Source organism: Oerskovia enterophila, from assembly GCF_001692445.1.
Taxonomy (GTDB): domain Bacteria; phylum Actinomycetota; class Actinomycetes; order Actinomycetales; family Cellulomonadaceae; genus Oerskovia; species Oerskovia enterophila.
Genome location: NZ_MAQA01000008.1, coordinates 1 through 55,409, shown reverse-complemented (window position 1 = coordinate 55,409; position 55,409 = coordinate 1). Strand labels below are relative to the sequence as shown.

General features: G+C 73.1%; 56 protein-coding genes (2 of these 56 only partly in view). 23 read left to right on the top strand and 33 right to left on the bottom strand.

The genetic code is table 11. The features are described from left to right. Position 1, bottom strand: a 1-nt sliver of a protein-coding gene (locus OERS_RS05145) for a vWA domain-containing protein (protein ID WP_139107703.1). It extends 1,091 nt beyond the left edge of the window; just 1 of its 1,092 coding nucleotides falls inside the window; only part of the start codon is in view: it crosses the left edge, with 1 base visible at position 1; the stop codon falls past the left edge of the window. After that, positions 1-513, bottom strand: the 5' portion of a protein-coding gene (locus tag OERS_RS05140; protein ID WP_068624973.1) for a hypothetical protein. It extends 6 nt beyond the left edge of the window; the window shows 513 of its 519 coding nt (coding positions 1-513); the start codon lies at positions 511-513; its stop codon lies off the left edge, out of view. Before OERS_RS05140 ends, OERS_RS05145 begins: the two co-directional genes overlap by 7 nt. Next, positions 500-1,423 (bottom strand): DUF58 domain-containing protein, encoded by a 924-nt coding sequence (locus OERS_RS05135; RefSeq protein WP_068624972.1) that lies wholly within the window; start codon positions 1,421-1,423, stop codon positions 500-502. Before OERS_RS05135 ends, OERS_RS05140 begins: the two co-directional genes overlap by 14 nt. A gap of 10 nt (positions 1,424-1,433) precedes the next feature. Further along, entirely contained in the window at positions 1,434-2,432 is a 999-nt protein-coding gene (locus OERS_RS05130; protein WP_056644605.1) for an AAA family ATPase, read from the bottom strand. Positions 2,433-2,639: 207 nt separating this feature from the next. Here OERS_RS05130 and OERS_RS05125 point away from each other — a divergent pair, with 207 nt between their 5' ends. Next, a complete protein-coding gene (locus tag OERS_RS05125) occupies positions 2,640-4,919 on the top strand; it encodes a cytochrome c oxidase assembly protein (RefSeq protein WP_248948360.1) in 2,280 nt (759 codons plus the stop codon). A 215-nt stretch (positions 4,920-5,134) separates the two neighbouring features. Beyond that, entirely contained in the window at positions 5,135-6,139 is a 1,005-nt protein-coding gene (locus OERS_RS05120; RefSeq protein ID WP_211268437.1) for a type IV toxin-antitoxin system AbiEi family antitoxin domain-containing protein, read from the top strand. A gap of 34 nt (positions 6,140-6,173) precedes the next feature. On the opposite strand, the gene OERS_RS05115 is transcribed toward OERS_RS05120, so the two are convergent. The 6 genes from OERS_RS05115 to OERS_RS05090 all read right to left on the bottom strand — a co-directional run bounded on the left by OERS_RS05115 (position 6,174) and on the right by OERS_RS05090 (position 11,861). Further along, entirely contained in the window at positions 6,174-6,725 is a 552-nt protein-coding gene (locus OERS_RS05115; protein ID WP_068624968.1) for an OmpA family protein, read from the bottom strand. Further along, entirely contained in the window at positions 6,722-7,315 is a 594-nt protein-coding gene (locus tag OERS_RS05110; RefSeq protein WP_068624967.1) for a hypothetical protein, read from the bottom strand. The genes OERS_RS05115 and OERS_RS05110 overlap by 4 nt, the downstream gene beginning before the upstream one ends. A 305-nt stretch (positions 7,316-7,620) precedes the next feature. Continuing rightward, positions 7,621-8,511, bottom strand: coding sequence for a phosphonate ABC transporter, permease protein PhnE (phnE, locus tag OERS_RS05105; protein ID WP_083201229.1), 891 nt, complete (start codon positions 8,509-8,511; stop codon positions 7,621-7,623). Continuing rightward, a complete protein-coding gene (locus OERS_RS05100; RefSeq protein WP_231907882.1) occupies positions 8,508-9,440 on the bottom strand; it encodes a phosphonate ABC transporter ATP-binding protein in 933 nt (310 codons plus the stop codon). The genes phnE and OERS_RS05100 overlap by 4 nt, the downstream gene beginning before the upstream one ends. A gap of 145 nt (positions 9,441-9,585) precedes the next feature. Further along, positions 9,586-10,521, bottom strand: a complete 936-nt coding sequence (locus tag OERS_RS05095) for a phosphate/phosphite/phosphonate ABC transporter substrate-binding protein (protein ID WP_068624965.1) — start codon at positions 10,519-10,521, stop codon at positions 9,586-9,588. A gap of 41 nt (positions 10,522-10,562) precedes the next feature. Next, on the bottom strand, positions 10,563-11,861 hold the full coding sequence (locus OERS_RS05090; protein ID WP_248948358.1) for a TIGR03364 family FAD-dependent oxidoreductase: 1,299 nt from the start codon (positions 11,859-11,861) through the stop codon (positions 10,563-10,565). A gap of 166 nt (positions 11,862-12,027) precedes the next feature. Here OERS_RS05090 and OERS_RS05085 point away from each other — a divergent pair, with 166 nt between their 5' ends. Together OERS_RS05085 and OERS_RS05080 are read left to right on the top strand one after the other, a co-directional pair. Beyond that, positions 12,028-12,987 carry a GntR family transcriptional regulator gene (locus OERS_RS05085; protein WP_068624960.1) on the top strand — a complete coding sequence of 320 codons (960 nt, stop codon included), beginning with the start codon at positions 12,028-12,030 and terminating at the stop codon, positions 12,985-12,987. After that, positions 12,984-13,763, top strand: a complete 780-nt coding sequence (locus OERS_RS05080; RefSeq protein ID WP_068624958.1) for a phosphonatase-like hydrolase — start codon at positions 12,984-12,986, stop codon at positions 13,761-13,763. Before OERS_RS05085 ends, OERS_RS05080 begins: the two co-directional genes overlap by 4 nt. Before the next feature lie 150 nt (positions 13,764-13,913). Here OERS_RS05080 and OERS_RS05075 read toward each other — a convergent pair whose 3' ends face one another. Beyond that, positions 13,914-14,378 carry a hypothetical protein gene (locus tag OERS_RS05075; protein ID WP_056644628.1) on the bottom strand — a complete coding sequence of 155 codons (465 nt, stop codon included), beginning with the start codon at positions 14,376-14,378 and terminating at the stop codon, positions 13,914-13,916. 159 nt (positions 14,379-14,537) lie between these two features. Here OERS_RS05075 and OERS_RS05070 point away from each other — a divergent pair, with 159 nt between their 5' ends. Then, complete coding sequence (locus OERS_RS05070; RefSeq protein WP_083201237.1) at positions 14,538-16,682, top strand: S9 family peptidase; 2,145 nt, start codon at positions 14,538-14,540, stop codon at positions 16,680-16,682. A 225-nt stretch (positions 16,683-16,907) separates the two neighbouring features. On the opposite strand, the gene OERS_RS05065 is transcribed toward OERS_RS05070, so the two are convergent. The 5 genes from OERS_RS05065 to OERS_RS05045 all read right to left on the bottom strand — a co-directional run bounded on the left by OERS_RS05065 (position 16,908) and on the right by OERS_RS05045 (position 21,700). Further along, a complete protein-coding gene (locus OERS_RS05065; RefSeq protein ID WP_056644639.1) occupies positions 16,908-17,096 on the bottom strand; it encodes a hypothetical protein in 189 nt (62 codons plus the stop codon). A gap of 309 nt (positions 17,097-17,405) precedes the next feature. After that, positions 17,406-18,575 carry a glycoside hydrolase family 1 protein gene (locus OERS_RS05060; RefSeq protein ID WP_056644642.1) on the bottom strand — a complete coding sequence of 390 codons (1,170 nt, stop codon included), beginning with the start codon at positions 18,573-18,575 and terminating at the stop codon, positions 17,406-17,408. Between the two features lie 10 nt (positions 18,576-18,585). Next, positions 18,586-19,476, bottom strand: a complete 891-nt coding sequence (locus OERS_RS05055) for a carbohydrate ABC transporter permease (protein WP_068624954.1) — start codon at positions 19,474-19,476, stop codon at positions 18,586-18,588. 1 nt (position 19,477) lies between these two features. Next, entirely contained in the window at positions 19,478-20,401 is a 924-nt protein-coding gene (locus OERS_RS05050) for a carbohydrate ABC transporter permease (RefSeq protein WP_068624952.1), read from the bottom strand. Positions 20,402-20,410: 9 nt separating this feature from the next. After that, entirely contained in the window at positions 20,411-21,700 is a 1,290-nt protein-coding gene (locus OERS_RS05045; RefSeq protein ID WP_068624950.1) for an extracellular solute-binding protein, read from the bottom strand. A 141-nt stretch (positions 21,701-21,841) separates the two neighbouring features. Between OERS_RS05045 and OERS_RS05040 the strand changes: the two genes are divergently transcribed. Together OERS_RS05040 and OERS_RS05035 are read left to right on the top strand one after the other, a co-directional pair. Beyond that, complete coding sequence (locus OERS_RS05040; protein ID WP_082849274.1) at positions 21,842-22,558, top strand: TetR/AcrR family transcriptional regulator; 717 nt, start codon at positions 21,842-21,844, stop codon at positions 22,556-22,558. After that, a complete protein-coding gene (locus OERS_RS05035; protein ID WP_068624948.1) occupies positions 22,555-25,929 on the top strand; it encodes a GH36-type glycosyl hydrolase domain-containing protein in 3,375 nt (1,124 codons plus the stop codon). The genes OERS_RS05040 and OERS_RS05035 overlap by 4 nt, the downstream gene beginning before the upstream one ends. A gap of 123 nt (positions 25,930-26,052) precedes the next feature. Here the strand turns inward: OERS_RS05035 and OERS_RS05030 are convergent, their stop codons facing one another. Then, the gene (locus tag OERS_RS05030) at positions 26,053-26,793 is read right to left on the bottom strand and encodes an alpha/beta fold hydrolase (protein WP_068624946.1); all 741 of its coding nucleotides are present in this window, start codon (positions 26,791-26,793) and stop codon (positions 26,053-26,055) included. Between the two features lie 99 nt (positions 26,794-26,892). Here OERS_RS05030 and OERS_RS05025 point away from each other — a divergent pair, with 99 nt between their 5' ends. Further along, positions 26,893-27,738: a helix-turn-helix transcriptional regulator gene (locus OERS_RS05025; protein WP_068624943.1), complete on the top strand. Its 846-nt coding sequence runs from the start codon at positions 26,893-26,895 to the stop codon at positions 27,736-27,738. A 180-nt stretch (positions 27,739-27,918) separates the two neighbouring features. Next, positions 27,919-28,377 (top strand): YbaK/EbsC family protein, encoded by a 459-nt coding sequence (locus tag OERS_RS05020; RefSeq protein WP_056761448.1) that lies wholly within the window; start codon positions 27,919-27,921, stop codon positions 28,375-28,377. Positions 28,378-28,429: 52 nt separating this feature from the next. Here OERS_RS05020 and OERS_RS05015 read toward each other — a convergent pair whose 3' ends face one another. Further along, complete coding sequence (locus tag OERS_RS05015) at positions 28,430-28,648, bottom strand: hypothetical protein (protein WP_068624941.1); 219 nt, start codon at positions 28,646-28,648, stop codon at positions 28,430-28,432. A 197-nt stretch (positions 28,649-28,845) separates the two neighbouring features. Between OERS_RS05015 and OERS_RS05010 the strand changes: the two genes are divergently transcribed. Continuing rightward, positions 28,846-29,883: a chymotrypsin family serine protease gene (locus tag OERS_RS05010; RefSeq protein WP_068624940.1), complete on the top strand. Its 1,038-nt coding sequence runs from the start codon at positions 28,846-28,848 to the stop codon at positions 29,881-29,883. Between the two features lie 44 nt (positions 29,884-29,927). Beyond that, positions 29,928-30,245: a hypothetical protein gene (locus OERS_RS05005; RefSeq protein WP_068624937.1), complete on the top strand. Its 318-nt coding sequence runs from the start codon at positions 29,928-29,930 to the stop codon at positions 30,243-30,245. 10 nt (positions 30,246-30,255) lie between these two features. On the opposite strand, the gene OERS_RS05000 is transcribed toward OERS_RS05005, so the two are convergent. Continuing rightward, on the bottom strand, positions 30,256-30,747 hold the full coding sequence (locus OERS_RS05000) for a GNAT family N-acetyltransferase (protein ID WP_068624936.1): 492 nt from the start codon (positions 30,745-30,747) through the stop codon (positions 30,256-30,258). An 81-nt stretch (positions 30,748-30,828) separates the two neighbouring features. On the opposite strand from OERS_RS05000, the gene OERS_RS04995 reads away from it, so the two are divergent. Continuing rightward, entirely contained in the window at positions 30,829-32,961 is a 2,133-nt protein-coding gene (locus OERS_RS04995; protein WP_083201228.1) for an NHL domain-containing thioredoxin family protein, read from the top strand. A gap of 101 nt (positions 32,962-33,062) precedes the next feature. Here OERS_RS04995 and OERS_RS04990 read toward each other — a convergent pair whose 3' ends face one another. The 4 genes from OERS_RS04990 to OERS_RS04975 all read right to left on the bottom strand — a co-directional run bounded on the left by OERS_RS04990 (position 33,063) and on the right by OERS_RS04975 (position 34,899). Continuing rightward, positions 33,063-33,530, bottom strand: a complete 468-nt coding sequence (locus tag OERS_RS04990; RefSeq protein WP_082849272.1) for a PTS sugar transporter subunit IIA — start codon at positions 33,528-33,530, stop codon at positions 33,063-33,065. Then, the gene (locus tag OERS_RS04985) at positions 33,527-33,757 is read right to left on the bottom strand and encodes a PTS transporter subunit EIIB (protein WP_068624934.1); all 231 of its coding nucleotides are present in this window, start codon (positions 33,755-33,757) and stop codon (positions 33,527-33,529) included. The genes OERS_RS04990 and OERS_RS04985 overlap by 4 nt, the downstream gene beginning before the upstream one ends. 64 nt (positions 33,758-33,821) lie before the next feature. Then, positions 33,822-34,067: a PTS transporter subunit EIIB gene (locus OERS_RS04980; RefSeq protein ID WP_056644676.1), complete on the bottom strand. Its 246-nt coding sequence runs from the start codon at positions 34,065-34,067 to the stop codon at positions 33,822-33,824. A 49-nt stretch (positions 34,068-34,116) separates the two neighbouring features. Further along, positions 34,117-34,899: a GntR family transcriptional regulator gene (locus OERS_RS04975; RefSeq protein WP_068624932.1), complete on the bottom strand. Its 783-nt coding sequence runs from the start codon at positions 34,897-34,899 to the stop codon at positions 34,117-34,119. Between the two features lie 233 nt (positions 34,900-35,132). Here OERS_RS04975 and OERS_RS04970 point away from each other — a divergent pair, with 233 nt between their 5' ends. Together OERS_RS04970 and ptsP are read left to right on the top strand one after the other, a co-directional pair. Beyond that, positions 35,133-36,593, top strand: a complete 1,461-nt coding sequence (locus OERS_RS04970; protein ID WP_083201227.1) for a PTS transporter subunit EIIC — start codon at positions 35,133-35,135, stop codon at positions 36,591-36,593. Then, positions 36,590-38,263 (top strand): phosphoenolpyruvate--protein phosphotransferase, encoded by a 1,674-nt coding sequence (gene ptsP, locus OERS_RS04965; protein WP_068624929.1) that lies wholly within the window; start codon positions 36,590-36,592, stop codon positions 38,261-38,263. Before OERS_RS04970 ends, ptsP begins: the two co-directional genes overlap by 4 nt. Before the next feature lie 184 nt (positions 38,264-38,447). Here the strand turns inward: ptsP and OERS_RS04960 are convergent, their stop codons facing one another. Both OERS_RS04960 and OERS_RS21455 read right to left on the bottom strand, forming a co-directional pair. Further along, entirely contained in the window at positions 38,448-38,714 is a 267-nt protein-coding gene (locus OERS_RS04960) for an HPr family phosphocarrier protein (protein WP_068624927.1), read from the bottom strand. A 177-nt stretch (positions 38,715-38,891) separates the two neighbouring features. Beyond that, on the bottom strand, positions 38,892-39,050 hold the full coding sequence (locus tag OERS_RS21455; protein WP_157257328.1) for a hypothetical protein: 159 nt from the start codon (positions 39,048-39,050) through the stop codon (positions 38,892-38,894). A 111-nt stretch (positions 39,051-39,161) separates the two neighbouring features. Here OERS_RS21455 and OERS_RS04955 point away from each other — a divergent pair, with 111 nt between their 5' ends. Then, complete coding sequence (locus OERS_RS04955; protein WP_082849293.1) at positions 39,162-40,082, top strand: sugar phosphate isomerase/epimerase family protein; 921 nt, start codon at positions 39,162-39,164, stop codon at positions 40,080-40,082. A gap of 204 nt (positions 40,083-40,286) precedes the next feature. Here OERS_RS04955 and OERS_RS04950 read toward each other — a convergent pair whose 3' ends face one another. Beyond that, positions 40,287-40,892, bottom strand: coding sequence for an HdeD family acid-resistance protein (locus tag OERS_RS04950; protein WP_068624925.1), 606 nt, complete (start codon positions 40,890-40,892; stop codon positions 40,287-40,289). Positions 40,893-41,138: 246 nt separating this feature from the next. After that, positions 41,139-42,029, bottom strand: coding sequence for a TetR/AcrR family transcriptional regulator (locus OERS_RS04945; RefSeq protein ID WP_083201225.1), 891 nt, complete (start codon positions 42,027-42,029; stop codon positions 41,139-41,141). Between the two features lie 110 nt (positions 42,030-42,139). Here OERS_RS04945 and OERS_RS04940 point away from each other — a divergent pair, with 110 nt between their 5' ends. The 8 genes from OERS_RS04940 (at position 42,140) to OERS_RS04905 (ending at position 48,325) form a co-directional block, all read left to right on the top strand. After that, a complete protein-coding gene (locus OERS_RS04940; protein ID WP_068624923.1) occupies positions 42,140-43,186 on the top strand; it encodes an ABC transporter ATP-binding protein in 1,047 nt (348 codons plus the stop codon). Next, entirely contained in the window at positions 43,186-44,148 is a 963-nt protein-coding gene (locus OERS_RS04935) for an ABC transporter permease (RefSeq protein WP_082618113.1), read from the top strand. Before OERS_RS04940 ends, OERS_RS04935 begins: the two co-directional genes overlap by 1 nt. Positions 44,149-44,153: 5 nt before the next feature. Continuing rightward, complete coding sequence (locus OERS_RS04930; protein WP_056646478.1) at positions 44,154-44,762, top strand: dihydrofolate reductase family protein; 609 nt, start codon at positions 44,154-44,156, stop codon at positions 44,760-44,762. A gap of 19 nt (positions 44,763-44,781) precedes the next feature. Next, on the top strand, positions 44,782-45,192 hold the full coding sequence (locus OERS_RS04925; RefSeq protein ID WP_056760950.1) for a MazG nucleotide pyrophosphohydrolase domain-containing protein: 411 nt from the start codon (positions 44,782-44,784) through the stop codon (positions 45,190-45,192). Positions 45,193-45,393: 201 nt separating this feature from the next. Beyond that, positions 45,394-45,732 (top strand): cbb3-type cytochrome c oxidase subunit I, encoded by a 339-nt coding sequence (locus OERS_RS04920; protein ID WP_139107701.1) that lies wholly within the window; start codon positions 45,394-45,396, stop codon positions 45,730-45,732. After that, a complete protein-coding gene (locus OERS_RS04915; RefSeq protein WP_068624919.1) occupies positions 45,725-46,300 on the top strand; it encodes a hypothetical protein in 576 nt (191 codons plus the stop codon). The genes OERS_RS04920 and OERS_RS04915 overlap by 8 nt, the downstream gene beginning before the upstream one ends. Before the next feature lie 98 nt (positions 46,301-46,398). Continuing rightward, on the top strand, positions 46,399-47,184 hold the full coding sequence (locus tag OERS_RS22220) for an HAD hydrolase-like protein (protein WP_068624917.1): 786 nt from the start codon (positions 46,399-46,401) through the stop codon (positions 47,182-47,184). 343 nt (positions 47,185-47,527) lie between these two features. Continuing rightward, on the top strand, positions 47,528-48,325 hold the full coding sequence (locus OERS_RS04905; RefSeq protein ID WP_068624915.1) for a MerR family transcriptional regulator: 798 nt from the start codon (positions 47,528-47,530) through the stop codon (positions 48,323-48,325). Between the two features lie 80 nt (positions 48,326-48,405). On the opposite strand, the gene OERS_RS04900 is transcribed toward OERS_RS04905, so the two are convergent. The 6 genes from OERS_RS04900 to OERS_RS04875 form a co-directional block, all read right to left on the bottom strand. Further along, the gene (locus OERS_RS04900) at positions 48,406-49,320 is read right to left on the bottom strand and encodes a heme ABC transporter ATP-binding protein (protein WP_082849268.1); all 915 of its coding nucleotides are present in this window, start codon (positions 49,318-49,320) and stop codon (positions 48,406-48,408) included. Then, positions 49,317-50,327 (bottom strand): FecCD family ABC transporter permease, encoded by a 1,011-nt coding sequence (locus OERS_RS04895; RefSeq protein ID WP_068625004.1) that lies wholly within the window; start codon positions 50,325-50,327, stop codon positions 49,317-49,319. The genes OERS_RS04900 and OERS_RS04895 overlap by 4 nt, the downstream gene beginning before the upstream one ends. 230 nt (positions 50,328-50,557) lie before the next feature. Then, entirely contained in the window at positions 50,558-51,793 is a 1,236-nt protein-coding gene (locus tag OERS_RS04890) for a heme/hemin ABC transporter substrate-binding protein (RefSeq protein WP_068624913.1), read from the bottom strand. A gap of 372 nt (positions 51,794-52,165) precedes the next feature. Continuing rightward, positions 52,166-52,831 carry a biliverdin-producing heme oxygenase gene (locus OERS_RS04885; RefSeq protein WP_068624912.1) on the bottom strand — a complete coding sequence of 222 codons (666 nt, stop codon included), beginning with the start codon at positions 52,829-52,831 and terminating at the stop codon, positions 52,166-52,168. A gap of 183 nt (positions 52,832-53,014) precedes the next feature. Further along, on the bottom strand, positions 53,015-54,403 hold the full coding sequence (locus OERS_RS04880) for an MFS transporter (RefSeq protein ID WP_068624911.1): 1,389 nt from the start codon (positions 54,401-54,403) through the stop codon (positions 53,015-53,017). Between the two features lie 170 nt (positions 54,404-54,573). Then, on the bottom strand, positions 54,574-55,409 hold an 836-nt coding region (locus OERS_RS04875; protein WP_068624910.1), incomplete at its 5' end, for a CPBP family intramembrane glutamic endopeptidase.

Below are 55,409 nucleotides of genomic sequence, written 5' to 3'. Positions count from 1 at the left end.
CGTCCTCACCACCGTGCGGGCGCGGTCGATCGAGTCCCTGCCCGTGGGTGTCACGCCGTGCTCGTCGAGGCCGGCCAGCGGGTCGACGTCGTACTCCGCGAACGACGGACGGTAGTAGCGCGCGATGAGGCGCGTCAGGTGCTGGGTGCCCGTCATGCGCTCGATCTCGGACAGCGTCAGCACCGAGGCGTCCACGCCCAGGCGACCCGACGCGAAGCCGCGGACCTCCTTGGACAGCGCCAGGTGGAGCCCGCGCTCGTCGAGCTCGCCCGCGAGGTAGCGCTGCTCGACGGCGTCGAGGTGCGCCTCGAACTCGGCGCGCAGGCCCGCGTACGGGTCGTACGGTCCCGTCGGGAGGCGCGGGGCCGGGGGCTGGGCCTTCTCCTCGGCCGACGCACGCGTCGAGAGGAAGGCGAACACGATCCAGCCCACCACGAGCAGCAGCAGGAGGACACCGAGCGCCCCCCACCAGCCGCTGTAGAGGACCGGGGCGTAGAGCTCATCGTCGGGCACGCTTCGCCCTCCCCAGCAGCTCGACGAAACGGGGCACGACGTCGTCGGTCCCGGTCACGCTCACGGCCTCCACCTGGAGGGTGCGCAGCAGGGCCACGACCGACTCGCGCCGAGCACGCACGGCCTGCGCCGCGCCCTCCGCGACGTCCACGCGGCCCCGCAGGAACGGCGGCAGGTCGAGCGTGCCGTCGACGTCCGCGACCGGCCCGAGGCTGCGGTGCTCGGTGGCCGGGCCGCCCACGGCGAGGGGGACCCCGACGGGCGACAGGTCCGCGACCGCGACGACCATGACCTCGTGGCGCACGCGCAGGCGCCGCAGCAGGCGCTCGTGCTCGGGACCGGGGCGGGCCTCGTCGGTCACGACGACCATGATCGAGCGCCGCTGGAACGCGTTGAGCGCCCGGTCGAGCGCGCGGTTCAGGTCGCTCGCGGGGGCGTCGACGCTCAGCTGCTTCTCGACCGTGCGGAGCATGAGCTCGAGGTCCTGCGTGCTGGCGCGGGGCGGGAGCTGGACGATGCGCCCGGCGTCCGCCGCGACGAGAGCGACCCGGTCGCCGCGGTCGCGCGCGAGGTAGGCCACGAGCGCGCAGCAGAAGCTCACCGCGTCGGCCTTGGGCTCGCCGCTCGCCGCGGTCGCGCCCATGTTGCGGCCCGTGTCCACGACGAGGACCAGGTTGACGTTGGACTCGCGCACGAACCGACGCACCACGGGGATGCCCGCGCGGGCGCTCGACTTCCAGTCGATGTCGCCCACGTCCTCGCCGGGCGCGTAGAGGTGGAGGTCGTCGAAGTCCTGCCCGTGCCCCTTGAGGACGGAGCGGTGCCGACCCTCGAGCAGCCCCGAGGCCCGCCGGGCCAGCGGGAGCTCGAGCCTGGCCCGCACCTGGGCCAGTCGCGACACGTCTGCCATGGACCGCGCCCTACGGGGTGGGGACCGCGTCGAACACGGCGTCGATGAGCTGCTCGGGCTGGACGTTGGTCGCGAGCGCGTCGAACGTGCGGACCAGGCGGTGGCGCAGCACCGAGTAGCGCACGGCCTTGATGTCGTCCGGGATGACGAACGCGCGACCCGCCTGGATCGCGAGGGCCTGACCCACGCGCATGAGCGCGATGCCGCCACGGGGGCTCGCGCCCACGCGCACGTGCTGGTCGAGGCCCGGGACGGGGCGCGGACCCGACAGCCGCGTCGTGTTGATGAGGTCGACGATGTAGCGCTTGATCGACTCGTCGACGTACACGTCGTCGACCAGGCGCTGGAGGAACACCACGTCGTCGATGCTGATGGGCTCGGCCGTGATGGGCGCCGTCATGCGGCCCGTCGAGATGCGGTCGAGGATCTCCAGCTCCTGCTGCGGGGCCGGGTACGTCAGCACCTCCTTCATGAGGAAGCGGTCCATCTGGGCCTCGGGCAGCACGTAGGTGCCCTCCTCCTCGATGGGGTTCTGCGTCGCGAGGACCATGAACGGCGAGGGCAGCGGGAAGTTCTCGCCGCCGATCGACGTCTGCTTCTCCTGCATGGCCTCGAGCATCGCCGACTGCGTCTTGGCGCTCGACCTGTTGATCTCGTCGAGCAGGACGAGGTTCGCGTGCACGGGCCCGAGCTGGGTGGTGAACGACCCGGTCGCGTAGTTGTAGATCTGGGTGCCCACGATGTCGTTGGGCATGAGGTCCGGCGTGCACTGGATGCGCCGGAACGAGCCGTTGATCGCCGACGCGAGGGTCTGCGCGGCCGTGGTCTTGGCGAGGCCGGGGACGGACTCCAGCAGGATGTGGCCGCCCGCGAGGAGCGAGCTGATCAGGGCCGTGCGCAGGGCTTCCTGCCCGACGACGCGCTGGTCGAAGACCTGCTCGACGCGCTTGAGCAGGTGACCCGCACGGTCCAGGTCGGTCGTGGAGATGCTGCCGTGACCTGTGGCCATGGTGAGGTCCTTCGCGTGTGCTCGGGTCGTGCTGGGGACGTGGTCACGGGCCCGGCCCTGGAGGGGGACGCCGTGCGAACCCGGCCCAGTATGCCAGCGGACCCTGACGGGCGACGGGGTTCTTCACAGGAAGAGCATGGTGCGAGGTCCCCACCGGGGCGTCGGCGGGAATACCACGATCCGCCGCACGCCGCCTACCCTGGACCGGTGACCGCTACCGCCCCCCGCAGCACCCCAGGAACCGCGCCCGACCGGGCCGCGCGCACCCCCGGCCGGGACGTCGTCGACTCCCCGCGCAACCCCTGGTGGCTGGTGGCGGCGGGGCCGGCTGCGGTCGTCGTCGCGATCCTCGCGGTCCTGGCCGCCGGAGCGTTCTCCGGAGCCTTCGAGGCGCTCACGGGGTTCGCCGACCCCGGGGCGATCTCGCGCTGGGGCCTGCCCGTCTCCACGGTCCTCACCGAGCTCGCGATCTCGCTCACGATCGGCTCGCTCGTGCTCGCGGCCTGCGTGCTGCCCGCGGGCGCGCCCCTGCGCCGGGCGCTCGGCGTGGCCGGGGCGGCGTCGGCCACGTGGGCTGTGCTGACCGTCGTGCAGACCGTGCTGCGCTACTCGGTCCTGTCGAGCATGCCCGTCTCGAGCATCGGGTTCGGCGACCAGATCGCCGCGTTCGTGACCCAGATCTCGCTCGGGCGCAGCCTGCTCGGCGTCGTCATCATCGCGGCGCTCACCTCGGCGTGCGCGCTCGCGGTCCGCACCCCGACGGGTGCCCTCTGGACCGCTCTCCTCGCGATCTCGGCCCTCGCGTTCCAGGCCAACACGGGCCACACGGCCGGCGCTGCGAGCCACGAGCTGGCGATCTCCTCGATGTTCCTGCACCTCGGCGGCGCGGCCCTGTGGATCGGCGGGCTCGGGGTCCTGGCGATCGTGCGGCTGCGCGGAGGGCTCGACCGGACGTCCTTCGTGTCCTCGGTCTCGCGCTACTCCTCGATCGCGGGCTGGTCGTTCGTCGCGGTCGCGGTCTCGGGCGTCGCGAACGCCTGGATCCGGGTCGGCGGCCTCGACGGGCTCAGCACCGACTACGGCGTCCTGATCCTCGCCAAGGTCGGGCTCATGGTCGTGCTCGGGGCGCTCGGGTTCGCGCACCGCGAGCTCGTCGTGCGACGGCTCCAGGGGGCCGGCCCGGCCGCCGCCCACGGCGGGACCCGTGCCGGCGCGTCCGACGGGGCTCGCCCTGCGGGGAGGACGAAGCGCACGGCCACCGACGAGGACTCCTCGGCCGCGGCCTCCGCCCGGGCGACCACCGCCTTGGGCGACCCGACGACGGCGGGCGGCTCCGCCGTCGGGCAGAAGAAGGGGACGGCCTCTGCGCGGACGGTCGTGGCACCCGCGGCCGAGAAGGCCGCGACCTGGCTGTTCTGGCGGCTCGTCGCGGTCGAGCTGCTCGTCATGGGAGCCGTGTCCGGCGTGGCCGTCGCGCTCGGCTCGACCGCCCCGCCCATCCCGGACGAGCCCATCGCGCTCCCGACCCCTGCCGAGCTCGTCACGGGACACCCGCTGCCCCCCGAGCCGGACCTGGCCCGATGGTTCACCGAGTGGCGCTGGGACCTGCTGCCCGCGTTCGCGTGCGTCGCGGCGCTCGTCGTCTACCTGCGCTGGGTCCGACGCCTCGCCCGGCGCGGCGACAAGTGGCCCGTGGGCCGCACGATCTCGTGGTGCCTCGGCATCGTCATCCTGTTCTGGGTCACCAACGGCGGCCCCGCGATGTACGGGCACGTGCTGTTCAGCGCGCACATGGTCCAGCACATGGTGCTCGCGATGGTCGTGCCGATCTTCCTGGTGCTCGCCGCGCCCGTGACGCTGCTCGTGCGCGCCGTGCCCGTGCGCAAGGACGGCTCGCGCGGGCCCCGCGAGTGGGTGCTCGCGCTCGTGACCTCGAAGTGGGGGCAGTTCTTCGCGAACCCGGTCGTCGCGGCCGTGAACTTCGCCGGCTCGATGATCGTCTTCTACTACACGCCCGCGTTCGAGCTCGCGCTCACGACGTACGTCGGGCACCTCGCGATGCTGCTGCACTTCACGCTCGCCGGGTACCTGTTCGCGAACGCGCTCATCGGGATCGACCCCGGGCCGCACCGACCCGGCTGGCCCCAGCGGCTGCTCCTGCTGTTCGCGACCATGGCGTTCCACGCGTTCTTCGGGGTCGCGCTCACGACCGGGACGGCGCTCCTGGTGCCCGAGTGGTTCGGGCTGCTCGGCCACGACTGGGGGATCACGGCGATCGCCGACCAGCAGCGCGGTGGTGGCGTGGCATGGGGGATCGGCGAGCTGCCGACGCTCTCGCTCGCGATCATCGTCGCGATCATGTGGTCGAGGTCCGACGACCGCGAGGCCAGGCGGCGCGACCGGCGCGTCGACCAGGTCGGCGACGTCGAGATGGACGAGTACAACGAGATGCTCGCGAAGATGGCGGAGCGGGACGCGAAGGACTGACGGCTTCCTGGGGTGCCTCCGGGGCCCCTGTGGTGCCGAGCACGAGGTTGCGGTCGATATCCGGCGGTCTGCGACCGCAACCTCGTGCTGGACCGCACGGAACTTCGTGCTCGGCCGCTGTCCACAGTCGTCCACAGCCGGACCGCCAGGCGGGCTGTCCACAGCCGGCCGTGATCCGGCGGCATGCCGCGCGCGTCCTCTGCTGGGATGCGGCGATGCGCACCCCGTCGCCGCTCCCGGAAGCACTCCTGCACGTCGCTCGGCGCCAGGAGGGACTGGTGTCGGCAGCGCAGTGCGACGAGCACGGGGTCCGGTCGCCTCGACGGTCGCGGCTCGTCGAGCAACGGTCCTGGGCTCGGGTGACGCGTGGGGTCTACGACACCGACCCGGTCCCTCCAGCCGGCCGGGCGGGACCGGGTGTGCCGGACCACCTGCGTCGGCGTGCCGCGTGGGCCGGTCTGCTGACCTTCGGGCCGGACGCCATCGCCGTCGGGCCGTGCGCGCTGGCCCTGCTCGGGGTCCAGGGCCTCCCGTGGCGGATCATGCCTCAGGCGGCGCTGCCCGGAGCACGCGAGACCAGGTCGCGAGACGGTGTCCTGCTGCGGCAGTTCGACGACGGGATGACGGTGCAGCGCATCGACGGCAGGTACGTGGCGACGCCGGACTGGGCGCTGGCTCAGGCGGTCCCCGAGCTCGACCGGCGCCACGCGGTGGCGCTGATGGACAGCGCGCAGCAACGAGGACTGCTCGACGGTCGGGGGCTCGCGCGTGCGCACGACCAGGCCCGCGGTCGACGGGGCGTGGCGCGGACGCACTCGTGGTGGGAGCTCAGCGACCGTCGCGCCGAGTCACCGCTCGAGACGTTCGCGCGCCTCGACTGCCAGGACGCAGGGGTCGCGCCCGACGACCTGCAGGTCGTGATCGCCGACGACGCGGGAGAGTTCCTGGCCCGGGGCGACCTGGGCTGGCGTCTGCCCGGCGGTCGCTGGTTGATCGCCGAGATCGACGGCGCGGAGGTGCACGCGGCGCCGGAGGCGTTGTTCCACGACCGGCGGCGTCAGAACCGCCTCGTCGCCTCGCGTGGGGTCGACGTGCTCCGGTTCACGGCGCGGGACCTGAGGAGCGCTGGTCACGTGGGGGCTGAAGTTCGAGCGTTCCTCGCGCGAGCACGGGGTTCCGTGCGGTCGAGCACGAGGTTCCGGTCGCTATCCGCCGGATAACCACCGCAACCTCGTGCTCGGCACCCGAACCACGTCAGCCCTTGAACCGCAGCTCCACGCGACGGTTCTCGGCCCGCGCCGGCCCCGGGTCGTCGCCCTCCTCGGGCGTCTTGAGCTGCGTCTCGCCGAAGCCCTGGACGTCGAGCACCAGGTCGGGCCTCGACGCGCTGACCGCGGCACCGACGGCCTGTGCCCGCCGCAGCGAGAGGTCGAGGTTGTGCGCGTCGTCGCCCACGGAGTCGGTGTGGCCGTGGACCGAGAGGGTCGCGCCGTCGGGTACGTTCGCGACGAGCCCGGCGACGGCCGCTGCGGCCGCAGGGGACACCTCGGCGCCGTCGACCTCGAAGAGGATGTCCGAGGTCAGCGTGATGACGGTCTCCTCGCCCTCGGTCTCGACCGTGTCGATCGTCTGGACGCTGCCCTCGGTCGAGAAGTGGGAGACGGACTCGGCGATCTGCTCGGCGGTGGGCTCGGGCATGGTCGTGATGTCGAACTCGGCGGGCGCGTCGATGGTCGCGGACGCGGGGAGCGTGCCGAGCAGCAGCGCGGCGACCGTGAGGCCGAGCACGGCGCGTGCGGGCCTCATCGCGTCACCGGGACGTTCTCGAACGTGGGCCACGAGTCGACGATGCGCACGTCGAGCGTCGCGACGTCGTCCTCGAGACCTGCGAAGACCGCGGTCCAGCGGATCGACTCGCCCCCGACCGCCGTCGTCGTGAAGATGCTCGAGCCCATCGGGTCGTAGTTCTCGTCGACGAGCTGGACGTACTTCTTGAGGTTCTCGCGGTCGACGAGCGCGGCATCGACCGAGGTGGCCCCGGTGAGCTCGTAGACGCTGCGCTCGCCGCCGTCGTCGGCCGAGGCGGTCGGTGTGAAGATCACGCGCAGCTCGGTGAGGTCGCCCCGCACGGTGAGCGACTCGATGCCCACGCGGATGGTGTCGCCGGGGCGACCGGGGATGTCGAGCGTCTCGTCGAGGACCACGGCGTCCGGGTCGACCGGCGAGACGCTGGGCGCCGCGACGGGCTCGGCGTTCGTGCCCGGCTCGTCACCGGCCTGGCTCGCCGTGCCCGACGGCGCAGGCTCGCCTCCCGGGAGGAGCGAGCAGCCGGTCAGGGAGACCAGGGTGACGGCGAGCACGGTCGCCGTGATCGTGCGGTGCACGGAAGTGCGCATGGAGGAGCTCCGATCGAGGGTGGGGATCGCTCACACCTTCTCAGAGAATCGGTCGCGAGGAGGTATCTCTCCCATGGGGAGAACTGCCCGTGGGAGGGGAGTGCGGTGCGCGTCGGTCGCGAGCACGAGGTTCCGTGCGGTCGAGCACGAGGTTGCGGTCGTTATCCATCGGACAACGACCGCAACCTCGTGCTCGGCACCTCGCAGCACCGACCGGCACCTCGCAGCACCGAGCAGCACCGACCGGCACCGGCGGGCACCAGGGGCAGAGCACCACCACGGCCCGCCTCGCAACCCCGACGGGATCACACCGCGATCCGCGCCCTGGCCCACGACGAGAACCGGTCCACGACCCACACGAGCACGAGCACCATGAGGATGTACGTGAGCATCTCGTCGAACCGGAACAGCTTGATCGACTTGTTGATGAGGAACCCGATCCCGCCCGCGCCCACGAGCCCGAGCACGAGCGAGGACCGCACGTTGACGTCGAACCGGTAGAGCAGCAGGCCCAGGAACTGGGGTACGACCGCGGGCAGCACGGCGTGCGTGACGACCTGGGTCCGGCCCGCGCCGTTGGTGCGCAGCGCGTCGGCGGGCCCGGGGTCGATCTCCTCCATGGCCTCGGCCCACAGCTTGCCCATGACGCCCGTGTTGTGGACGACGAGCGCGAGCACCCCCGCGAACGGTCCGAGCCCCACGGCGGTCACGAAGATCAGGGCGAACACGACGTCGGGCACCGCGCGGAAGAACGACAGGATCGCGCGCGACCCCTGGTACCAGAACGACCCGGGGGTGCTGCCCCGCGCGGCGAGCACCGCGAGCAGCAGCGAGAGCGGGATGGACAGCGTGGTCCCGAGGAGCCCGATCCACAGGGTCACGAGCGTGGCCTGGAGGCCGGGGGCCACGACGGTCGACCAGTCGAGGTCGGGCGGGAACGCCTCGCCGACGAACCGGGCCATGCCCTCCCAGCCGCCCACGAGCGAGCTGATCGAGAAGCCCGTGCCCTGCCAGGCAAGGACGTGCAGCCCCAGCAGCACGGCACCGGCGGTGACCCAGGTCGTGACCTGCCGGCCCGAGCGGTGGGCCGTGGGCACGACGACGTGCGAGAGCCGTTCGCGGGACGGGCCGTCGGTGCGGTCGCGGGCCGCGCCGCGCGGGGGTCGGGGCGAGCGGGCGGGGGCCGTGGCGGTCATGCGGGGATCCTCGTTCCGGTGATCGGGCGGTCACTGGTCGGGGCGGCAGCAGGGACGGCCGCGGCCGCTGCGTACAGGTGCTCGACGGCGTCGCGCGCCACGGCGTCCGGCGCGCCGTTGAGCTGCTCGCGTCCGGCGACCATCCCGACGAGGCGGTCGGCGTGCTCGCGCGCGAGCTCGGGGTCGTGGAGCACGGCGACGACGGCCAGGCCCTCGTCGTGCGCGAGCGTCGCGAGGAGCTCCATGACCTGGGTCGAGGCCGCGGGGTCGAGTGCCGACGTCGGCTCGTCGGCGAGCAGCACGCTCGCCCGCTGGCACAGGGCCCGGGCGACGGCCACGCGCTGCTGCTGACCGCCCGAGAGCTGGCCGACCCGGTCGAGCGCACGGTCGGCCAGGCCGACCCGGTCGAGGCACAGCATGGCCTCGGCCCGCAGGTCGTGGGGGAACAGGGACGCGACGAGCGACTGCCGCAGGGGCAGCCGGCCGAGCGCGCCGGCGCACACGTTGTCGAGCACCGTGCGCCGCCGCACGAGGTTGACCTGCTGGAAGATCATCGCGACCCGGCGTCGGGCCTCGTGCTGGTCCGCGGCCGACGACCTGTGGTGGGGGTGCACCTGCTCGCCGTCGACCCACACCTCGCCCGACGTCACGGGCGCGAGCCCGATCACCGACTTGAGCGTGGTCGACTTGCCGCACCCGTTCGCGCCGAGGATCGCCACGAGCTCGCCCGCGGCGACGTCGAGGTCCATGCCGTCGACCGCGCTGCGCAGCACGTTCTCGCCCGCTTCGGAGCGGGTGCTGAACTGGACCCGCAGGTCCCGGACGTGCAGACCGGGCGAGCGGACGCCGTCGGGCAGGTGCAGGACGCCCCCGACCGGACCGGGCGCGCGCGGCGAGCCCAGCCCGACCGCGCCGTGGTGTGAAGCCATCTGGAACAACTCCTTGCTGGTGCGGGACGCGAGCCCGCGGGGGAGAGAGGGCGGTCGACCGGGATCGCGGCCGACCGGACGGGACGTGCGGGGTGGTCGCCGGGCCTGGTCGACCCGGCGACCACCCCGCGCACGTCCCTGAGGGTCAGACGTCGTCGGACGTGAGCCCGAGCGTCGTGGCGAGGTCGAACAGCGGCTTGTACGTGTCGACGTCGACCTCGACGAGCGGGCCCGCCGGGTCGACGTCGAGGAACGCGCCGATGGCCTCGACGTCGGCCGTGCCGAGCGTGAGGAGGGCGTCGCGCACGGCGTCCTTGAACTCCTGGCTCTGCGAGCCGGCGACCGTGATGGGGTCGTTCGGGATGGGGTCGGACTCCCAGACCTGGCGGAACTTCGACGCGTCGAACGTGCCCTCGCGCTCGGCGGTCGCGAGCGTCTGGGAGTTGATCTGCGCGGCGTCGACCTGGCCGTTGGTCAGGGCGAGCAGCGCCTCGGGATGGCCGCCCGCGTAGGTGATCTCGACGTCGGACTCGGTGAGACCGGCGTCGAGGATCGCGAAACGGGGCAGTGCGTCGCCCGAGGTCGAGCCCGTCGACCCGAGCGCGAGCGAGTGGCCCGGCAGGTCGTCGATGCTCTGGACGGGCGAGTCGACCGGCACCCAGATGCCCGCGGTGTAGCTCGAGAGCGACCCGTCGGCGAGGCCGAACGACGCGAGGGGCTCGGCGTCGGCGCGCTCGCTCGCGAACACGAAGCCGAGCGGGCCGAACTGGGCGAGCTCGAGCTTGCCGTTCTCCATGGCGAGGACCTCGGCCGAGTAGTCCTCGACGATCGTGAGCTCGACGGGGCAGTCGAGCTTCTCGGACAGCGCGTCGGCGAGGTGCTGGTAGGCGGGCTCGAGCTTGGCGGGGTCCTCGTAGGGCTCGATGCCGAAGCGGATCGCGCCGTTCGGGCACGTCGCCGAGGCGGCGCCGTCGGCGCCGGTCCCTGCGTCGGCGGTGCCGGTCGAGCACGCGCCGAGCGTGCCGAGGAGCAGTGCGGCGGCGAGGACGGAGGTGGCCTGGCCGGTGCGGCTGCGGTGCATGTCTTCTCCTGGGGTGGGGGTTCGCGAGAGAGGCTGGTCTGTCAGAGGAAGCTGTCGAGCACGCGCGGTGCGAGCCCGAGCGCGGTGGTCATGCCGATGCCGGACGTGACCGACACGGCGCGCACGCCGGGCATGGGCGTGGCGTTGAGGAACGGCGCGGGCGCGGAGGCGTAGACGCCCTGCCAGCGCTCGCGGACCGTGAGGGGGCCGGTGGCGAAGAGCCGCGCCGCCTCGGTGAGCAGGAGCTCGTCGAGGGCCTCGGGGTGGAACGGTCCGGGCGTGGTCGCATAGGCGTGCGTGTCGCCGAGCGTGAGCGTCCCGTCGGGGCGCTGGGTGACCATGAGGTTCACCGCGGCGTCGATCAGGGCGGGGTGCTGGGCCGTGAGGCGCTCGCGGACGGCGGTGAGCGCGGGGGAGAGGCGGAAGCCGTTGTAGCGGAGCATCGAGGTGCCCGTGAAGATCGCGGGGTCGATCTCGCGGGGTCCGCCGGCTGCGCCGGCGGGGGCGTCGACGCGCAGCATCTGGAGCGTGCAGCGCTGGACGCCCGCGGTGCGGGCGGTCTCGGGGAAGAACCGGTCCACGTCGTGCCCGACGGCGAGGATCACCTTGGTCGCCACGACGTCGCCCCGGGAGGTACGCACGAGGGTCACGCCGCTGCCGGCCTCGAAGCCCTGGACCGTGGTGGACCAGGCGACGTGGGCGCCGCGCTGCTCGGCGTACCAGCGGGCGATCGCGGGGACGGCCTCCCGGGGGTCGACCCGGATGTCCTGGGGCAGGAACGCCCCGCCGAGGACCTCGTCGGGGTTGGCGGGAACGCGGGCGAGGACGGCGTCACGGTCGAGCAGACGGGCGTGACCGTCGCGGACCTGGGCGAAGTCCTCGAGGACCTGCTGCTCGTCCTCGGCGCGGGCCACGACGACCGTGCCCGACTCACGGAGCCAGAAGTCGGCCTCCTTGGCGAGCTGGATCCAGCGTTCGCGGGCCGTGAAGGCGTAGGTGAGCGCCTCGCCGTCCTGCGCGGTGAAGCACCCGTGCCCGAAGTTGCGGACCGAGGCGCCGACCGCACGGTCGTCACGCTCGACCACGAGGACGGACAGGCCGCGGCCGACGGCCTCGACGGCGTGCGCGAGGCCGACGATGCCGGCACCCACGACCACGAGGTCGACGCGGGCGGGAAGGTCCGGCCCGGTGCGGCCGGTCGTGCCGGGGTGTCTCGTCGGCCGGCCGGACGGCGTGACGGACGGGGTGCCGCCGGTGCGGGAGGCGGCGCTGGGGCCGGCGGTACGGGGACCGGCGGCGCCGGTCGAGGTGGCCCGGGACGGCGATGGTGTGCTGCTCACGACACGGACACTGCCGTGATCGTGGAGCCACGATCAAGCGATTCCGGCACTTGTCCAGACAAGTTTCCGGAGTGTTCACCTGCGGTTGGCGCGCTGTGTGCCGGGTTCATGCGACCGTCACCCGGTGCGCACTCCAGCGCGGAACGAGCGCCTGTATGGTCAAGTCATGGCACCGTCCTCGTCGTCCCCGCACGCCGCCCCGCCGCCCGGGGCGGGCGTCCCGTCCCGCCCGCCGCACGGGGCCCGGTCGGCCCATGCCGCCCACCCGCCCCACGGCCCGCTGCACCAGCACGTGCTGGGTGAGCTGCGCCGTCGGATCGTGTCCGGCACGTACGCGATCGGCGACTCCCTGCCGTCGGAGTCCGCGCTGTGCGCCGAGTTCTCGATCTCGCGCGGCACGGTCCGGCAGGCGCTCGGGACCCTGCGGAGCGAAGGGCTCATCGGCGGGGGGCAGGGACGCCCGCCGGTCGTGCGCTCGCGCGCGGTCCCGCAGCCCTTCGAGACCTTCTTGTCCTTCAGCCGCTGGGCCGCGGGGGTGGGGCGCGTGCCCGGTCAGCGGACCGTCGAGGTCGCGCGGCGCGGCGTGCACGGCGTCGCGGCCGACGCCCTGGGCCTCGAGGAGGGCACGCCCGTGGTCGAGGTCCTGCGCCTGCGCCTGCTCGACGGCGTCCCCGCGATGGTCGAGCGCGACACGTTCATCGAGCCCGTCGGACGCCTCATCTTCGAGTTCGACCCGGACACGGGGTCGATCTACGACCACCTCATCTCGCGCGGCGCGGACCTGCACGCTGCCCGCCACGTGATCGACGCGGTCGCGGCCGACGAGACCGACGCCGACCTGCTCGAGGTCGCCGTGGGCGCCCCGCTGCTGCGCGAGCGCCGCACCACGCGCAACGCCGCGGGCGTCCCGGTCGAGTACGCCGACGACCGCTACCTGCCCGAGCTCGCGGCCTTCACGATCGACAACACCCAGGACACGTCGCTCTCGATGGTCCGCTTCCCGACGGCCTCGGCCGCCGCGGCGTCGCTCGTGTCGCCCACGGCCGGTCGGGCAGACGCAGCTCCCTTCGCCGACAACACTGCCGGCGCCGCCGACACCGACCCGAACCAGGAGCCCTCCGCATGACCAGCACGACCAGCACCTCCACGACCACCGTCCGCCCGCCCCTCGCGATCGAGCTCGTCGCGCTCGACATCGCGGGCACGACCGTCGAGGAGGGCGGCGCGGTCTACGAGGCGCTGCACGCGGCGGTCCTCGAGCACGGGAGCGGTGCGACGTCGTCGGACATCCAGCACTGGATGGGAGCCGAGAAGCGCGCGGCGATCACCGCCCTGCTCGCGATCGGTGCCGACTCTCCCCGCACCCCGGTGGACGCCCCCGACGAGGCGACGGTCGACGCAGCGTTCGCGCGCTTCACCGCGCTCCTCCGCGAGGCGTACCTCCTGAACCCGCCGACCCCGATCCCCGGCGCACCCGAGGCCTTCGTGGCCCTGCGCGCCGCGGGCGTCAAGGTCGCGCTGACCACGGGCTTCACGCGCGAGGTGACCCGGGGGATCCTCGACGTGCTCGGCTGGACGGTCGCCGCGGGGCCCGAGCAGTGGCTCTCGCCCGAGGTCACGCTCGACGCCGTGACCTGCGCCGACGAGGTGCCGCTCGGGCGCCCCGCGCCGTACATGATCCACCGCGACATGGAGCGCACGGGGGTGCTCGACGTCGCGCGCGTGCTCGCCGCGGGGGACACCGTGCTCGACCTGCGCGCGGGGGTCAACGCACGGGTCGGGGCGGTCGTCGGGGTGCTCACGGGCAAGCTCGGCGCCGCGGACCTGGGGCGCGAGCGGCACGACTTCCTGCTCGACTCGGTCGCCGAGCTCCCCGGTCTGGTGGCGCGGCTCAACGCCTGACGCCGGCGGGGTTCCGGGTCCGGGGTCCTGCGTCGGGGGTCCCGGGTCGCGCCGAGCACGAGGTTGCGGTCGTTCTCACGCTGGGAACGATCGCAACCTCGTGCTCGGCACCCGCTGGACCCGCCGGCAGCCGCCGGACCGGCCCAACCGTCAGCTGCGCGTCACGACCCACCCGTCCCCCGTGCCGCGCGCGACGTGCAGCGTCGCGGCCCCGGGGGTCAGGACCCGGTTCGAGATCGAGAGGTCCTCGCTGCACACGTCGGCCTGGGCCAGGCGCAGCGTCGCGGTGTGCGCGACCTCGTTGTTGTTGACGAACACGAGGTAGCCCGTGCCGACGTCGACCGTGTTGGGGAAGTCCCCGGTGACCGGCCCGGCGTCGCTCCCTGCGGCCTCGGCGACCTCGGTCACGTCGTCGCCGGGGCAGACGATCACGGCCTTCTGCCAGTCGAAGTGCGTCGTGCTGATGAGGTCGAGCTCCCCGTCGGCGCGGCCTGCGGCCTGCACGCCCGTGAGCACGGTGTCGTCGAGGTCCTGCGCGGGCTCGGACCCGCAGCCTGTCAGGAGAAGCCCGACGGCGGCGCACACGGTCAGGGCGGGGAGGGGAACCTTGGGCACGTGTCCAGTATGCGCTCACCGAGAGCACCCGCGGGCGGGCTGTCGTGATAGGACGGTGCAGTGACCACCGACTCCGCGAACGCCCCGCACCAGCCGGGCACCACCCCCTTCCACGACCTCGACCAGTACGTCGCGATCCCCCGCACGGGCGGCCTCGTGATGTCCCCGGACGGCCGCCGGCTCGTGACGAGCGTGTCGACGCTCGACGCGAAGCGCACGGCGTACGTCTCGGCGCTGTGGGAGGTCGACCCGACCGGCGAGGCCCCGGCCCGCCGCCTGACCCGGAGCACCAAGGGCGAGTCCGGCGCCGCCTTCACGGCCGAGGGCGACCTGCTCTTCACGTCGGCCCGCCCCGACAGCGACGCCTCGGCGTCGACCGAAGGCGACCCGACCTCTGCCCTGTGGCTCCTGCCCGCCGCCGGTGGGGAGGCGCGCATCGTCGCCTCGGCACCGGCCGGTGTCTCGGCCCCGCTCGTCGCGCGCAGCGCGCCCGTCCTCTCGCTCGCCGTCGACGTCCTGCCCAGCGCGCGCGACCTGGTCCACGACGCCGAGCTGCGCAAGGCCCGCAAGGACAAGAAGGTCGCCGCGATCCTCCACACGGGGTACCCCGTGCGGTACTGGGACCACGACCTGGGGCCGTCCGAGCCGCACCGGTTCGTCGCCGACCTCTCGCACCTGACCGACGAGCCGGCGCGTCCGCTCCCGGCGCCTGCCGACACCGACGCGGAGGACGCCGTCCCCGAGCTCCCCGCAGGGCGCGTCGAGCTGCGCGACGTGACCTCCGCCGTCGGGCCTGCGCTGCGCGAGCACTCGGCCGACCTGTCCGCCGACGGCACCACGCTCGTCACCTCCTGGTCCGTCCCCGGACCGGGGGCGTCCGCGCGCTCGATCCTCGTCGCGGTCGACACCGCGACCGGCGAGCGTCGCACGCTCGTCGACGAGCCCGGGGCCGAGGCGTCCTCGCCCGTCGTCTCGCCCGACGGAGCCTGGGTCGTGTTCGTCCGCGAGACCATCACGACCCCGCAGGCCGCGCCCGAGCACAGCCTCGCGGTCGTCCCGCTGCGTGCGGGCGACGGGTCCGACGGCGACCCGAGCGACGGAGCCAACCACGGCCTGCGCTCGCTCGCCGCGAGCTGGGACCGCTGGCCCACCTCGGCCGCGTGGCTGCCCGACGGCTCGGGCCTGCTCGTCACGGCCGACGACGACGGCCGCGGCCCGGTCTTCCACGTCGCCTTCACCCCCGACGGGACGGGCGACGACGGCACCGTGACCCGTCTGACCGCGGACGACGCGATGTTCACCGACGTCCGCATCGCGCCCGACGCCTCGGCCGCCTACGCCCAGCGCGTGAGCTACCTCGAGCCCTCGCACCCCGTGCGGATCGAGCTCGCGGGCTTCCTCGCGGCCCCCGCGCACGAGCGCACGCCCGTCGCGGCGACCCCGCTGCGCGGCCCGGTCGCGAGCCCCGACCTGCCCGGGGCGCTGACCGAGATCGAGACCGCCGCGTCGGACGACGTCCGCGTGCGCGGCTGGCTCGCGCTGCCGCACGGTGCGAGCGCCGAGAACCCCGCGCCGCTGCTGCTGTGGATCCACGGCGGACCGCTCGGCTCGTGGAACGCGTGGAGCTGGCGCTGGAACCCGTGGATCCTCGTGGCCCAGGGGTACGCGGTCCTCCTCCCGGACCCGGCGCTGTCCACGGGCTACGGCCAGGACTTCGTGCAGCGCGGCTGGGGCTCGTGGGGCGCGGCCCCGTACACCGACCTGCTCGCGATCACCGACGCGGCCGAGGCGCTGCCCGAGGTCGACGAGACCCGCACGGCCGCGATGGGCGGTTCGTTCGGCGGGTACATGGCGAACTGGGTCGCGGGCCACACGGACCGGTTCAAGGCGATCGTCACGCACGCGAGCCTGTGGGCGCTGGACCAGTTCGGCCCGACGACGGACGCGGGCTACTACTGGCAGCGCGAGATGACGCCCGAGATGGCGGCAGAGCACTCCCCGCACCGGTTCGTGGCGGACATCGTGACGCCCATGCTCGTGATCCACGGCGACAAGGACTACCGCGTCCCGATCGGCGAGGGGCTGCGCCTCTGGTACGAGCTGCTGTCGGCGTCGGGCCTGCCCGCGGCGGCGGACGGGACCACCGACCACCGCTTCCTGTACTTCCCCGACGAGAACCACTGGGTGCTCCAGCCGCAGCACTCGATCGTCTGGTACCAGGTGGTGCAGGCGTTCCTCGCGGAGCGCGTGCTGGGCGAGGCCCCGGGCGAGGGAGCCGCGGAGCTCCCGACGACGCTGGGCTGACCGCGGTCCGACCCGGCGCGGGGAGGGCGTGGCGGTTCCGCCCGTGAGGTGAGAGGTGCGGTGCCCGTGCGGGGAGACGCGAGGTAGAACGTGGTGCGCGAGGTAGTGCGTACCGCGTTCTACCTCGCGTACTGCGTTCTACCTCGGCGGGCGCTCGCCCGGGCGGAACGCGCCGACGGACGATCGTTCGACGGCGGCACGTGCGGGACGTGGGCTGCCCGGCCGCTAGTGCGACATGCGCCGGTGCGGCGGAAGATGCCGGTCGTGCGCGGCGCGGACCAGCTCGACGATCATGTAGACGATGATCGCGGCGACCAGCACGATCCCGAACAGCAGGAACCAGTTCGCGGGCCCCGACCCCGTGGGGACGTAGATCGCAGCATCGACGCTGCTGGCGAGCATGAGACCGGACATGTCGACTCCTCCCTGACCGGGAGCTCCGGGGCGGAACCCCTTCCTCCCAGGATGCACCCGGACGCAGGGGTCGCACCCGGTGAGATCGAGATCCGGTGGGTCACTGCCCTGACGTGATGGTCCACGCGCGGGGCTCTGCCGAGAACGAGGTTGTGGTCGTGATGGGCTCCATCACGACCACAACCTCGTTCTGGGCTGGCGGCTGGCGGCTGGCGGCTGGCGGCTGGCGGCCGGCGGCTGGCGTGCTCGCGGCCAGCGGCTCGCGGCGACCGCCCGGCTACCGGTCGGCGCCGAGGGCACGCCCTCGGGTCAGTCGTCGAGCGAGATCTCGCCGCGGGCGACCGCACCGAGCCAGCCGAGGCTGGGCTTGGGCGTGCGCTCGAAGGTCTCCGGGTCCCAGGCGACGAGCCCGAAGGTCGGCGCGAACGAGCCCCACTCGTAGTTGTCGAGCAGCGACCAGTGGAGGTAGCCGATCAGGGGCAGACCGGCCTCGACCTCGGCACGCAGCGCACGCAGCGCGCCGCGCGTGTAGTCGATCCGGCGGGCGTCGTCGGCGGTCGCGATGCCGTTCTCCGACACGAGGACGGGGAGCCCGGTGATCTCGTGGCCCAGGCGGGCCGCCTCGGCGATGGCGGGCGGGTAGTACTCCCAGCCCGTGAGCGTCTTCTCGGCGTCGTCGGGCGCGGGGAGCGGTCCGTCGACCGTGATGCGGGTGCGGGTGTAGGCCTGGACGCCGATGAAGTCGTCGCCGCGGGCGGCCTCGAGGAAGACGGTCTCGCGCGGGTACGCGTACTCCCGCAGGACCTCCTCGGCACCGGGGTCCGCGAAGAACTGCTGCGGGGCCACGGGCCAGCCCACGGGGACCCCGACGGTGCGCACGAGCTCGACCGCGCGGCGGTGGGCCGCGATGAGGTGCTGGGTCGCGACGGGGTCGGGCGCGTGCATGGTGCCCGCCTGGAGCTGCTCCTCGCCCTTGGCGGCCGTGATCATCATGGCGAGGATGTTGGGCTCGTTGATGGTGAAGACGTGCGAGGCGGCGTCGAGCAGCGGCAGCACGCGCTCCACGTAGCGGGAGAAGCGCTCGACCGACCGCGGGTCTGTCCACCCGCCGTCCTCGGCGAACCACCGGGGCGAGGTGAAGTGGTGCAGCGTGATCAGCGGCGTCACGCCGTGGTCGAGGCAGCACTGCACGACGCGGCGGTAGTGGTCGAGCTCCGCGAGCGAGAACATGCCCTCGGCGGGCTCGATGCGTGCCCACTCGATCGAGAACCGGTAGGACGTGAGGCCGGACTCGGCCAGCAACCGGATGTCGTCGGCGTAGCGGTGGTAGCTGTCCGCGGCGTCGCGCGACGGCTCGGCGAGCGTCGAGCCGGGCGCGACCTCGCGCGCCCACCAGTCGCTGTTCACGTTGTTGCCCTCGATCTGGTGGGCTGCCGTCGCGGCGCCCCAGACGAAGGGGTCGGGGAAGGTGAGAGGCATGGGGTATCTCCTACTTGATGCCGGTCATGGCGATGCCCTGCACGAAGTAGCGCTGCAGGAAGAGGAAGAGGATCAGGATCGGGGTCACGACGAGCACCGAGCCGGCCATGAGCAGGCCGTAGTAGGTGCCGTTGGAGCCGACCGAGTAGAGCGAGAGCGCCACCGGAAGGGTGTACATGTTCTCGGTCTGCGCGACGACGAGCGGCCACAGGAAGTTGTTCCACGAACCGAGGAACGTGAGGATGCTCAGCGTCGCGAGCGGCGGCCCGCACTGGGGGAGGACGATCCGGAAGAAGATGCGGAACTCGCCCGCGCCATCGATCCGCGCGGCCTCGATGAGCGCGTCGGGGATCCCGAGGATGAACTGCCGCATGAGGAAGACCCCGAGCGGACCTGCGAGGAAGGGCAGGATGAGCGCCGGGTAGGTGTTGACGAGCCCCATGTTCGAGACGAGGACGAACATCGGAACGAGCGTGACGACGCCCGGGACCATGAGGGTCAGCATCACGAGGGCGAACAGCACCTTCTTGCCCGGGAACCGCATCTTGGCCAGCGCGTACCCGACCATCGAGCAGAAGATGATGTTGCCGAGCACGACCGCGACGGCGACGACGATCGAGTTCATGAAGAACTGGCCGTAGTTGAGCTGGGACAGCCACTTCTCGTAGTTCTCGAGGGTCGGGCTCTCCGGCCACCAGGTGATGGGGCGCTGCAGGAGCTCGCCCTGCGTCTTGAAGCTGCCGAGCAGCATCCAGATGAACGGCATGAGCGTCAGCAGGAGCCCGACGACGAGCGCGGTGTACGTGGCGCCGCGCGACCAGCGGATCGGGCGGCGGGGGCGACGCACCAGGGTGCTCGTGCCCGACGGCGCGGGGGTCGCCCGCGAGGACGTGGGGGGCATGTCAATCCTCCTTCGACCGCAGCAGGCGGAACTGGACCGCGGCGAGGGCGGCGATCAGCGCGAAGAGCACATAGGCCGCCGCGGACGCGAACGCGTAGTTGCCGTAGCCGAACTGGTTGTAGACGTAGTAGCTGATGGTCAGCGTGGAGTTGACCGGGCCGCCCTTGGTCATGACGAACGGCTCCTCGAACACCTGGAGGAACCCGACGGACAGCAGGACCGCGCCGAGCAGCAGCGTCGGGCGCATGAGCGGCACCGTCATGGAGCGGAACCGGCGCCACGAGCCGGCGCCGTCGACCTCGGCCGCCTCGTACACGTCGCGCGGGATCGCCTGCAGGCCCGCGAGGAAGATGATCATGAGCGTGCCCATGTTGCGCCACGCGGCCATGACGATGATCGAGGGCATGGCCCAGGTGCTGTCGTTCAGCCAGTCGGGACCGTTGATGCCGACCCAGCCCAGCACGGTGTTGACGAGGCCGGAGTCCTGGAGGATGAACCGCCAGACGACCGCGACGGCGACGATCGACGTCACGACGGGGGTGTAGAACCCGACCCGGAAGACGCTGCGGAACTTCTCGATGCCCGAGTTGAGGGCGACGGCGAGCGCGAGCCCCAGCGCCATCGTCAGGGGGATCCCGACGACGACGAAGAAGAAGGTGTTGACGAGCGCCTTGCGGAACAGCTCGTCCTGGAAGACCTGCGCGAAGTTGTCGAGGCCGACGAAGTTCACCGCGAAGGGGGTCTTGATGTCACGGATCGTGAGATCCGAGAACGACATGCCGAACGATGCGAGCAGCGGTCCCAGCATGAAGACCGAGAAGACCGCGACGAACGGCAGCGCGAACAGCCAGGCGACGACGGCTTGGCGTCGCCGGTGGACGGCGCCGACTGAGCGCCGACGCCGTCCCTCGGTGGTCGTTGTCATGACGGTTCGTTACCAGCCGAGCCCGAGCGCGTCGGCCTTGGCCTGGATCGTCTTGGCAGCGTCCTCGGCCGTGACCTGACCGTTGGCGACCTTCTCGGCCTCGGTCTCGATCGTGGCGGAGAGCTCGTCCCAGCTGGGCACGGTCGGCGGGGCGATCGTGTTCTTGAGCTGCTCCTGGAGGACCTGGGTGCGGGGGTTGGCCGTCAGGGCCTCGTCGTCCCAGGCGCTGTTGACGGCCGGGAGGTCGTTGGTCGCGGCGTACCACTCCTGCTGCGTCTCGGGCTCCGCGAGCCAGCGGACGAGCTTCCAGGCGCCGTCGGCGTTCTTGGCCTCGTTGAAGACGCCGAGGTGCGCACCACCGATGTAGGAGTCGTTGTTCGCGGTCCCCGCGGGGACGGGCACGGTCGCGACGTTCTGCTCGACCCAGTCCTCGCCCTGCATGTCGGCGAGGACGTTGACCATCCAGGGGCCGGAGATGAAGGCCGGGTCGGAGCCGTCGACGAACGCGCTGTTCTGCGTGTCGCCGTAGCCGGCGAGCGGGGACAGGCCCTCGGTGAAGAACGAGGCGTAGTAGTCGAGCGCGTCGACCATCGCCTGGTTGTCGAGGTCGTAGGCGTCACCGGCCTCGTTGAAGATCGATCCGCCCGCCTGCGAGTAGAAGGGGAGGATGACCTGCGTGGAGTCCTCCGCGTCCCCCATCGGGAGCTGGAGGCCGTAGGCCGAACCGTTCGCCTTCATGGCCTGCGCGAAGGCGGTGAGCTCCTCCCAGGTCGTGGGGGCGGCCACGCCGGCTGCCTCGGCGAGGTCCGAGCGGTAGTACATGACGCGGGTCTCGACGTACCACGGCACGCCGTACTCGACGCCGTCCGCCACGGTCGAGGCCGCGGCTCCCTCGACGAAGTCGTCGCTGTCGACGAGCCCGTCGGGGACGGGGGCGAGGCCCCCGGTGGAGACCATGGTCGGCATGAACGACGTGCCGATCATGATCGCGTCAGGCACCGTGCCGGCGGCGACCGCCGTCTGGAACTTGGTCATGACGTCGGCCCACGGGATCGTGGTGACCTGGACCTTCGCGTCGGGGTTCTCCTCCGTGAAGCCCTTGACGAAGTCAGGGAGCTTCTCGCCCTCTTCGCCCATGGCCCAGACGGTGATGTCGCCGGTGGCGGGCGAGTCGTCCACGGTCGTCGTGGTCGCGCCGCCGGTCTGGCGATCGGCCGACCCTTCGTCCGCGCGCCCACAGGCGGTCAGTGCCAGGAGTCCGACGATGCCGACGGCGACCGCCTTGCGTCCGAGCTTCATGAGCAATCCTCCTCATCGAGTGTTCGGCTCGATCTCTGAGCCGATGCGAAACTACCATAGCGTGCGCTCGGTTAGTCTTTTCACCAGGGGTGTCCGGAGCCGTACCGTGGATACCGACAAATCCTGACGAAGGAGACGGTGATGACCCAGAGCGGGCCCGGTACGCGAGCTGCCGACACGGCAGCGACCCCGAAGACCCCCAAGACCCCGGACCAGGGCAAGCGCCCTGACGGACGGCTCGTGCGCGGTGAGCAGCGTCGGCGCGAGATCCTGCGGACCGCGGTCGAGGTGTTCGGTGAGCAGGGCTTCCGCGGCAGCTCGTTGCGAGAGATCGCCGCGAGGGTGGGGATCTCCGAGGCAGGGCTCCTGCACCACTTCGGGAGCAAGGCGGGTCTCCTGACGGCGACCATCGAGGAGCGCGACCGGCGTGACCTCGAGCGCCGGACCCGGGCGGAGACCGACGGGGCCTCCCTGCTGGCCACCATCCGGGACCAGGTCCGTCGCAACGCCGAGACGCCGGGGCTCGTGGGGCTGCACGTCGTCGTCGCCGCCGAGGCCACGGAACCGAACCACCCCGCGCACGACGTCGTCCGGGATCGCTACCGGGCGCTGCGCCACCAGGACGACACCCGCTTCCGGGACGCGATCGACCGCGGCGAGCTGCGCCCCGAGGTCGATCCGCAGGCGATCGGTCAGCTCTTCTCCGCGGTCATGGACGGGCTGCAGCTCCAGTGGCTGCTGGACCCGGAGAACGTCGACATGGTCGCGCTGTTCGACCACTTCGTCGCGCTGCTGCAGCCGGTCCGGGACGCCGAGACCACCACCGACGAACACACCACAGAGCAGGAGTCCACGTGACCAGCACCGCCATGACCGCCGCCCCCGCGGGCGCGACCCTCACCTCGGGCGAGATGACCGTCGAGCTCACGGCCGGCGGGGACGTGCGCGCCGTCCGGACCGGCGGGCTGCTCGTCAACCAGTACCTCCCGGGCGAGCACGACCGCATGCCGGGCGGCGTGGTCCTGCGTGCGACCCACGCGGACGGGACGGTCGAGATCGCGCAGCTCACCGGTTCCGCGCCCGCCGTGACAGGCGTCGAGACCGCCGCCGACCGCGTCGTGTGGTCCGGCGAGGCGCTCGGGCTGACGTCGCGGGTCTCGCTCACGGTGGACCGCCGGACCCTCGTGTGGCGCGTCGACCTCGGGGCCGGGGGCGGCGCCCGCGTGGACGCGGTCTACGACGTCGTGCACGTCCAGGACCTCGCCCTCGCGCCGCCCGCTGCCGCGCTCTCGAGCGAGGCGTACGTCTGCCAGTACCTGCTGCACCGTGCGCTCGAGCACCCCACCGCCGGGACCGTGCTCGTGAGCCGGCAGACCATGTCCGCGCAGCCGAGGCTGCCGCTCGCGGTCACGTTCCTCGTCGAGGGAGCAGCGGCCCACCTCACCGACTCGTTGCAGGTCTTCACCCCGCGGGCGCGGCGCGACGGCGTGCCGCACGGGCTGCTCGGGCCCGTCACCTCGGGCGTGCTGCAGTACGAGTACGCGATGCAGACGCTCGTGTCGCGACCCCTCGACCTCTCGGCGGGAGCGGTCCAGGTGCACGCCGTGACCGTGGTCGACGTCGACGCGCGCGGACCGCTCGACGCGCACGTCGACCAGGTGGCGGGCTGGTCCGCCGCGGCCGTCGCCGTCGCCGCGGACGAGCGCACCGCGGAACCCCTGCCCACGACGGGCTCGGTGCTGCGCGACGCTCCGCTCCTGGCCGGGGACGAGCTCGACGAGGCCGGGCTGGTCGCCGCGCTCGGGCTGACGTCCGACGAGGTCCTGCTGCCCGAGCGCGACGCCGACGGCGCGCTGCTCTCCTTCTTCACCCCGGGCGGGTCCCACGTCGTCGACGGACGCAAGGAGGTCGTCACCGAGCGGTCGCACGGCCACGTCCTCAAGGCCGGTGACGCCGTCCTGCCCACCGACGAGGTGCTGTCGGTCACCGCGTTCGCGCCCGGTGTCTTCGCCTCGCACGTCGTCCTCGGCAACACGACCGCCAACAGGCTCGCCACGGTCCACCGCCACCATCTCAACCTGCTGCGCAGCAGCGGGCTGCGGGTCCTCGTCGACGACGGCCGAGGCCCTCGGATGCTCGGCGTGCCCTCGGCTCTCGTGCTCGACGTCGGCGGCGTCCGCTGGCTGTACGAGACCCCGCTCGGCCGCGTCGACGTGCGGACCGTCGCCCATCATCGACAGGACCGCGTCGACGTGAGCGTGCGCTGCGAGCGCGCCCTGGGCGTGACGGCGACCCTCGAGCTCGACGACGAGGCCGGTGGCTGGGTGGCCGAGCACACGTCCGAGACCTCGCTCGTCGTCCGTCCCGTCCCGGGCGCCGACGTCGCGACGCACTACCCCGACCTGCGCTACGCCGTCTCGTCGAGCGCCCCCGTCGTGCTCGAGGGGGCCACGGCGCACCGGGTCAACAGCTCGTCCGGGTCCGGCGCCCTGACCCTCGCGATCGCGGGTTCGCTGCACGGCGACGCGGAGGCGCTCGCCCTGGTCGCGCCCGAGCACGACCCGCTCGCCGACCTCGACGCGACGCTCGCGGGTCATCTCGAGACGGTGCGCGGGCTCGTTCGCGGGCTGCGCTTCCAGCCGCACCCGGACCTCGCGACGCAGGAGCTCGACCTCCTCGTGCCGTGGTACGCGCACGACGCCCTGATCCACTTCCTCGTGCCGCACGGGCTCGAGCAGTACTCGGGCGCAGCCTGGGGGACCAGGGACGTCTGCCAGGGGCCGTTCGAGCTGGCGCTCGCCGGTGGCCGCACCGACATCGCCCGGCAGATCGTCCTGCGGGTGCTCGCGCACCAACACACGTGGGGCGGGTTCCCGCAGTGGTTCATGTTCGACGCCTACGCCGAGCGGTACAACGACTCCTCGCACGGCGACGTCGTCGTGTGGCCGCTCTTCGCTCTTGCCCAATACCTGGAGGCGAGCGGTGACCTCGAGATCCTCGACGAGGTCGTCCCCTTCTGGGACCACGCCCACCGGCGCCCGGCCTCGGAGGGTCCGGACGCCCGCGCCACGGTCGCCGACCACGTCGTGAGGATCCTCGACCACCTCGAGACGGACCTGCTGCCCGGCACCTCGCTGCCCGCCTACGGCGAGGGCGACTGGGACGACACCCTGCAGCCGGCGGACTCGCGGATGCGCACCAACCTCGCCTCGACCTGGACGTCCGCGCTGCTCGTGCAGGCCTCGCTCCTCCTGGCCCGCACCACGGCGGGGCGGGACGACGTCCTGTCCGCACGGGCCGCGACGCTCGCCGCCTCGGTGCGCGGTGACCTGCGCGAGCGCGCGCTCGTCGACGGCGTCATGGCCGGGTACGTGCGGCACGACGAGCTCGGCGACGAGCTCGTCATCCACCCCCGGGACACGAGCACGGGGATGCGGTACCGCCTCATCCCGATGACCCAGTCGATCCTCGCGGGCATCCTCACGCCGGAGGAGGCCGAGGAGCACGAGCGCCTCGTCGTCGAGCACCTGCTCTTCCCCGACGGCGTGCGGCTCATGGACCATCCTGCGGCGTTCGACGAGGGGATCCCTCACACGTTCCTGCGGGCCGAGCAGGCCGCGAACGTCGGGCGCGAGGTCGGCCTCATGTACGTGCACGCGCACATCCGCTACGTCGAGGCGCTCGCCGCGCTGGGCCGTGGACGGGCTCTCGACGAGCTGCTCCGCATCAGCCCGTTCGACCTCGGCGCCCGCATCGCCCATGCCGTGCCCCGGCAGCGCAACGCGTACTTCTCGTCGAGCGACGCGGACTTCCCCGACCGGGCGAGCTTCGCCCGCGACTTCGAGAAGCTGCGCGACGGGTCCGTGGGCGTGCGCGGCGGGTGGCGGGTCTACTCGAGCGGTCCGGGGATCTACCTGCGCCAGCTCGTCCAGGGCGTGATCGGCCTCACCGAGCAGTCGGGTGCGCTCGTCGTCGACCCCGTCCTGCCGACGACGGCCGACGGGCTGACCGTCGACCTCGAGGTCGGAGGCCGGTCGCGTCGCGTCGTCTTCCGGGTCCGGCAGACGGTCGCCCAGGTGGCGGTCCGTGCGGGGTCGGGGCCCGACGACCTCGAGGTCGTGCCCGCTGCGCCGCGCGCCGGCGACTACCGGGTCCGCGGCGTCGTCGTCGCGCCCGGGGGCCTGGGCGACGCGACGTATGTCGAGGTCGAGGTGCCCGCCGGGTCGTAGCCGCACCGGGCCGCGTCGCTGTCCGCGACGAATCACGGGTCGGGGTCGTCCTGGGTTCCAGGACGACCCCGACCTCGTTCTCGGCGGCTCGGCGGCCCAGCCCTGGACCCGGGCGACCCGACGCTACGCCCGCGCCGCCCGGACGATCTCCGCCGCGAGGTCGGCCGGGCGCGAGAACATGGGCCAGTGCCCGGTCGGCAGGTCGACGTACGTGACGTCGAGCTCGCCGAGCTCGGTGTGCAGGGGAGGCCCCGGGTGCGCCATCTGCCGCAGGACCTCCGACGGCAGGCTCGTGCAGATGACGGTCGCCGGGACGTCGAGCCTCGCCGGGTCGCTCACCCGCACCCGGCCCCCGGCCACGCCAGCGGGGTGGGGGACCGCCCGGGCGCGGAACCGGGCGAGCCCGGCCTCGTCGATCCCGTCGAGGCTCGATCCGGCGGCCTCGAGGTCCTCCCACGAGGGCAGCGGGAGCTCGACCGTCCCGGCGGGGAGGTCGGGGGCCAGCGAGGCCCCGTCGACGAGCGGGCCCGTGTCGACGTGGACCGTCCGGCGGATGCGTGCGGGGTCCCGGTCGACGACCTCGTGGATCACGGGCCCGCCGCCGCTGTGCCCCACGAGCACGACGTCGCCCTCGAGCGGCGCGACCACGTCGCGCACGGCCTGGACGTGGTCCTCCCGGGCGAGGCCGCTGCGGTCGGTCGTGACGTCGTCGAGCCCGGGGAGGGTGACGGCGTGCGGTGCGAGGCCCGCGGCCTCCAGGTGGGGGACGACGTCGTCCCACGCCCACGCCCCGAGCCAGAAGCCCGGGACGAGGACGACGTGGACCTGCTGGTCGCTGCTGCTGTGCTGCGCTGAAGTGGTCATGGACCCACCTTCGCCCGGCCCTGGTGACACCTGTCTGTCACCATTGTTCGAGGGGTTCTGCGACCGCTTCGTCGACGGCCCCGGACCGACGGAGGCGACATGAACAAGACCGAGCGGCTCTACGCGATGGCCGAGGAGCTGCGTCGCGCGGGACGCACAGGGACCACGGGCGCCCGGCTGGCCCGCCTCTTCGAGGTCAGCGAGCGCACGGTCAAGCGTGACGTCTCGGCACTCCAGCAGGCCGGGCTGCCCGTGTGGGCACAGGCGGGCCCGGGCGGCGGGTACGTGCTCGACCCGTCCGCGTCGCTGCCTCCCGTGAACTTCTCGCCCCAGCAGGCCGTCGCGGTCGCGGTCGCGCTCGCCGCGCTCCCGCCCGGGAGCCCGTTCGCGGTCGACGCCGCCGCGGCGCAGGGCAAGGTCTGGGACGCGCTGGGGCCCGAGGCGCGCGAGCGTGCGTCGGCGCTCGCGGCGAGGGTGTGGATCGACAGGGGAGGTGCCGACGTCGGCCGCAGCGACGCGCCGGGTGGACCGGTCGTGCCCGACGGCGCAGCGGGCCCGGGGGCGGACGTCGCCTCGCGCAGTCCCGGTCTGCCCGACGGCGCCGCTCGCCCGGGGGCGGACGTCGCCGCAGGTGGGGTCGTCCCGCGCGCCCACGCCCACCTGCAGGTCCTGCGGGCGGTCGAGCAGTCGCTCGCCCGGTCGGTCGTGCTCGCCCTCCGCTACCGCGACGGGCGCGGCAACGAGTCGGCCCGGAGGGTCGAGCCCGTGATCCTGGCCCACACCGAGGACGCCTGGTACCTCGTCGCGTGGTGCAGCTCCCGGGACGCCATCCGCTGGTTCCGGCTCGACCGCGTCGAGCGCGCGGACCTCACGGGCGAGACGTACGTGCCGCGGCCCGTCGCGGAGGTGGGGACCCCGCCGTCGGGCGCCGTGCCTGTCGCCTGAGCGGTCCGCGACTCGCGGGGCCACGCCGAGAACGACCTTGCGCCGGGTCGAGAACGGGGTTGCGGCCGTTCAGAGGCTCAGAACGACCGTAACCTCGTTCTCGGCACCGAAGGGGCGATGATGGCCCTGTCCACCACGCGCCGCACCGACGCCGCACGTCCGACCAGAGGCGCCCCGTCCGTGAGCATCGACCGCACCCGCGCCTTCTTCGACGCCCAGGCCCCCGACCTCACGGTCCTCGACACGGGACGGAACACCGCGACGGTCCAGATGGCGGCCGACACGCTGGGTGTCGAGCCGGGGCAGATCGCCAAGACGCTCGCGCTGCGCGACGGCGAGCGCAGCTTCCTGCTCGTGACGCGCGGGGACGCCCGGGTCGACAACGTGAAGTTCAAGGCCGCGTTCGGGGCCAAGCCGCGCATGCTCGACGCCGAGAGCACCACGGCTCTGACGGGACAGCCGATCGGGGGAGTCGGGCCGTTCGGCCACCTGGAGCCGGTGACGGTGTACTGCGACGTGTCCTTGCAGGGCTTCGAGACGGTCTACCCGGCGGCGGGGAGCCCGACGAGCGCGTTCGCGATCACGCCCGACCGGCTCGCGGAGCTGGCCGGCGCGGAGTGGGTCGACGTCAGCCGGTGACCCCTTGGCCCATGTCGATCGTCGCCGACGCCCTGCGGGAGTCGTGCGGCGCTCAGGCCGCCATGGCGCAGGTCAGCACCGAGGAGATCGCCGAGGCCTCGAGCCAGCGGCGGACCAGACGGGCGTCCGCGGCACGGCGCAGCGGGCTGCGCAGGCTCAGGTGGGCCGAGGCCCGGTGCTCGACCAGGGCCGCGCGGTCGTGGTCGAGGGCCCAGAGGATGGCGCAACGGATCTCGTCGGTCGTGGGCCGGAAGGCGTGGTCGAGGTGCATGGTCCCGTTCACGTGGTGAGGCCGCGGGTGCGCGGCGGCGAAAAGTGTGTACACCTCTCAAGAGGGGTGAACCGTGACTTCATGACGCGAGATCTGCCGCGAGTTTTGCGAGCATCTGCGCGCGGCGCGGCAGATCCCTCGTCCGCGCCGCCGGAAGGCGACGCGCGCGTGTCGGTGGGCTGTGCCAGCCTCGTCGCATGGACAGGGACGAGGCACGGGAGATCAAGCTGCAGCTGGCGGACTTCGCGCGAGATCTCGCGGAGCGCGCGGGCACGGACGCGACGGCCAGCGCTGCGGGCGCGCCCGGTGAGGACTCGGTGGCCGCGCGGGCCGTGCGGGCTCCCACGCTCGCGCTCGGCCTCGCCCCCCGTGAGGGCGGCGGGTACGGCATCGCGGTGCGCTACCGGCTCGGGGTCCCGGCGGCCCGGAGCATCGCGCGCCGCGTCGCGTCGGAGGCCGGGCCGGTCGTGGACGTGCGCCGGACGGGACGGATCCGGCCCCTCGTGCGGTCGGGCGGCACGGGGCCGCGCCCGCCCGTCGTGACCGCGCAGGCAGCAGGGGAGACGGGGCGCGTGCGCCCCCTGCGTCCCGGCGTCTCGATCGCGCACGTCGACGTCACCGCGGGCACGCTCGGCGCGTTCGTCCTGGTCGGGGACGTGCTGCACGCCCTGTCCAACTTCCACGTGCTCGCAGGCTCGCCGCGCGCGAAGGTGGGCGACGCCGTCGTGCAGCCGGGGCCCGCCGACGGCGGACGCGCGCCCGCCGACCAGGTCGGGACGCTCGCCGCGACCGTGCCGCTCGCGCCCGGGCGGACCGCGACCGTCGACGCCGCGATCGCGCTGCTCGACGACCCGGACGTGGACCTCGACTACCCCGTGGGGCGCATCACGACGACGGCCGTCGCGCTGGGCGGAGAGGTGGTCGGCAAGATCGGCCGGACGACCGCGGTCACCGCGGGTCGCGTCACGGCGATCGAGCTCGACGACGTCGTGGTCGGCTACGGCGAAGGGCTCGGGGCGCTCCGCTTCGACGACCAGATCGAGGTCGAGGGCACGGGCTCCGGGCCGTTCTCTCGCGGCGGCGACTCGGGGTCGCTCGTGTACCGCGAGGACGGCGTCGCCCTGGGCCTGCTCTTTGCCGGCTCGGAGACCGGGGGAGAGAATGGGACCGGGCTGACGTACGTCAACCCGATCGACACCGTCCTCGCCGCGCTCGACGCCCGGCTCGCCGTCTGACGCGGGCCCGCGTCCCGCGCCGGACGGTGGGAGGGCGGTGCACCGTGGCGAGCCTCGAGCAGGCCCGTGAAGCGAAGACCGCGCTCAAGCACGCCCTCGCGGGCCACGACGGCGTCACGGGCATCGGCCTGACGCGCGGGCCCGCCGACCCGGGGGGTGCTGCCGACGCGGCTGGCGTGAGGGACGGCGGCGCGGCCGCGCAGGCCGAGGACGCCCAGCCTGCGCAGGACGCGGAGCAGCCCGACGACACCTGGTGCCTCCAGGTCAACGTGGTCGACACCGAGGCGCAGGACCGGCTGCCCGCGGAGATCGACGGGGTCGCGGTGGTGGTGCGCGTGACGGGTCAGGTCGGCGCGGGCTGACGGCGACCCGTCAGCCGGGAAGCTCGAGGATCAGCTCCGTGATCGTGGCGTCGCGCGCCGGCGCGAACGAGTCCTCGCTGCCCACGCGCACGAACCCGTTGCGCTCCAGGACCCGGAGCGAGCCGAGGTTGTCCTCGGCGACCCGCGCCTGGAGCGGGCGTGCGGGCACCTCCGCGAGAAGGGCTGCCAGCGCCGCGGAGGCCACCCCGCGGCCCCACCAGTCCCGCTGGATCCAGTAGGTGACCTCGGTGTCACCCTCGATCGGGAAGACGGCCGCACTGCCCACGACCAGGCCGTCGACCTCCACGACCCTGCTGACGATCGCGGTGTCGGCGAGGATCCTGCGGAACTTCGCCAGGTAGGCGTCGCGGTCACCGGCGGTCGCGTCCGTGAAGGCCGCCAGGTGCTGAGCGCGGGCGTCGAGCTGGATCTCGAACAGCGTCGGGAGGTCGTCCTCCCGCAGCGTCCGGAGCGAGACCTTGCGTGCCGGGTCGTCGGCCATCACGCCTCCACGGGGGATCGGGGACGGCGAGGCTAGCACCCGCGGGCCGGGCGGGCGCGCGGACTGGGGCAGAATTCTCGGGTGAGCTCCACGACCCCCCACGCCCGCCTGCCCCGCATCCGCGCCTCCGAGCTCGTCGGGCGTGGCTGGCTCAACACGGGCGGCCGCGACGTCACGCTCGCGGACCTGCGCGGCCGGGTCGTCGTCCTCGACTTCTGGACGTTCTGCTGCGTCAACTGCCTGCACGTCCTCGACGAGCTGCGCGAGCTCGAGGAGGCGCGCCGCGACGACCTCGTCATCATCGGCGTCCACTCCCCGAAGTTCGAGCACGAGGCAGACCCGGTCGCGCTCGCTGCCGCGGTCGAGCGCTACGAGGTGCGTCACCCCGTCCTCGACGACCCCGAGCTCGTCACCTGGTCCGCGTACACCGCGCGCGCCTGGCCGACGCTCGTCGTGATCGACCCCGAGGGCTACGTCGTCGCGCAGATGGCGGGCGAGGGGCACGCGTCGGCGCTCGCCGCGCTCGTCGACGAGCTCGTGGAGGAGCACCGCGCCAAGGGCACGCTGCGGTCCCTCGCCGCGGGGAGCGACGACGTCTACGTGCCGCCCGCCCCGACGTCGGGCACGCTGCGCTTCCCCGCCAAGGCGATCGCGCTCCCGGGAGGCAACCTCCTGGTCGCGGACGCGGGTCACCACTCGCTCGCCGAGCTCCTGCCCGACGGCGAGACGCTCGTCCGGCGCATCGGGTCCGGCGAGCGCGGGCTCGTCGACGGAGAGCCGGACGTGGCGCGGTTCAGCGAGCCCAACGGGCTGTGCCTGGTCCCGGCCGAGCTGCGTGCCCACCTCGACTACGACGTCCTGGTCGCCGACACCGTGAACCACGCGCTGCGCGGGGTGCGGCTCGCGGACGGCCACGTGGCGACGGTCGCGGGGAACGGGCAGCAGTACATGGTCGGTGGTGTCGAGAACGTCGCCACCACCGCCCCCGAGCTCCCCGGTGAGCGTCGCCTGGGCCCGTTCGACCCCGAGCTCACCTACGACCCGCTGGGCGTGAGGTTGTCGTCGCCGTGGGACGTCGCTTGGGTCCCGGGTCTCGGGTTCGTCGTCGCGATGGCCGGGAACCACACCTTGTGGGCGGTCGACGACTGGAAGCTGGGGCTGCTGGCCGGGACCATGAACGAAGGCCTGGAGGACGGCCCGGCCGCCGGGGCGTGGTTCGCACAGCCCTCCGGGCTCGCGCTCGGTCTCGACGGTCGGCTCTGGGTCGCGGACTCCGAGACGTCAGCGCTGCGGTGGGTCGACGGGTTCGGGGAGTCGCCCGGCCTCTCGGCGCTCGGCGACGGTCTCGAGGTGCACACGGCGCTCGGGCAGGGGCTGTTCGACTTCGGTCACCGCGACGGCGCGGCCGACCAGGCCCTGCTCCAGCACCCGCTCGGGGTCGCCGTGCTGCCCGACGGGAGCGTCGCCGTCGCCGACACCTACAACGGGGCGATCCGCCGCTACGTCCCACCGGCCGCCTCCGGCACGGGCGCAGGTCCCGGCACGGACGCGGGCCAGGTGACGACCCTGGCGACGGGCCTCGCGGAGCCGAGCGACGTCGTCGTGCTCGTGGACGGCGAGCCATGGGTGCCGGGTACGCCCGCCGCGGCGGGGGCGCGCATCGACCTTCTCGTCGTGGAGTCGGCGGCGCACCGCATCACGCGCGTCGCGCTCCCGGCGACGCTGGCAGGCGAGCTGCTCGACGGCGGGGCGCACCGCACCCAGCGTCCCGTGACCGACGTCGTGGCCGGGGAGCTGCGCCTCGACGTGCCGTTCTCGCCCGCGCCCGGGCAGAAGCTCGACGACCGGTACGGTCCCTCGACGCGCCTGACCGTGAGCGCGACGCCGCCCGAGCTGCTGCTCGACGGAGCGGGGACGGGGGCCGACCTCGTCCGCGCACTGCTCGTCAACCCCGAGGTGGCCGAGGGCGTGCTGCACGTGACCGCGCAGGCCGCGTCGTGCGACGTCGTGCCACTGCTGGCCGACGGGACGCCCGACCCCGACGTGTTCCCCGCGTGCCACCTGGCGCAGCAGGACTGGGGGGTGCCGGTGCGGGTCGTGCAGGCGCCGGACGAGTTGTCAGAAGTGGGCCGGCGTATGCCCCGGGCCACTTCTGACGACGGATCCACGGAAGGACCGTCGGGGCACGTGCTGACACTGCCGCTGCGGGGCTGACCCGACGTCCGGGCTGCCCCGCCCCGAGCTGGCGCCCGAGCTGCCCCCGGACGCGGCAGGACGAGCGAGACCTCGAGGTCGCGCTCGTCCTGACAGCCGCATCACTCCCAGATCAGCAGCTCCTCGCCGCGCGCGACCCACGTCCCGACCGGGGCGAGCGGCGTCACGGCCTCGACCGATCCCTCGAGCGCGACCACGGGGCAGACGGCCGACCGGCCACCCTCCTCGATCGCGGCGGGATCCCAGGTCACGAGGGTCGTGCCCTGGTGGACGACGTCCCCCTGCGCGACGTGCAGCGTGAAGCCCTCGCCACCCAGCTGGACCGTGTTGATGCCCAGGTGCACGAGCACGGCCTGACCGTCGTCGTGCTTGATGACGAACGCGTGCGGATGGACCTTGACGACCGTCCCGCTGACCGGTGCCGAGACGAGGCCGCCCTCGGCCGCGTCCGGTGCGATCGCGATCCCCGGCCCGACGAGCCCGGCGGAGAACACCGGGTCGTCGACCTCGGCCAGGGCGACGACGGTCCCGGTCACGGGGGAGAGGACCGTCAGGGGCGCTGTCGTCAACGGAGGTCCTCGATGTCGGACGCGATGTTGTCCGCGTCGGGGCCGACGATCACCTGGATCGCGTTGCCCGTCCGGACGACCGCGATGGCTCCCGCACCGGTGAGGACCTTGTCGTCGACCAGCGCGGGGTCCTCGACCTCCACACGCAGCCGGGTGATGCAGGGTTCGAGGTCGAGGATGTTGGCATCCCCGCCGAGCCCCTGGAGGATCTGCTCTGCCTTGCTCATGTCGTGCTCCTTCGTGTGCTGGTGCGGACGTACGTCGGGGTGCCCGCGAGCCGCGGGCACGGGGTCACATCAGGTCTGCGAGGTCCGAGGCGATCGTGTCGACCTGGGGGCCGACGACGACCTGGACGACACGTCCGGTCGTCATCACGCCGAAGGCTCCCGCGGCGCGCAGGGCGGCGACGTCGACGAGGCTGGGGTCCTTGACGAGCGACCGCAGTCGGGTGGTGCAGGGGTCGATCTCCTCGATGTTGCTCACCCCGCCGAGCCCGGCGAGTATCGCGGCGGCCCGTGCTGCATCGGCTGCAGTCATCGTTGCATCCTCTCTGGTGCGTGGGTCGTGGACGTGTCTGGTGCGTGGGTCATGCGGTCTCGACCGCTTCCGGTACGGGGGCGGGTCGGGGGACGATCGTGGGCCGGGCCTCGCGGAGCGGGACCACGACCGAGTACCGGTCGCCGCGGTAGCACATCTGGGAGTACATGCAGGCGCCGTCGTCCGCGTAGGTCTTGCGGTGAGCACGCAGCACGGCGCGCATGCTCGTCATGGCCAGGATCGACTGCTCGGTGGCGCTGGCCTCGGCGGCCATGATGGTGTCCTCGCCCCAGGTCGGGGAGTGGCCGCGCTCGCGCAGCGCGCCGTACAGGCTGTCAGGGACCCCGTCGTCGAGCAGGTCCGGGGCGAGCGCCGCGGGGACCCAGGCCCGCTCGACGGCCATGGGCGTGCCGTCCGCGCAGCGCAGGCGCTCGACGTAGTGGACCAGGTCCTCGGGTGCGATGCCGAGCGCCTCGGCGACGACCCGGCCCGCGGGGAGGGTGTCGCTGTCGATGACCTGGGTGCTCGGGGACATGCCGAGCCGGCGTGCCTCCTCGCCGAACGTCGTCAGGCGCATCTCGAAGTCGGTGTGCTGCGGCGCGACGAACGTCCCGCGTCCTTGCTCGCGTTGGAGGACCCCGTCGGCGACGAGCGCGTCGAGGGCTTGGCGGACCGTCATCCGGGAGACGCCGAACTTCTCGGTGAGCACCCGCTCGGAGGGGACGGCGTCTCCGACGGACAGCTCGTTCGCGATCAGGTCGCTCAGGTAGGCGCGCACGATCTGGTGCTTGTGCCCGCCTTTAGGTGCTCTGGCCTGCGTCGTCGCTGCCACGTGTTCCTCGCTCTCGGTCGCTCCGGTGGTGCCGGGGCTTGACACATCATGATGTCTAGACCACTCTGTCCGCAAGTGGTCCAGACAACTATCCCACCACAGACGGTGGAGATGGTTCGGGTTACAGCAACGACGCGCTCCAGTGTCCGGGCCGGCGTCGTGGTTCAAGGCAGAACTACCGTTCAGCGGTGCGATCCGACGGCCTCGGTGGCACCCGACAACAAGGAGTGAACATGACGTCCGTGGCCGAAGCACCCAAGGTGAAGCGGGGCATCCCCGGGTTCGCCCAGCTTCAGAGGGTCGGTCGATCCCTCATGCTGCCCATCGCCTCCCTGCCCGCCGCCGCGCTGCTGCTGCGCCTCGGGCAGGCCGACATGCTCGGTGCGGACGGCGCCTCGGGCACCTTCCCCTGGCTGCAGCCCGTCGCCGACGTGTTCGCGTCCGCCGGCAACGCCCTGTTCGCGAACCTCGCGCTGCTCTTCGCAGTCGGTGTCGCGGTCGGCTACGCCAAGAAGGCCGACGGCTCGACCGGCCTGGCTGCCGTGATCGGCTACCTGGTCTTCAAGGGTGTGAGCGACGCCCTCTCGCCGTACGTGCTCGGCAAGCCGGCCACCCCGGCCGAGTGGCTGGCCGGTGCCGACCCCGACGCCGTCGTCGCGGCGGGTGACGGGAACTTCCTCGACCTGGTGACGGCGGCCATCACGGGCCCGCCGGCGCAGAAGCTCATCAACTACGGCGTCCTCGGCGGCATCGTGATCGGTCTGACCGCCGCGATCATGTTCCAGAAGTACAGCCGCATCAAGCTGCCGCCGTACCTCGCGTTCTTCGGCGGACGTCGCTTCGTGCCGATCGTCACCGCCGGTGCAGCAGTGCTCATCGCCGTGGTCGGCGCCCTCATCTACCCCTGGTTCGACGCGGGCTTCACGGCCGTCGGTGACTGGGTCACGGGCTCCACGGTCCTCGGCGCGTTCGTCTACGGCACGGCCAACCGCCTGCTCGTCCCGATCGGGCTGCACCACCTGCTGAACTCGCTGCCCTGGTTCCAGTTCGGCGAGTACACCGACGCGAGCGGCGCGGTCTGGCACGGCGACATCGCGCGCTTCCTGCACGGCGACCCCACGGCCGGCACCTTCATGACCGGCTTCTTCCCGATCTTCATGTTCGCCCTCCCGGCTGCCGCGCTCGCGATCATCCACACGTCGAAGCCCAAGAACCGCAAGCTCATCGGCGGCATCATGGGCTCGGCCGCGCTCGTCGCGTTCGTGACCGGTGTGACCGAGCCCCTCGAGTTCGCGTTCGTGTACGTCGCCTACCCGCTGTACGCGATCCACGCGGTCCTCACGGGCACCTCGCTCGCCCTCGTCAACGCCCTGGGGATCAAGTCCGGCTTCGGCTTCTCGGCCGGCGCGATCGACTACGTCCTGAACTTCCGGATCGCGACGATGCCGCTGTGGATCATCGTGATCGGCCTCGGGTACGCGGCGATCTACTACTTCCTGTTCCGGTGGGTCATCACCAAGTGGAACCTGCGCACGCCGGGGCGCGAGGACGACGACTCGGCCGTGGGCGCCGACCCGACCGCCGACCCGGTCCTGGTCGCCGAGGAGAAGAAGGCGGCCGACGCCGACCTGGCTCCCGCGGAGCTCGATGCCCGAGGCTCCGGTACCACGGCCGACGGTGGAGGCGGCAGGTGACCTCCGTCCTCGACGGTGTGGGCGTGAGCCCGGGGCGGGGGGCCGGCGTCGTCGTGACGATGCCGGCCCCCGTGCCCGAGCCCGCCGCCTCGACGCTCGGACCGGACGCGGACGTCGAGGCGGCGGTCGCCGCGATCGACGACGCGGTCCGCAGCGTCCAGGCGGACCTCGCGGCACGCGCCGCGAGGGCGACCGGCACGGCCGTCGAGGTCCTCACGGTCACGGCCGCGATGGCTGCGGACACCACGTTGTCCAAGGAGTCCGCGCGCAAGGTCCGTGACGAGCGGACCGCGCCCGAGCGGGCCGTGTGGGAGGCGGCGGGGGACCTCGCGGCACGCCTCGAGTCGCTCGGCGGCATGATGGCCGAGCGTGCTCACGACGTCCGCGACGTGCGCGAGCGCATCGTCGCGGCCCTCACGGGCCGTCGGGCGCCGGGCGTCCCGGACCTCGACCACCCGTTCGTGCTCGTCGCGGCAGACCTCGCGCCCGCCGACACGGCGACGCTCGACCCCGAGCGCGTCCTCGCGATCGTCACGAGCGGGGGAGGCCCGACGTCGCACACCGCGATCCTGGCCCGGTCCCTCGGGATCCCGGCGGTCGTGGCGGCCCCCGGGGCCGTCGAGCTGGTCGACGGCGAGACCGTGCTCGTCGACGGTGCGCAGGGCACGATCGAGCGCGACCCGTCGGCCGAGGACGTCGCGCGGGTGCTCGACCGCCCGCGCGGTCCGCGTGCCTTCGACGGTCAGGGCAGGACGGCCGACGGCGTGCGGGTCCAGCTCCTCGCCAATGTCGCGGACCCGGCTGGAGCCTCCGCCGCGGTCGCCGCCGGAGCCGAGGGGGTCGGCCTGTTCCGGACCGAGTTCTGCTTCCTCGGGCGTACCGAGGAGCCGGGCGTCGACGAGCAGGTCGCGGCCTACCGGGCCGTGCTCGGTGCATTCGGAGGTCGCAAGGTCGTCGTCCGCACGCTCGACGCGGGTGCGGACAAGCCGCTGCCGTTCGTCACGGCCGACGACGAGCCGAACCCGGCGCTCGGCGTCCGGGGGCTGCGCACCGCCGTCCGGCACCCCGAGGTCCTGACGCGCCAGCTCGACGCGATCGCTCGGGCCGCGGCCGCCGAGGAGGCCGACGTGTGGGTCATGGCCCCTATGGTGGCCACCCCGGACGAGGCGCAGGGGTTCGCGGCTGCCTGCCGCGAACGAGGCCTCTCGACGACCGGCGTCATGATCGAGGTCCCCGCCGCGGCGCTCCAGTCGCGGTGGATCCTGGAGCAGGTCGACTTCGCGAGCATCGGCACGAACGACCTGACCCAGTACACGATGGCCGCGGACCGTGAGACGGCAGACCTCGCCGCGCTCTCGACGCCGTGGCAGCCCGCTGTGCTGGCGCTCGTCGGGGCCGCGTGCGCCGGCGGTGCCGAGCACGGGCGTCCCGTCGGGGTGTGCGGGGAGGCCGCGGCCGACCCGGCCCTGGCGCCGGTGCTCGTCGGGCTCGGCGTCACGTCGCTCTCGATGACGCCGCGCGCCCTGGGAGACGTGGCAGCCGTCCTCGCGGCCACCACGTCGGAGCAGTGCGCGGAGCTCGCGAAGATCGCGCTGGCCTCACCGACCGCGACGGCCGCGCGCGACGCGGTCCGTGCGCAGCTGCCCGTGCTGGAGGAGCTGGGGCTGTAGCCCCGCGGCGGTGCTGCCTCATCGTCCGCCCCACGACACAGCCCGTGACCTCTCGCACGAGGGGTCACGGGCTGTGTGCAGTCGCGAGGGCCTCGCGTCGCCGGTCGAGCGTGACGTCCGGGTCGTGGGCTCCGTCAGCGGCGAGCCCGGACGTCACTCTCGGTGGAGAGGTCGAGACGAGACGTCAGACCGCCTCCTGCGCGAGGAACGCGGCGAGCGCGTCGAGGGCCGCCTCGGCCTCCGCGCCGTCGGTCTCGGTCGCGAGCACGACCTGGTCGCCTGCTGCCGCGCCGAGCGTCATGACGCCGAGGATGCTCGCGGCGTCCACGGCCTCGGCGCCTTCCTTGGTCAGGGTCACGGCGACGGGCTGCTTGCCCGCCTCGGCCACGAACAGCGCTGCGGGGCGCGCGTGGAGTCCCTCGGCGATGGCGACGGTGACAGTTCGTTCCATGACGTGCTCCTGGCTGGAAGTGGTATAGACCAGTCCACTGTAGCGGAGGTCGGCAAGCCCGACGGCACGGGCCGCCCGGGCGCGTCGCGGCCCACGGTGAGTGCCGCGGGAAGGTGCGTTCCGGCGTCGGGCGGGGAACGGGGAGCCGAGCGGCGGGCGGCTTGGCGCACTGCCGGGTCAGGCGGAGTCCTGCTCCAGGTAGGCGACGAGCGACTCGAGCGCTGCGAGGGCGCGCACGTCGTCCGTGTCGGTCGACAGGACGGCCCCGTCGCCGGGGCCGAAGCCCGGGTGCGGCGCGCCGGCAGGTGAGGCCGCGGCGGCGTCGGGACGATCCATGCTCACTCCTGCGCTCCATGCGGTTCGGTCGAGCAGCATCCTGCCAGAGTTCGGGGGCCTCGACGGACGACCTGTGAACGACGCACATCCGTCGGGGCTAGGGTGGCGGACATGCGCGAAGCGACGACGCCCGACGCCCAGCCGCCCGTCACGGGCGAACCCGGCGAGGGCGAGCCCAGCACGGGCGACGAGCCCCGGATCAAGGTCACGCTGTCCAGCGCGAGCGTGTACCCGCGCAAGGCGCCGTTCGCGTTCGAGGCCGCGGCCCACCTCGGGTACGACGGCATGGAGGTCATGGTCTGGTCGGACTCGACGACCCAGGACGCCAAGGCGCTTGCCAAGCTCTCGGCCGACGTCGGCGTCCCGATCCGCAGCGTGCACGCCCCGACGCTCCTGGTCAGCCAGCGCGTGTGGGGACGGCTGCCGGGACCCAAGCTCGAGCGGACCGTGGACCTGGCGCTCGAGCTGGGGGCGGGGACCGTCGTCGTGCACCCGCCGTTCCGCTGGCAGGGCCTGTACGCGCGCGGGTTCGCCGACCACGTGCGCGAGCTCAACGCCGCGACGGGCGTGACGATCGCGGTCGAGAACATGTACCCGTGGCGCGGCCGCAAGCGCGAGGTGCAGGCCTACCTGCCCGGCTGGGACCCCACGGACCACCCGTACGACAAGGTGACGCTCGACCTCTCGCACGCGGCCGTGGCCCGGCAGGACAGCCTGGCCCTGCTCGACGTGTTCGGCGACCGCCTCGCGCACGTGCACCTGGCCGACGGGACCGACTCCATGTCGGACGAGCACCTCGTCCCGGGGCGCGGGGGCCAGCCGTGCGACAAGGTGCTGGGCGAGCTCGTGCGCCGCGGGTGGGAGGGCGACGTCGTGGTCGAGATCGCGACCCGGCGGGCACGGACCGCGGCCGAGCGCTTCGAGGACCTCGCGGCCTCGCTCGCGTTCGCGCGCACCTACCTCCAGCCCGGGCCGCACGCCGAGTACGCGCCGCCGCCGGGGCACGAGCACCGGCACCTGGACGCCTGGTAGGGGTTGAGCGCGGCGGGCGGCCGGGGGTTGCTGCCGCCGGGCGTCGACTGCTGCGGTCGTCCGGGGTGCCGCCGGGGCCGCCGGTCCCGTGGCGCTGGGTGAGCCAGGTGCCGAGAACGGGGTTGCGTTCGTTCTGAGGGGCAGAACGAGCACAACCCCGTTCTCGACCGCACGGAACCTCGTGCTCGGCGGGCCGGGTGCTGCCTAGGCTGCCGGCCCCGCGAGCGCCGCCTTGGCGTCCTTCGCGGCCGTGCTCTGCGCGAACGCCGCGACGAGGATCACGACGCCCGTCACGACGAGGTAGAGGCCCAGCAGGACCGTGATGGTCTGCAGCCCGGTCACGGGGCTCACGAGGACGAGGATCCCGAACACGACCCAGAGCGCGGCCGTCGCGAGCTCCCAGTCCCAGCCGGGCTCGCGGGTCCTGCGGGCACGCAGCGCGCCGATCAGCCCCACGAGCCCTGCGACGAGCGCCCAGATGCCCACGAGCCGCAGCACGAGCGTGACGCTCGCCGAGGGCCACACCGCGAGCGTGATGCCGACCGCGATCCCCAGGCCGCCCACGACCCAGCGCCACACCCCGCCCTCGCCGTCCTTGCGCTGGCGCCCGGCCTCGATCAGGAAGAGGACCCCCTGGATGACGGCCATCGCGGCCACGAGCCACGTGAGCCACTGGATGCCGCGGTCGGGCTCGACGAACAGCACCACGCCGATCACGAGGAACAGGATGCCGCGCAGGTAGGCGAGGCCCCACAGGCGGCGGGCGATCTTGGTGGTGCGTCCGGTGAGGGACTCGTCCTGCTCGGTCATGGGGTCCACCGTCCTCACGGGGCCTGCCCCGGCGGGTCCGTGGGCGTCGCTGGGCCTCGTTCCTCGGAAGGTAGCGCGCGGGGGCGCGTGGCGCGCGACGGACCCGCGCGGGCCCATGCGGCCGGGGCCGAGTTCACCCGGTCGACGTGCCGAGCACGAGGTTCCGCGCGGTCGAGCACGAGGTTACGGTCGTTCTGGGCGGCAGAACGACCGCAACCTCGTGCTCGGCACCCGGAGGAGCGGCCGTCAGCCCTGCTCGCGCGCCCGGTCGATCGTCATCTCGACGCCGTCGAGCAGCCGGTCGAGCGACGCGTCGAACGGGTCGGTGGGCGTGTCGAACCCGCCGGCCTCCCAGATCCGGGTCATGACGGGGTAGCGCTCGACGTCGAACCAGTCGGCCCAGAAGCTGCTCATCGACGTCCAGTACTCGTCGCTGCTCATGCCGCTCGCGTCGTTCTCGACCGTCTCGGCGACGGCCGCGCGGGCGAGGCCGCGCACGAACGCGTCGACCAGGCCCAGGATCTCGACGACCCGCTCCGCGGACAGCCCGGTGTCGACCAGGGTGCGCAGCCCGGCCTCCTGGGCGTCGAGCACGTGCGGGGACAGCGGGAGGCGCCACATGTTGGTCTGCAGGATCCAGGGGTGGCGCTGGTAGAGGTGCCAGACCTCGCGCGCGTACCGCGACAGCCCCTCGCGCCAAGGGGCGTCGGCCGTGGGCAGGTCGAGCTCGCCGAACGCCCGGTCGATCATGAGGTCGACGAGCTCGGTGCGCCCGGGCACGTAGGTGTAGAGCGACATGGCGCCCACGCCCAGACGTGCGGCGACGCGGCGCATCGAGAGCGCCTCGAGCCCGACCTCCTGCGCGACGGCGGTCCCGGCCTCGACGACCTCGGCGAGGGTCAGGCGCGCCTTGCGCCCGCCCCACCCACGCGCGGGCGGGTCCCACAGGAGCGCGAGGCGCCGGGTCACGTCGTCCGGCCGGGGGACCTGGTCGGTCGGGTCCTCCGCGACGTCCTGCGGGTCGTCGCTGCCGGCGTCGGGGGACGTGTCGTCGAGCGGCGCGTCGACCGATGAGTCCGGGGTCCGGGCGGAGTCCACCCCGTCGGAGGGGACGGGGGCGACGGTGTTGCTGGCCATGGTGCCTGATCTTCCCACTTCCGCGCAGTTCCGGGGACCCTTTAGTTCCCGTACGCCGTATGCTAACGTGAAATCTCTTTCCAGTACACCGTACGCGAGAGGCGTGAGTCATGATCCATACCGAAGGACTGACCAAGACGTTCCATCGCAAGAAGGAAGTGGTCGAGGCGGTCAAGGGCATCGACGTCGACGTCCACGAGGGCGAGCTCGTCGCGTTCCTCGGCCCCAACGGCGCCGGCAAGTCCACGACGCTGCGCATGCTCACGAGCCTCCTCGAACCCACCGCGGGCCGCGCCCAGGTCGCGGGCTTCGACATCCGCACCCAGCCCGCCGAGGTCCGGTCGCGCATCGGCTACATCGGCCAGGGCAACGGGGGCGGGTTCTCCTACCGGGTCGCCGACGAGCTCCACAACCAGGGCCGCTTCTACGGGCTGCCGGCCGCCGAGTACCAGCGCCGCGCCGCAGACCTCCTCGCCGCGCTCGAGCTCGACGGCCTCGGCAAGCGCACGGTCCAGAGCCTGTCGGGCGGCCAGCGCCGCCGCCTCGACGTGGCGCTCGGCCTCATGAACCACCCGCCGCTGCTGTTCCTCGACGAGCCCACCACGGGCCTCGACCCGCACAGCCGCGCGAACCTCTGGGAGCACATCGGTGCGCTGCGCGAGCGGTACGGGATGACGATCGTCCTCACCACGCACTACCTCGACGAGGCCGACTCGATGGCCGAGCGCGTCGTCGTGATCGACCACGGCACGATCGTCGCCGACGCCCCGCCCGCCGCGCTCAAGCGCGACCACGCGGACGACGTCGTGACGCTCGTCGTCACGGGTACGCCCGGTTCCCAGGGCCAGGTGCCCGACGACGTCACGCGCGTCCGCGCGGCCCTCGCCCCGGTCGTGGGCGACGTGGGAAGCGGCGAGCGCGACGGGCCTCGTGCAGCCGGCGGAGCCGACGACGCGACTGTGCAGGCGACCGTCGGCGCGGGGGGAGACGTCACCGTGACCCTGTCCACGACGCACGGCGCCGACCGGCTGCCCGAGGCGATCGAGTCCCTGCGCGTCGCAGGGTTCGCGGTCCGGTCGGCCGGGCTCAAGCAGGCGAGCCTCGACGACGTGTTCCTCAACCTGACCGGTCGGAGCCTGCGCGAGGAGGCGGCGTGATGGACGAGCAGACGGAGCCGACGACGGGCACCGGCGCAGGAGCCGGACCGGAGGCCGGACGAGCGCCCGCACCGACGGGACCGACGAACCACGGGCCCGGCACGGCCGGGACCGCGACGCAGACCGCACCACGGACCGGGGCGAGGGAGCAGACCGACCGGCGCTCCGACGTCGGGCGCTCGCGGGCCGGGAAGTTCTTCGGCGACACCTGGGCCGTCTTCACGCGCGAGATCCTCCTGGTCCTGCGCGACCCCTTCACCCTCATCTTCTCGCTGCTCCAGCCGCTGATCTTCCTGGGCCTGTTCGGGCCGCTCCTGACCGGCGCCGTGGGCGGCGGCATGGGCGGGCCCGGCGGGTCGACCGCCGCGACGCTCCAGTGGTTCGTGCCCGGCGTGATCGTCATGATCTCGCTGTTCGGGACCTCCATGACGGGCTCGAACCTGCTCTACGAGATGATGACCGGCTCCTACGAGCGGGTCCTCGCGACGCCGCTCGACCGGTCGGCGATCCTCGTGGGCCGGGCACTCAAGGAGTTCGCGCCGCTCGTCGTCCAGGGGCTCCTCATCGCGGTCGTGTGCATCCCGTTCGGCTTCACGTTCTACCCGTTGCACGCGCTCGCCGGCCTCGCGCTCCTGGGGCTGTTCGGCGTGGGCGTCGGGGCCCTGTCGTGCGCGCTCGCGCTCGCCGCGAAGAACCGCGAGTGGCTGTTCTGGGGCGTGCAGCAGTCGCTGCTCTTCCCGCTGCTCATCCTGTCCGGCATGATGCTCCCGCTCGAGGCCGGCCCCTCGTGGATGCAGACCGCGTCGAAGTTCAACCCCCTGACCTACATGGTCGACGCCGAGCGCGCCCTGTTCGGCGGGACGTTCGCGAGCACCGAGGTCCTGTGGGGCGTGGTCGCGGCCGCGGTCACGTGCGCCGTGGGGCTGTTCGTGGGCATCCGCCGGACCCGGAAGTCGGTGTGAGCGCCGTGGGCAGGGTGACGTTCGACGTCGGGCTGTCCCTCGACGGGTACGTCGCGGGACCGCACCAGTCCCTCGAGAACCCCCTCGGCGAGGGCGGCGAGGAGCTGCACCGGTGGATGTTCGAGGAGCCCGAGGTCAACACGGCCGCGCTCGAGTCCGTCGCGGCGCCCACCGCGTTCGTCATGGGGCGCAACATGTTCGCGCCCGGTCGCGGCCCGTGGGACGAGTCGTGGCGGGGGTGGTGGGGCGAGGAGCCGCCGTACCACGCGCCCGTGTTCGTGCTCACGCACCACCCGCGCGAGCCCCTCGTCATGCAGGGCGGCACGACGTTCTTCTTCGTGACCGACGGGATCGCGTCCGCGCTCGCGCAGGCGCTCGCCGCCTCGCGGGACGGGCACGTCGGGATCGCGGGCGGCGCCTCGACCATGCGGGCGTACCTGGCCGCGGGGCTCGTCGACGAGTTCGGGCTGCACGTCGCGCCCGTGCTGCTCGGGGCGGGCGAGAGGTTGTTCGAGGGTCTGGGCGACCTGCGCGTCGAGCCCGGGCCGGTGACCAGCAACCACCTCGTGACGCACCTGTCGTACCGCGTCGTGCGGGGGCTCGTCGGGGAGTGACGCGTGCTTGACTGACGCGATGACCATCGCGACGCCGAGCACCCCGCCCGAGCCTGCGCCGTCGGGCCTCACGCTGCCCGCGCTCACCGAGCGCGTCGAGGCGGTGTCCGCGCTCTACGCACGCAAGTTCGGGATCGCCCGCGACCCCGACTGGTTCGTGCTCAAGCTCGCCGAGGAGACGGGCGAGCTCACGCAGGCGTACCTCGCGGCCTCGGGACGCACGAGGCCGCGCGTCGCGTCGGAGGGCGAGGTGCCCGACGGCGGACGGGCGGCGCTCGCGGCCGAGGTCGCCGACGTCCTCGCGCACCTGCTCCTGCTCGCGCGGTCGCAGGGGATCGACGTCGAGCGGGCCGTGCGGGAGAAGTGGCTCGTGTGGGAGGGAGAGGTCGGGGGCGAGGTGGACGTCCAGGCCGAGGTGGGCCGGGGGTGAGGCCGGGTGCCCTCGGTGAGTGGCGACTCGGTGAGACGGGCTCTCGGTGGGAGGGCCCACGCCGAGAGGGCGGCCTTCGCCGAGATAGAGGTGTCCCGTCGAGGTAGAGGGTCGGGGGCCTCTACCTCGACGGGACACCTCTACGTCGGTGCCCGGCGCGGGGCGTTGCGGCCCCGCGGCGACCACGCCAGGATGTCCGGCATGACCGCTTCCTCTGTCCCTGGACCGACGAGCCCTCGCCCCCGCGGACTGGGTCGAGGTGAGGTGCTCGGGCTCGTGGCCGGGGTGCTGCTGGTCGGTGTGGGGGGATGGCTCGCGTCGCGCTCCTACGGTGCCGCGTCGTTCGGGTGGTTCGCGTACGCGCCCTTGTCCGGCGCGGTGTACGAGCCGTCCCGCCCGTGGTCCCAGGTCCTGGGGCTCGTCGCGGCGGGGGCGGGGCTGCTGGTGCTCGGCTTCGTGGCAGGGTGGGCGATCGCACGGCGGCGGGGTGGCGACGGCAGCACCGGGGCGGACCGACCTGCGGAGCGACCGGATGCGTGACGCGAGCGTCCCAGGAGGCACCGGGGCGCCTGCCGCACGGGCCGACGGGCGCGGGGGCAGCGTGTTCACCGAGGTGCGCCACGCGTCGGTCGTCACCCAGGCGCTGGTCATGACGCTCGGTATCGCGGTCACCGGGCTGACGGTGGGCCTTGCGGTGTCACCCACGGGAGGGCTCGGATGGCTCGACGTGCTGCCCGGAGCCCTGGCGCTCGCGATCTGTGCCGCGGCCGCGCGCATGTCGTCGGTCGTGGCGGTCGGGCCTGAGGCCATGACGCTCTCGCTGCGCCTGGGCGGGGTGCCGGTCTGGCGTCGTCGGATCCCTGGCCACGAGATCGATCAGGTCCAGGGAGGGACGGCCGGCGGGCCGACGGTCGACGCACTGTCTGCGGGCGGGCTCGGTCTCCGGTTCCTCGGTGGCGGTCGGGTCGCGCTCATGGTCCGTCAAGGAGAGGCCGTGCGGATCGTGGTGCGCGGCGGACGACGCGAGTACCTGGTCGCGAGCGGCCGGGCGCGCGAGCTGACCGCGGCCGTGGCGGCGCTGGCGGCCCGCACCCCGACGCCGAGATAGAGGGCCGGCGTCGAGGTAGAAGGCCCGGGCCCTCTGTCTCGACGGGAAGCCGCTGTCTCGGCGACTGTGTGCGCTCGGCGCACGGCAGAATCGATGCCGTGACCACCGCGAACCCTCCCTACCGACTTGCCCTCCTCGACCTCGACGGGACGCTGACCGACTCGGCCCCCGGCATCCTCTCCTCGGTCCGGTACGCCTACACGACCCTGGGGATCGAGACCCCGACCGACGAGACCCTGCGGCGCTTCGTGGGCCCTCCGCTCACCGAGACGTTCGCGCGGCACGGCGTCCCGGTGGACCGGGTCGCGGAGGCGGTCGCGGCGTACCGCGAGGTCTACGCGGCCGGCGGCATGCTCGACAACTCGCTCTACCCGGGGATCCTCGAGTGCCTGACGGCGGCGCGTGCGGCGGGCGTCCGGCTTGCAGTCGCGACGTCCAAGCCCGAGGTCTACGCGCGGCGCATCACCGCGCACTTCGGGATCGACGCCCTGGTCGAGGGGGTCTACGGCGCGACCCTCGACGGATCGCGCGGCTCCAAGGCGGACGTGATCGAGCACGCGCTCGCGTCGTTGGGCGCGTCAGAGGGTGCGGCGGGCACGACGGCGACGGTGGGCTCGGAGGACGACGAGGTCCCGGGCGCAGGGGCCGGTGGGGCCGGCAGGGCCGGTGGGGCCGGCAGGGCCGTCCTTGACGGCCTGCCGCCGCGCGAGGAGATCATCATGGTCGGCGACCGGGAGCACGACGTGCTCGGCGCGGCGGCGCACGGCATCCGTTGCCTCGGGGTCTCGTGGGGGTACGCGGTGCCGGGGGAGCTCGAGGACGCAGGGGCCCTCGCGGTCGTGGAGAGCACCGACGAGCTGGCGCGGGCGCTGCGAGGCGAGTGACGCCGTCGGGCAGCGAAAACGCGAGGCGAGTGACGCCGTCGGGCAGCGAAGAGCGAAGAGCGAGGACGCGAGAACCACGGGAGTCGCGAGAGTCGTAGCGAAGGGCGCGACGAGCAGACGCCGCTGAGAGCGCAAGGACTAGTTGTCAGAAGTGCACCGGGGCGTACCCCGGTGCACTTCTGACAACTCATCTGCGGCGACGAGGGTTGACCTTGACGTAGCGTCAACTTCTAGGGTCGATCGTGCTGCCTCACCCGAGGCGTCCAGATCCGGGCCGTTCGCGAGACGACCGGACAGCCGCGACGACATCGTGTCGTCGCGAGGCCCCAGGAAGGAGGAGCGCATGACCGCGCACGCACCCCAGGCCCCGACCGACTGGTCGATCCAGGAGATCGCCCGCCTCGCCGGGACCACGAGCCGCACGCTGCGTCACTACGACGCGATCGGGCTGCTCGCGCCCAGCAGGGTCGGGCACAACGGCTACCGGTACTACGACGGGCCCGCGCTCGTCCGCCTCCAGCGGATCCTCCTCCTGCGGGACCTCGGCGTGGGCCTCCCGGCCGTCGCCGAGATCCTGGAGCGTGACGGCGGGGCCAGTCCTGCCGCGCAGGCACGGGCCCTGCGGACCCACCTGGACGCCCTCCGGGCCGAGCAGCAGCGGCTGGCGCGACAGATCGCGTCGGTCGAGCACACGATCACGACCATGGAAGGAGGTGGGCGACTCATGGCGGACGAGATGTTCGACGGGTTCGACCACACGAAGCACGAGGCAGAGGTCACCGAGCGGTGGGGTGCCGACGCGTACAGGACGGGCGACACCTGGTGGCGCGGGCTGTCCGCGCAGGACAAGGCGGCCTACCAGGAGAGGACCCGGCAGCTCGGGGCGGACTGGACCGCTGCGGCCCAGTCCGGGATCGCGCCCGACGGCGACGAGGCGCAGGTGCTCGCTCGCCGCCACGTCGAGTGGCTGAGCAGCATCCCGGGCACCCCGGGCCACGGCGGGGCGCCGGTCAAGGAGTACGTCGTCGGTCTCGGGGAGATGTACGTGGCCGACGAGCGGTTCGCTGCGAGCTACGGCGGCGTCGAGGGCGCGACGTTCGTGCGCGACGCGCTCGTGGTGTACGCGGGGCGGAACCTGTAGGTCACCGGCCGCACTGGCCGCGAGGTAGAGGCCTGGTGTCGAGAAAGAGGGGTACAGCCCTCTACGTCGACGGCAGGCCTCTACCTCGGCGGAACCGCAGCAGCAGACCGTGCCGGCAGGATGATCGGCGCCCCGCCACCGGGATGCTCGACGACCTCGACCGGGTAGTCGTAGACCTCGCTCAGCCGCTCGGCCGTCAGCACCTCGGCGGGCGCCCCGTCGGCGACCACGCGACCTCTAGCCATGAGCGTGACCTGGTCGGCGTATGCCGACGCGAGCCCCAGGTCGTGCACGACGACGACCACCGCACCCCCGGACGCCGCGTGGCGGCGGGCGATCTGCAGCACGAGCTCCTGGTGCTTGAGGTCGAGCGCCGCGGTCGGCTCGTCGAGCATGAGCAGCCCGGTCCGCTGGGCCAGGACGCGCGCGAGCGCGACGCGTGCCTTCTCGCCTCCGGAGAGCGACGGGAAGTGCCGGTCAGCGAGGTGGGACACGTCGGTCGCGGCGAGCGAGGCGGCCACGACCTCCTCGTTGGTCTCCTCGAGGGGCGTCCCGCGCCAGGGCGCGCGGCCCATCTGCACGACGTCGAGCGACGTGAACGGGAAGCTGAGGTGGATCTGCTGCATGAGCACGGCCCGGCGCATCGCGAGCTCGGTCGCGGTCCACGACCGCAGGGGCGAGCCGTCGACCAGGACCGAGCCGCCGTCGAGCGGCAGGTCACCCGTGAGCGCCCCGAGCAGCGAGGACTTGCCCGCGCCGTTGGGCCCGAGCAGGGCCCGGACCTCGCCGGCCCGTACCGTGACCGACACGTCCCGCAGCACGGGGGTCCCGTCGAGCGAGAGCGTCGCACCGCGCGCCTCGGTCACGACGTCGCCCGCCGCCGCGGCAGAAGGCAACCGCGAGGAGCGTCGCCGCCCCGTGACCGCAGTCCGCAACGACGACCAGAAGCTGCTGCCCTCGTGGCGCGAGTCGAGCTCGACCAGTGTGCGGCTCATGCCCAGCCTCCCTGGCGAGAGCGCGTGCGGCGCAGCAGGTAGAAGAAGAACGGCCCGCCCACGAGCGAGGTGATCATGCCGAGCGGCAGCTCGACGTTCGCGACCGCAGTGCGCGAGACGAGGTCCGCGAGCAGCAGGACCACGGCCCCGCCGAGGGCCGACGCGGGGATGAGCCAGCGGTGGCTCGGGCCGCACACCATGCGGACCAGGTGCGGCACGACGAGCCCCACGAACGCGATGATCCCCGTGAAGGCCACGCCCGCGGAGACCAGGAGCGCGACGAGGACGATCACGATCTGCCGCAGCCGCTCGACGTCGACGCCCAGGTGCTGCGCGGCCCGCTCGCCCAGGGACAACAGGTCCAGCTGGCGGCGCAGCAGCATGGCGCCGGCCACGCCGACGATCGCGATCGGAGCCACGACCGCGACCGATCCCCACGTGGCCCCGCCGAGCGATCCGAGCTGCCAGAACACGATCTGCTCGCGCGCGGCCGGGTCGGCCACGAACGTGAAGAACGCGAGCAGCCCGCCCGCGAACGCGTTGACCGCGATGCCGGTGAGCACGAGCGTCACGACCTCGGTGCGCCCGCCCGAGCGCGAGAGCGCGTAGACGACGAACGTCGTGATCAGCCCGCCGAGGAACGCGGCCGCGGCGACCCAGGTCCCCGAGACGAGCGAGCCGGCCGTGACGATGACCGCGCACGCGCCCACGGCCGCGCCCGCGGAGACGCCGATCACGCCGGGCTCGGCGAGCGGGTTGCCGAACACGCCCTGCATGAGCGCGCCCGAGCAGGCGAGCGCGGCCCCGACGAGGATCGCGAGCACGACGCGCGGGAAGCGCACGACCCACAGCGTGTTCTCGCCCTGCGGGTGCGAGGGCATGGGCCCGATGTCGAGGCCCATGTGGTGCATGAGCGAGCCGAGGACCTCGGCGGGCGACACGGGCACCTGCCCGGTCATGCCGGACAGGACGGTGAGCACGAGCAGCGCGACGCCGAGCCCGACCATGAGCCAGGTCGCGGCGCGTCGCCGCCCGCGCCCGACAGCGGTGAGCGCCGCGGCGTCCTTCTCGTCGCGCCCGGAGCCCCGGGGAGCAGCCCCGTGCCCGACGGCGTCGCTCACCGGTGCGCTCGGCTCGCGTCGGTCGGTGGTCGTCCCGTCCGCGGTGCGCTGCGCCGTGGTGAGGGCGTCGGAGGTGGGGCGTGCCGTCGTCGGGCCGGCGGGGTGGGAACCCGGCGTCACGGCGTGGCCGTCCCGGCGTCGGCCGAGGCGACCGCGGTCAGGTCGGGGGCCGGGACGCCGTAGAACGCCTCGACGAGCGACGCGATGGTCTCGCCCGTGCGCGGGCCGAACGTCAGCAGGCGGCTGCCGTCCATGTCGATCACGCGCTGGTTCTGGCCCGCCGGGGTCTGCGCCAGGCCCGGGATGGCCATCATGGCGTCGAGGCCGCCGCTCGACTCGAGGCCGTCGGTCATGACGAGGTACGCCGCCGGCGCCGCCGAGATGATGGCCTCGCTCGTGACGGGCGCGTACTGCTGCGTGAGGCCGATCGCGGTGCCCGCGTCCTGGCCGCCGATCTCGCGGATCAGGTCGTCGGCGCCCGAGCCGGGCCCGAACAGCATCTTGATGTTCGACCCGCGCAGGTAGAGGAACGCGACGAGCGGGTTGCCCGTGTCCGCGGGGACCCCGGCGAGGGCCGCGCAGATCTGCTGGTCGGTGCGCTCGACGAGCGCCGCCCCGGCCTCGGGGACGCCGAGCGTGGTCGCGACCGCGGTGATGCGGTCGTCGATCCCGTCGAGCGTGCGGGCCTCGTCGAAGTACACGACCGGGATGCCCGAGGACTCGAGCTGCGAGCGTGCGGTGTCCGTGAGGAGCGTGGCGTCGGTCAGGATGACGCTCGGGTTCAGGCCGAGGATGGTCTCGATGTTCAGGGCGTGGCCCGCGCCGGTCACGACGGGGACGTCGGCGGCCTCGGGGAAGCCCGTCGGCATGTCGCGACCCACGACGTTCGCGCCCAGCCCCAGGCTGTAGACGATCTCGCCGAGCGTGCCGTACAGGTCGACCGCGATGATGCGCGAGGCGTCGGCGACCGTGACCTCGCGGCCGTCGAACGACTGCACGGTCACGGGCAGCGTCGGGGTCGGCGCCGAGACGATCGGGTCGATCACGTTGTCGGCGAACGTCGCGGTCGTCGGGCCGGTGGGGAACGTCGCGGGGTCCACGGTGGGGCGCTCGCCCGTCTCGAGGGCCGTGCACGCGTCCCGGGCGACGGCCTCGGTGGGTGCGGGCGACGAGTCCGAGGCCGAGGGGGGCGCCGTCGTCGGGCCCTCGGGCTCGTAGGGGAGGGGGGCACAGCCTGCCGCGAGCAGCACCGCGGCGAGCGTGGCGACGCCCACGACGGACGAGCGGCGCAGGCCGCGCGACAGCGGGCCGCGCGGACGCTCGGCGGACGGGACGCGGGCAGGGTGCGACATCACAAAGGCTCCAGCGGGGGTCGGCCGCCCACGCGAGAAGGCGGCTCCGGGTAAGTTGAGGCTAACCTACGCAGGACCGTGGCAGGGTGGCCGGTCCACGGGATCTTCTGTGATCTTGGAGACGCTGCCGGCGGTCCCGGGCGCTGGCGCAGCGGTCGGGTGCGGCCGGCTCCCGGTGCCGAGCATGCGGTGGGCGTCGAGAATCCGGGGGATCTCGACGCCCACCACCTGCTCGACGAACGTCCACCGCATGCTAGGCCCCGGAGGCGGGGCGGAGGCGGGGCGAAGGGGCTGGGCGGAGCGGGAGCGGCGCTCAGAGGGTGCGGCGAGCCGGTGGGCTCACCGCACGCTCACCGCACGCTCAGCGCGCGGTCAGCAGTGGATCGCGCCGAGCTCCGCGAACAGCGCGCTGTTGAGGCGGAACGCGAGCTTGGCCTCCTCGACCGTCTCGGCGATCTGCTCGTCCGTGAGGTCCAGGGAGTCGAGGCGCTCGCGGTAGACGTCCTTGAAGGGCTTGGCCTTGGGGATCTCGTCGAACGTGTAGAACGCGAGGCCGTCGGGGCCGAGCCCGTAGTGGCGCTCCATCATGCGCTTGATGATCTGGCCGCCCGACAGGTCGCCCAGGTAGCGCGTGTAGGCGTGCGCGGCGTAGGCCGAGAGCGAGGTGCCGACCTCGAGCAGGCGGGCCACGTAGGCCTCGGTCGCGGGCAGGATGCGGATCTCGGTGGCCCAGTCGGACCCGACCAGGAACGCGAGGTCCTTCTCGATCGAGGGCGTGCGGGTCAGCTCGTCGAACACGAGGGTCGCACCCTGGGCGTCGTCGCGGATCTGAGCGCTGGCCTGCTCGAGCGCCCCGTAGATCGCGTACTGCTGCGCGGCGAGGTCCGTGTAGGCGGCGACGTCGAGCTCGCCCCCCATGAGCTTCTCGACGAAGCCCGTGGTCTCGGCCTGCTCGTGCTCGGGGCGCGTGCCCTCGCGCAGGCGCAGCGAGAGGGACGCGGGTGCGGCGTCGGTGGCGGGAAGGGTCTCAGCGGTCACGAGGGGCTCCTGCGGTTCGTCGTGTCACGTGCACGACGTCGGCACGCGCACCGGGGTCCGGCGCAGGGTCCACGGTGTGGTGACACATCGTCATGACGTCGCGTCAGGAACGATACAACAGTGAGGTGAGGTTTACCTATGCTCTGTGGGAGAGATCTCACGGACTGGGCGCGAGGAGCGGCCTCACCGGGTCGGCAGCGCGTGCTCCGCGACGTCCTCGGGGTTGGGCAGCCCGTGCAGGAACCGGTAGCCCGCCGCGGCGACCACGACCGTGAGCCCGCCCGCGACGAGCAGCGGCGTCGTGAGGTCGATGCGTGCGAGCAGGCCGCCCAGCAGCGAGCCCAGCGGCATGGTCCCCCAGAGGAGCGTGCGCCACGTCCCGTGCACGCGGCCCAGCAGGTAGCCCGGGATCGCGGCCTGACGCAGCGACATGACCAGGACGTTCCACACCGACGTGGACCCGAACGACACCGCGAAGCACACGACCGCGACCGGGATCGTCGGGAAGAACCCCATGACGACGAGCGCGACGGGCCCCACGAAGTTGGCCGCGGCCATGACGGGACCCGCGCCGAACCTGACCTTGAGTGGGCTCACGACCACGGCGCCGACGATGCCCCCGACGGCGCCCGACAGCATGAACACCCCGAACCACTGCTCGGGCACGTCGAGACGGTCGAGCACGAACAGGACGTCGGTCGCGATCGCCGCCGAGAAGAACAGTGCGATCAGGATGCTGAGGAACCACAGGGGCCGCAGCATCGGGTGGCTCATGATGAAGCGGAAGCCGTCCGTGAGCTGGTGGGCGAACGTCGCGCGGACGGACGGGAGCACGGGCGTCCCGGCGTCGTCGGACGACGGGGCGTCCGAGGCGGCGGTGGGCGCGTCGTCGGACCTGCGCCGGCGCGCACGGTGGGTGCGGTGCGCGCCGGCCGCGGCGGCGGGCAGGAAGAACGCGAGCACCCCCGCGACCGCGTAGGACAGGGCGCCGATGCCCAGCGGGATCACGACCGCGACCGCGAACAGCGCCGACGTCACGGGGACGGCGAGGAAGTTCTGCACGACGAGCTCGCCCGCCTCGATGCGGGAGTTGGCACGCGGCAGGTCCGCGCGGCGCACGATCGCGGGGACGACGGCCCGGATCGCGCCGTCGTACAGCGTCTCGAGCGCGCCGTACGCGAAGATCACCGCGTACAGCCACCAGATGGTCAGCGTGCCCGTCGCGAAGAGCGTGAGGAGCGTGACTGCGAGGAGCGTCCGGGTGCCGTTCGCGATCGACATGGCGTGGCGACGGTCGATCCGGTCGAGCAGCACCCCGGACGGGATGGCGAAGAACAGCCACGGCAGCATCGCGACGGCCGCGATGCCCGCGATGAGCAGCGGGTCGTCCGTGAGGCGGGCCGCGAGGAGAGGGGCGGCGACGCGCGCGATCCCGTCGGCCAGGCTCGAGCTGATGTTGGCCGTGAAGACGTTGGTGAAGGACCGGCCGAGCCCGCGGCGGGCGGGTTCGTCGGGGCGCCCGGGCGGTGTCCGGGCAGCGTCAGCGGGGGGTGGGGGTTCTGCGGGGGGCACCGGAGAACTCTAGGCGCCCTGCCGCGAGGGGCCGTGCGCGGAGCCCGTCGGCCGCTGTGATGACGGCCCGACGGCGGCGCTCCGGCCACGGTGTCGGGTGCGGCCCCATGCGGCGGCCCGACGGCGGAGGCCGGCCCGGGCCGTCGCGCGCGCTCCGTCGCCGCGACGTCCTACGCCGCGACGTCCTGCGTCCGCCGCGCCACGAGCGCGCTCTTGCCGCGCTTGCGCTGGGCCGCAGCGAACATGGCCATGAACACGGCCGTGGTCACGAGCGCGGCGATCGCGTTCGCGACGGTGCCGCCGGGCGTCGAGTGCCGGTCTCCGAGAGTGAGCAGCAGGGCGACGTTCACGAGCCAGTGCACGAGGGTCGCGAGCGCGACGCGCTGCCGCACGGTGCCTCGTCCGAAGTGCCCCATGAGCACCGACAGGGCCACGGTCGCGAGCAGGAAGCCCACGATCACGACCGGCCCCTCGGTGAAGATCTGCACGTGCCACACGCCCCACACGAGGCCTGTCACGATGCTCGCGACCAGGAGCGAGAACCGGTTCTCGAGCAGCGGCTGGAGCATGCCGCGCCACCCGATCTCCTCGCCGGCCGCGCCCACCAGGTAGGTGAGCAGGAGGAGTGCGAACGGCACGCCCGCGGTCGCGTGCATCCCTTCGAGGGGTTCGCCCTGGACCAGGAGCGTCACGACGAGCACGCCCCAGTAGAGCAGGCACGCGGCGAGCGCCAGGACCAGGTGGGCGACGACCTGACGGCGAGGGACGGCGCTCGGCAGCAGCGGCGCGAGGCGCCCCCGGAAGATCGCGAACGTGAGCCCGGCCCCGATCGCGGGGCCGAGCTGGACGAGGGCGAGCACCGACGGGTCGATCCCCGAGACCGGTTGGACGAGGAGCATCGCGCCCGACGCGACGAACGTCGCGAGGACGAACGTGAGGGTCGGGGCGAGGAAGGCGCGGGCCGCGGGGCCGCTGCTGGGCGGATCGCGGCCGTACCGGCTGGGCG

Excerpts from the sequence above, each read along its gene's own strand:
- OERS_RS05135 (WP_068624972.1), bottom strand. The coding sequence starts at position 1,423 with ATGGCAGACGTGTCGCGACTGGCCCAGGTGCGGGCCAGGCTCGAGCTC.
- OERS_RS05130 (WP_056644605.1), bottom strand. The coding sequence starts at position 2,432 with ATGGCCACAGGTCACGGCAGCATCTCCACGACCGACCTGGACCGTGCG.
- OERS_RS05120 (WP_211268437.1), top strand. The coding sequence starts at position 5,135 with ATGCGCACCCCGTCGCCGCTCCCGGAAGCACTCCTGCACGTCGCTCGG.
- OERS_RS05115 (WP_068624968.1), bottom strand. The coding sequence starts at position 6,725 with ATGAGGCCCGCACGCGCCGTGCTCGGCCTCACGGTCGCCGCGCTGCTG.
- OERS_RS05110 (WP_068624967.1), bottom strand. The coding sequence starts at position 7,315 with ATGCGCACTTCCGTGCACCGCACGATCACGGCGACCGTGCTCGCCGTC.
- phnE (WP_083201229.1), bottom strand. The coding sequence starts at position 8,511 with ATGACCGCCACGGCCCCCGCCCGCTCGCCCCGACCCCCGCGCGGCGCG.
- OERS_RS05100 (WP_231907882.1), bottom strand. The coding sequence starts at position 9,440 with ATGGCTTCACACCACGGCGCGGTCGGGCTGGGCTCGCCGCGCGCGCCC.
- OERS_RS05095 (WP_068624965.1), bottom strand. The coding sequence starts at position 10,521 with ATGCACCGCAGCCGCACCGGCCAGGCCACCTCCGTCCTCGCCGCCGCA.
- OERS_RS05085 (WP_068624960.1), top strand. The coding sequence starts at position 12,028 with ATGGCACCGTCCTCGTCGTCCCCGCACGCCGCCCCGCCGCCCGGGGCG.
- OERS_RS05080 (WP_068624958.1), top strand. The coding sequence starts at position 12,984 with ATGACCAGCACGACCAGCACCTCCACGACCACCGTCCGCCCGCCCCTC.
- OERS_RS05070 (WP_083201237.1), top strand. The coding sequence starts at position 14,538 with ATGTCCCCGGACGGCCGCCGGCTCGTGACGAGCGTGTCGACGCTCGAC.
- OERS_RS05065 (WP_056644639.1), bottom strand. The coding sequence starts at position 17,096 with ATGTCCGGTCTCATGCTCGCCAGCAGCGTCGATGCTGCGATCTACGTC.
- OERS_RS05060 (WP_056644642.1), bottom strand. The coding sequence starts at position 18,575 with ATGCCTCTCACCTTCCCCGACCCCTTCGTCTGGGGCGCCGCGACGGCA.
- OERS_RS05055 (WP_068624954.1), bottom strand. The coding sequence starts at position 19,476 with ATGCCCCCCACGTCCTCGCGGGCGACCCCCGCGCCGTCGGGCACGAGC.
- OERS_RS05050 (WP_068624952.1), bottom strand. The coding sequence starts at position 20,401 with ATGACAACGACCACCGAGGGACGGCGTCGGCGCTCAGTCGGCGCCGTC.
- OERS_RS05045 (WP_068624950.1), bottom strand. The coding sequence starts at position 21,700 with ATGAAGCTCGGACGCAAGGCGGTCGCCGTCGGCATCGTCGGACTCCTG.
- OERS_RS05040 (WP_082849274.1), top strand. The coding sequence starts at position 21,842 with ATGACCCAGAGCGGGCCCGGTACGCGAGCTGCCGACACGGCAGCGACC.
- OERS_RS05030 (WP_068624946.1), bottom strand. The coding sequence starts at position 26,793 with ATGACCACTTCAGCGCAGCACAGCAGCAGCGACCAGCAGGTCCACGTC.
- OERS_RS05025 (WP_068624943.1), top strand. The coding sequence starts at position 26,893 with ATGAACAAGACCGAGCGGCTCTACGCGATGGCCGAGGAGCTGCGTCGC.
- OERS_RS05015 (WP_068624941.1), bottom strand. The coding sequence starts at position 28,648 with ATGCACCTCGACCACGCCTTCCGGCCCACGACCGACGAGATCCGTTGC.
- OERS_RS05010 (WP_068624940.1), top strand. The coding sequence starts at position 28,846 with ATGGACAGGGACGAGGCACGGGAGATCAAGCTGCAGCTGGCGGACTTC.
- OERS_RS05000 (WP_068624936.1), bottom strand. The coding sequence starts at position 30,747 with ATGGCCGACGACCCGGCACGCAAGGTCTCGCTCCGGACGCTGCGGGAG.
- OERS_RS04985 (WP_068624934.1), bottom strand. The coding sequence starts at position 33,757 with ATGAGCAAGGCAGAGCAGATCCTCCAGGGGCTCGGCGGGGATGCCAAC.
- OERS_RS04980 (WP_056644676.1), bottom strand. The coding sequence starts at position 34,067 with ATGACTGCAGCCGATGCAGCACGGGCCGCCGCGATACTCGCCGGGCTC.
- OERS_RS04970 (WP_083201227.1), top strand. The coding sequence starts at position 35,133 with ATGACGTCCGTGGCCGAAGCACCCAAGGTGAAGCGGGGCATCCCCGGG.
- OERS_RS04960 (WP_068624927.1), bottom strand. The coding sequence starts at position 38,714 with ATGGAACGAACTGTCACCGTCGCCATCGCCGAGGGACTCCACGCGCGC.
- OERS_RS21455 (WP_157257328.1), bottom strand. The coding sequence starts at position 39,050 with ATGGATCGTCCCGACGCCGCCGCGGCCTCACCTGCCGGCGCGCCGCAC.
- OERS_RS04955 (WP_082849293.1), top strand. The coding sequence starts at position 39,162 with ATGCGCGAAGCGACGACGCCCGACGCCCAGCCGCCCGTCACGGGCGAA.
- OERS_RS04950 (WP_068624925.1), bottom strand. The coding sequence starts at position 40,892 with ATGACCGAGCAGGACGAGTCCCTCACCGGACGCACCACCAAGATCGCC.
- OERS_RS04945 (WP_083201225.1), bottom strand. The coding sequence starts at position 42,029 with ATGGCCAGCAACACCGTCGCCCCCGTCCCCTCCGACGGGGTGGACTCC.
- OERS_RS04940 (WP_068624923.1), top strand. The coding sequence starts at position 42,140 with ATGATCCATACCGAAGGACTGACCAAGACGTTCCATCGCAAGAAGGAA.
- OERS_RS04935 (WP_082618113.1), top strand. The coding sequence starts at position 43,186 with ATGGACGAGCAGACGGAGCCGACGACGGGCACCGGCGCAGGAGCCGGA.
- OERS_RS04925 (WP_056760950.1), top strand. The coding sequence starts at position 44,782 with ATGACCATCGCGACGCCGAGCACCCCGCCCGAGCCTGCGCCGTCGGGC.
- OERS_RS04920 (WP_139107701.1), top strand. The coding sequence starts at position 45,394 with ATGACCGCTTCCTCTGTCCCTGGACCGACGAGCCCTCGCCCCCGCGGA.
- OERS_RS04915 (WP_068624919.1), top strand. The coding sequence starts at position 45,725 with ATGCGTGACGCGAGCGTCCCAGGAGGCACCGGGGCGCCTGCCGCACGG.
- OERS_RS04905 (WP_068624915.1), top strand. The coding sequence starts at position 47,528 with ATGACCGCGCACGCACCCCAGGCCCCGACCGACTGGTCGATCCAGGAG.
- OERS_RS04900 (WP_082849268.1), bottom strand. The coding sequence starts at position 49,320 with ATGAGCCGCACACTGGTCGAGCTCGACTCGCGCCACGAGGGCAGCAGC.
- OERS_RS04895 (WP_068625004.1), bottom strand. The coding sequence starts at position 50,327 with ATGGTCGGGCTCGGCGTCGCGCTGCTCGTGCTCACCGTCCTGTCCGGC.
- OERS_RS04890 (WP_068624913.1), bottom strand. The coding sequence starts at position 51,793 with ATGTCGCACCCTGCCCGCGTCCCGTCCGCCGAGCGTCCGCGCGGCCCG.